The 57,671-nt window shown below is 40.6% G+C and carries 42 protein-coding genes; 40 read left to right on the forward strand and 2 right to left on the reverse strand.

The genetic code is table 11. The features are described 5' to 3' along the window. Positions 1-7: 7 nt before the first annotated feature. Positions 8-1,243, forward strand: a complete 1,236-nt coding sequence (locus T501_RS12560) for a class I SAM-dependent rRNA methyltransferase (protein WP_050008300.1) — start codon at positions 8-10, stop codon at positions 1,241-1,243. Positions 1,244-1,489: 246 nt separating this feature from the next. Here T501_RS12560 and T501_RS12565 read toward each other — a convergent pair whose 3' ends face one another. Beyond that, positions 1,490-1,882, reverse strand: a complete 393-nt coding sequence (locus T501_RS12565) for a pyridoxamine 5'-phosphate oxidase family protein (protein WP_026509064.1) — start codon at positions 1,880-1,882, stop codon at positions 1,490-1,492. Between the two features lie 142 nt (positions 1,883-2,024). On the opposite strand from T501_RS12565, the gene nudC reads away from it, so the two are divergent. The 35 genes from nudC (at position 2,025) to T501_RS12740 (ending at position 52,773) form a co-directional block, all read left to right on the forward strand. Next, positions 2,025-2,891, forward strand: a complete 867-nt coding sequence (gene nudC / locus T501_RS12570) for an NAD(+) diphosphatase (protein ID WP_044915164.1) — start codon at positions 2,025-2,027, stop codon at positions 2,889-2,891. Between the two features lie 42 nt (positions 2,892-2,933). Then, positions 2,934-3,407, forward strand: a complete 474-nt coding sequence (locus T501_RS12575) for a hypothetical protein (protein WP_044915166.1) — start codon at positions 2,934-2,936, stop codon at positions 3,405-3,407. A 329-nt stretch (positions 3,408-3,736) separates the two neighbouring features. Continuing rightward, the gene (locus tag T501_RS12580; protein WP_044915168.1) at positions 3,737-5,032 is read left to right on the forward strand and encodes a hypothetical protein; all 1,296 of its coding nucleotides are present in this window, start codon (positions 3,737-3,739) and stop codon (positions 5,030-5,032) included. A 267-nt stretch (positions 5,033-5,299) separates the two neighbouring features. Beyond that, positions 5,300-5,713: a prepilin-type N-terminal cleavage/methylation domain-containing protein gene (locus tag T501_RS20330; RefSeq protein WP_050008298.1), complete on the forward strand. Its 414-nt coding sequence runs from the start codon at positions 5,300-5,302 to the stop codon at positions 5,711-5,713. 1,012 nt (positions 5,714-6,725) lie between these two features. Then, entirely contained in the window at positions 6,726-7,091 is a 366-nt protein-coding gene (locus tag T501_RS12590) for a hypothetical protein (RefSeq protein ID WP_026509068.1), read from the forward strand. A gap of 34 nt (positions 7,092-7,125) precedes the next feature. Beyond that, positions 7,126-8,844, forward strand: coding sequence for a GspE/PulE family protein (locus T501_RS12595; RefSeq protein WP_044915170.1), 1,719 nt, complete (start codon positions 7,126-7,128; stop codon positions 8,842-8,844). Positions 8,845-8,873: 29 nt separating this feature from the next. After that, a complete protein-coding gene (locus T501_RS12600) occupies positions 8,874-9,926 on the forward strand; it encodes a type IV pilus twitching motility protein PilT (RefSeq protein ID WP_026509070.1) in 1,053 nt (350 codons plus the stop codon). Positions 9,927-9,941: 15 nt separating this feature from the next. Further along, positions 9,942-11,165 (forward strand): type II secretion system F family protein, encoded by a 1,224-nt coding sequence (locus T501_RS12605; RefSeq protein ID WP_026509071.1) that lies wholly within the window; start codon positions 9,942-9,944, stop codon positions 11,163-11,165. Between the two features lies 1 nt (position 11,166). Next, on the forward strand, positions 11,167-11,958 hold the full coding sequence (locus T501_RS12610) for a prepilin peptidase (protein ID WP_044915172.1): 792 nt from the start codon (positions 11,167-11,169) through the stop codon (positions 11,956-11,958). A 13-nt stretch (positions 11,959-11,971) separates the two neighbouring features. After that, a complete protein-coding gene (gene pilM, locus T501_RS12615) occupies positions 11,972-13,537 on the forward strand; it encodes a pilus assembly protein PilM (protein WP_044915174.1) in 1,566 nt (521 codons plus the stop codon). Positions 13,538-13,541: 4 nt separating this feature from the next. Further along, a complete protein-coding gene (locus tag T501_RS12620; RefSeq protein ID WP_044915176.1) occupies positions 13,542-14,144 on the forward strand; it encodes a hypothetical protein in 603 nt (200 codons plus the stop codon). Then, the gene (locus T501_RS12625; protein WP_044915177.1) at positions 14,141-14,809 is read left to right on the forward strand and encodes a hypothetical protein; all 669 of its coding nucleotides are present in this window, start codon (positions 14,141-14,143) and stop codon (positions 14,807-14,809) included. The genes T501_RS12620 and T501_RS12625 overlap by 4 nt, the downstream gene beginning before the upstream one ends. Positions 14,810-14,824: 15 nt before the next feature. After that, entirely contained in the window at positions 14,825-15,064 is a 240-nt protein-coding gene (locus T501_RS12630; protein ID WP_044915178.1) for a hypothetical protein, read from the forward strand. A 10-nt stretch (positions 15,065-15,074) separates the two neighbouring features. Then, positions 15,075-15,677 carry a hypothetical protein gene (locus T501_RS12635; protein ID WP_044915179.1) on the forward strand — a complete coding sequence of 201 codons (603 nt, stop codon included), beginning with the start codon at positions 15,075-15,077 and terminating at the stop codon, positions 15,675-15,677. Between the two features lie 48 nt (positions 15,678-15,725). After that, complete coding sequence (locus T501_RS12640; protein ID WP_044915180.1) at positions 15,726-27,221, forward strand: SpaA isopeptide-forming pilin-related protein; 11,496 nt, start codon at positions 15,726-15,728, stop codon at positions 27,219-27,221. Positions 27,222-27,603: 382 nt separating this feature from the next. Further along, positions 27,604-28,524 carry an AEC family transporter gene (locus T501_RS12645; protein WP_044915181.1) on the forward strand — a complete coding sequence of 307 codons (921 nt, stop codon included), beginning with the start codon at positions 27,604-27,606 and terminating at the stop codon, positions 28,522-28,524. 193 nt (positions 28,525-28,717) lie between these two features. Beyond that, positions 28,718-32,530, forward strand: a complete 3,813-nt coding sequence (locus T501_RS12650) for a diguanylate cyclase (protein ID WP_044915182.1) — start codon at positions 28,718-28,720, stop codon at positions 32,528-32,530. A gap of 118 nt (positions 32,531-32,648) precedes the next feature. Further along, positions 32,649-34,511 (forward strand): aspartate--tRNA ligase, encoded by a 1,863-nt coding sequence (gene aspS, locus T501_RS12655; RefSeq protein WP_044915183.1) that lies wholly within the window; start codon positions 32,649-32,651, stop codon positions 34,509-34,511. Between the two features lie 74 nt (positions 34,512-34,585). Further along, positions 34,586-36,022 carry an MBOAT family O-acyltransferase gene (locus T501_RS12660; protein ID WP_044915185.1) on the forward strand — a complete coding sequence of 479 codons (1,437 nt, stop codon included), beginning with the start codon at positions 34,586-34,588 and terminating at the stop codon, positions 36,020-36,022. 260 nt (positions 36,023-36,282) lie between these two features. After that, positions 36,283-37,434, forward strand: a complete 1,152-nt coding sequence (locus T501_RS12665; RefSeq protein WP_044915187.1) for an alginate O-acetyltransferase AlgX-related protein — start codon at positions 36,283-36,285, stop codon at positions 37,432-37,434. A gap of 145 nt (positions 37,435-37,579) precedes the next feature. Then, a complete protein-coding gene (locus T501_RS12670) occupies positions 37,580-39,391 on the forward strand; it encodes a leucine-rich repeat domain-containing protein (RefSeq protein WP_044915190.1) in 1,812 nt (603 codons plus the stop codon). 385 nt (positions 39,392-39,776) lie between these two features. Continuing rightward, on the forward strand, positions 39,777-40,055 hold the full coding sequence (locus T501_RS12675; RefSeq protein WP_044915192.1) for an AtpZ/AtpI family protein: 279 nt from the start codon (positions 39,777-39,779) through the stop codon (positions 40,053-40,055). Positions 40,056-40,215: 160 nt separating this feature from the next. Beyond that, positions 40,216-40,662, forward strand: a complete 447-nt coding sequence (locus T501_RS12680) for an ATP synthase subunit I (protein WP_026509086.1) — start codon at positions 40,216-40,218, stop codon at positions 40,660-40,662. Continuing rightward, on the forward strand, positions 40,659-41,420 hold the full coding sequence (locus T501_RS12685; protein WP_044915193.1) for a F0F1 ATP synthase subunit A: 762 nt from the start codon (positions 40,659-40,661) through the stop codon (positions 41,418-41,420). Before T501_RS12680 ends, T501_RS12685 begins: the two co-directional genes overlap by 4 nt. Before the next feature lie 49 nt (positions 41,421-41,469). Next, complete coding sequence (atpE, locus tag T501_RS12690; protein WP_026509088.1) at positions 41,470-41,751, forward strand: ATP synthase F0 subunit C; 282 nt, start codon at positions 41,470-41,472, stop codon at positions 41,749-41,751. Between the two features lie 151 nt (positions 41,752-41,902). Then, on the forward strand, positions 41,903-42,406 hold the full coding sequence (gene atpF / locus T501_RS12695; RefSeq protein WP_026509089.1) for a F0F1 ATP synthase subunit B: 504 nt from the start codon (positions 41,903-41,905) through the stop codon (positions 42,404-42,406). After that, positions 42,403-42,942 (forward strand): ATP synthase F1 subunit delta, encoded by a 540-nt coding sequence (gene atpH / locus T501_RS12700; RefSeq protein ID WP_026509090.1) that lies wholly within the window; start codon positions 42,403-42,405, stop codon positions 42,940-42,942. Before atpF ends, atpH begins: the two co-directional genes overlap by 4 nt. A gap of 30 nt (positions 42,943-42,972) precedes the next feature. Next, positions 42,973-44,496, forward strand: a complete 1,524-nt coding sequence (gene atpA, locus T501_RS12705) for a F0F1 ATP synthase subunit alpha (RefSeq protein WP_026509091.1) — start codon at positions 42,973-42,975, stop codon at positions 44,494-44,496. A 16-nt stretch (positions 44,497-44,512) separates the two neighbouring features. Continuing rightward, positions 44,513-45,370: an ATP synthase F1 subunit gamma gene (gene atpG, locus T501_RS12710; RefSeq protein ID WP_044915194.1), complete on the forward strand. Its 858-nt coding sequence runs from the start codon at positions 44,513-44,515 to the stop codon at positions 45,368-45,370. 88 nt (positions 45,371-45,458) lie between these two features. After that, entirely contained in the window at positions 45,459-46,856 is a 1,398-nt protein-coding gene (gene atpD / locus T501_RS12715) for a F0F1 ATP synthase subunit beta (RefSeq protein ID WP_026509093.1), read from the forward strand. 132 nt (positions 46,857-46,988) lie between these two features. Beyond that, positions 46,989-47,390 carry an ATP synthase F1 subunit epsilon gene (atpC, locus tag T501_RS12720; protein WP_044915196.1) on the forward strand — a complete coding sequence of 134 codons (402 nt, stop codon included), beginning with the start codon at positions 46,989-46,991 and terminating at the stop codon, positions 47,388-47,390. Between the two features lie 401 nt (positions 47,391-47,791). Beyond that, positions 47,792-48,427 (forward strand): DUF4867 family protein, encoded by a 636-nt coding sequence (locus tag T501_RS12725; RefSeq protein ID WP_026509095.1) that lies wholly within the window; start codon positions 47,792-47,794, stop codon positions 48,425-48,427. 93 nt (positions 48,428-48,520) lie between these two features. Continuing rightward, positions 48,521-49,549, forward strand: coding sequence for a LacI family DNA-binding transcriptional regulator (locus T501_RS12730; protein WP_026509096.1), 1,029 nt, complete (start codon positions 48,521-48,523; stop codon positions 49,547-49,549). Positions 49,550-50,034: 485 nt separating this feature from the next. Continuing rightward, positions 50,035-51,513, forward strand: a complete 1,479-nt coding sequence (locus tag T501_RS12735) for an L-fucose/L-arabinose isomerase family protein (RefSeq protein ID WP_026509097.1) — start codon at positions 50,035-50,037, stop codon at positions 51,511-51,513. A 285-nt stretch (positions 51,514-51,798) separates the two neighbouring features. After that, positions 51,799-52,773 (forward strand): D-2-hydroxyacid dehydrogenase, encoded by a 975-nt coding sequence (locus tag T501_RS12740; protein WP_044915198.1) that lies wholly within the window; start codon positions 51,799-51,801, stop codon positions 52,771-52,773. Positions 52,774-52,780: 7 nt separating this feature from the next. Here T501_RS12740 and T501_RS12745 read toward each other — a convergent pair whose 3' ends face one another. After that, positions 52,781-53,101: a helix-turn-helix domain-containing protein gene (locus T501_RS12745; protein WP_026509099.1), complete on the reverse strand. Its 321-nt coding sequence runs from the start codon at positions 53,099-53,101 to the stop codon at positions 52,781-52,783. A gap of 602 nt (positions 53,102-53,703) precedes the next feature. On the opposite strand from T501_RS12745, the gene T501_RS12750 reads away from it, so the two are divergent. The 4 genes from T501_RS12750 (at position 53,704) to T501_RS12765 (ending at position 57,430) form a co-directional block, all read left to right on the forward strand. Further along, complete coding sequence (locus tag T501_RS12750) at positions 53,704-54,279, forward strand: Uma2 family endonuclease (protein WP_044915200.1); 576 nt, start codon at positions 53,704-53,706, stop codon at positions 54,277-54,279. 384 nt (positions 54,280-54,663) lie between these two features. After that, positions 54,664-55,890, forward strand: a complete 1,227-nt coding sequence (locus T501_RS12755) for a UTP--glucose-1-phosphate uridylyltransferase (RefSeq protein WP_026509101.1) — start codon at positions 54,664-54,666, stop codon at positions 55,888-55,890. Between the two features lie 48 nt (positions 55,891-55,938). Further along, positions 55,939-56,955, forward strand: a complete 1,017-nt coding sequence (gene galE, locus T501_RS12760; RefSeq protein WP_026509102.1) for a UDP-glucose 4-epimerase GalE — start codon at positions 55,939-55,941, stop codon at positions 56,953-56,955. Positions 56,956-57,151: 196 nt separating this feature from the next. Next, on the forward strand, positions 57,152-57,430 hold the full coding sequence (locus tag T501_RS12765) for a hypothetical protein (RefSeq protein ID WP_044915201.1): 279 nt from the start codon (positions 57,152-57,154) through the stop codon (positions 57,428-57,430). The last annotated feature ends 241 nt before the right edge of the window (positions 57,431-57,671 follow it).

The raw sequence follows: 57,671 nt of genomic DNA on the forward strand, positions 1-57,671 counted from the left end.
GGCAGTTTTGAAAAAAGGTGAGGGAAGAACTATCAAAGCAGGCGGCGCCTGGGTTTTTGATAATGAGATAAACAGAGTTGAAGGTGATTTTGAGAATGGGGATATCATCGAAGTCCTTGATCATGATGGATATTTTATGGGGTATGGATTTATAAACACTCATTCCAAGATCAGAGTCAGAATGATGTCAAGACGTAAGGAGAACCCTGTAAATGAAGAGCTTATTGAGAAAAGAGTCAGAAACGCATGGGAATACAGAAAAGCTGTCATGAATCCCTGCGTTTATGGCTTTGAAATCAAAGATAATGCGGAAAGCGAAGCTCTTAAAAAGCTTTCATGCAGACTCATATTTGGCGAAGCAGATTTTCTGCCCGGAATAACAATAGACAAATTTTCAGATATCCTTGTAATAGAATCCCTTGCACTTGGCACGGATCGCATGAAAGGACTGATAATAGACACATGTAAAAAGGTGCTTTCAGAGGACGGAGTTGTGATTCGCGGAGTGTTTGAGCGAAGCGATGCCAAGGTTCGTGAGCAGGAAGGCCTTGAAAGAATTAAAGGGTTTATTGGTGAACCTTTTGATACAAAGGTTCTTATAGAGGAAAATGGCGTAAAGTATTACGTTGATGTTGAAAATGGTCAGAAGACCGGATTTTTCCTTGATCAGAAAAATAATAGAAGAGCGATAGCTTCGTTATGTAAAGGTAAGAAGGTGCTTGATTGCTTCACGCATACCGGCTCCTTTGGACTTAATTGTGCGAAGGCAGGAGCTAGCTCGGTACTTGCAGTTGATGCATCGGATCTTGGTTGTGCTCAGGCTGAAGAAAATGCAAAGCTGAATGGCCTGGAGGATATTATCAAATTCAAATGTGCTGATGTATTCGATCTTTTGCCTGAACTTGAAAAGCAGGGCGAGAAATATGATGTAGTGATCCTTGATCCCCCTGCATTTACAAAATCCAGGGCTTCTATAAAGAAGGCAGTCACCGGATATCGTGAGATAAATATCAGAGGAATGAAGCTGGTGAAAAACGGAGGTCTCCTTGCAACATGTTCCTGCTCACATTTCATGGATGAGGAACTGTTTGCAAAAACAATCAAGGAGGCAGCCCGCAGCGCACATAAGCAGCTTAGACAGATCGAATTCAGGCAGCAGGCAGCTGATCATCCGATACTTTGGTCAAATGACGCTTCCTACTATTTGAAGTTCTACATTTTCCAGGTATGTGACGAGATGTGACAACCTGAAAATCCCATGAAAGCTGATGTTAATTAAAAACAGCCACTCTTTACTGTGATATGCAATAAGGAGTGGCTGATTGATTGAGCAGAGTACTTAGCCAGGCTCTACACAATCTTGGTGTGAGCCATATAAGTCCGCTTAGAGTGGCATAGCCGATCTCAGTGGAACCTGCTTAGTAGAGCAAACTGATAGAATTTGATTCATATAACTCGGAATTAGTCTCTTTTCAGTCTGCCGTGTGTCTTAGAATTTTACAACCTTGGGTTCATCAGTGAATGATGAGAAAGTAGCAGTAGCGTTCTTGAAGTAAAGAACCTCTGTGTTATCATCTTCTGCTGAATACATGCCCTGAAGTGAAGGATATGCATCTAACATGTGCTTCTTAGCTTCTACTCTGTCATCGCGAACAAGCTCACCGGCAACACGTACCCACTTGCCTTCTGCAAAGCCGCAGATTTCTACCTTGGGGTTAGCCTGGATCTGCTTGGAAACCTCTTTAACTTTTCCGGTCTGAATATAAAGCTTATCTTCAAAAATATCGACAGTACCAAAAGGACGAACTCTTGGCTGATCACCTTCAACTGTTGCGAGATAATAGGTATTGCACTTCTTTAAAAACTCGTATACTTCCTGCATTTTATGCCTCCTTTAGATTTAGATTGTATAAAATGTATTATAAGACTATAAATACTCAAAGGCAATAAGGCAAAAGTCATAAAAGTTATATAAATTGAAAACAATCTATTGCTGGCATTGACTATTACTGTATAATCAAAATATGATACAGGATATAACACCGAAAATTTATAATAATGAATATAAGAATAAGCTTCCAAAGCCCGGAGATTACTTGTTATCTTTCAGGGGCAGGGAGCTTTTGTGTGCTTTTGGAGAGTATGAAAAAGTAAAATTCCCTAAGGTAGAAGAGCTAGGAATCGATTCTGATAAATTGATATATCTCTTTTCCATCGATGATATCGGGTTTTTTATGTCAAAAAATGAAAATGACATCCAAATTCCTGAAGCGCCGCAAGGCTCAGATATTGAGAAAAAATATCACTATGAAGATATACGGGCCCTGAGAAAAGCCAATCCGGGATATCTGTGTTTTGCAGGAATGACCGCATACCATCTCCATGTCTGGTACAGTGATAACAGATTTTGCGGTAGATGTGGACATAAGACAGAAATCTATGATAAGGAGAGGGCATTAAAGTGCCCTGATTGCGGAAATATTATATATCCCAAGATCTGTCCGGCTGTAATTGTCGGTCTCACCAATGGAGAAAAAATCATGATGACCAGGTATGCCGGAAGAGCATATAAGGGAAATGCGCTCATTGCAGGCTTTTGTGAAATTGGAGAGACGGCAGAGGACACCGTTAGACGAGAGGTTTTTGAGGAGGTAGGATTAAAAGTTAAGAATATCAGGTATTTTGCAAGTCAGCCCTGGGGATTTGATTCTAATCTGCTGATGGGATTTTTCTGTGATCTTGACGGCGAGGGAAAAGTGAATATAGATGAAAATGAGCTTTCCCATGCTGAATGGGTCCATAGAGATGACATAGGAGAAGAGGCAAGGAACCTTAGTCTGACTGCAACAATGATGATGTATTTCAAGGAACACCCGGAGTACTTTAATTAAGCAGATTTTTTGCAAAACATACTTGCAAAGAGAGGGGGCTATATGGACGAGAAGATGAGAATAATCGGAAGACAGATGGGAATAAGAATGGGAATTCTTATGAGCTTTTTTATGGCAATCATCGGCCCGTTGTCAGCGGGACATCTGACAATTCCTGGTTTCATATCCGGCTTTATAATAAGCTCGATAATCAGCATTATCATCGGACTTATTATTCCGGTGGGGAAAGTAACCGGAGCTGTCTGTAAAAAGCTGAAACTTGAAAGAGGTAAGCTGCTGACAAGGATAGTGGAGAGCCTGATTTCCGATATCATTTATACTCCGGTCATGACCCTTGCCATGGTGGCGTTTGCCTACAATATGGCTATGAGACAAAGCGGAGGAATGGCGCAGAACTCATTTTTGCCCATGTTTTTGCATTCATGTATCATTTGCTTTGTGGTTGCCTTTTTCCTGATACTCATTTTCCAACCTCTGTTTATGAAGATGCTTATGAAGAAAAATGGGCTGGAATAAATTGTCTGATTTTCAAGATGATAAAAAATATTACATAAATATTTCGCAAAATTACGAAAACGATAAAAAAGTATTGATTTTTGTAAAAAAATAAATATAATTGTAATATGTAAGGGAACAATAATAGAGGATGGGTGATGACATCATTCCAAAAAAAGATTGGTTACAGGAACTGACGATAAAATTCGTACAATTCTTGTGACCAATTTTATTTTTACTCTTTTTTATTGAATGATTAAGGGATGTTTTATAGATAAACAACAGTGGGATGCTATATAATTGAATTAATGAATGTATTTGTGCGGTTTTTCAGAAATGGTTGGTGGAATATGGAAGATAAACTTAGCATTGAATTAAAAGAAACATACCTTTATGAATACCAATTTGCTGATTGGGAAGAACTCAATGAGGATATTCTCAAAGATGATGATACACCGTCAGAAATTCTGGATATTCTATATGAAGCTAATAAGACGGACTTAAGAGTTCTGAGGGGGATAGCAATACATCGAAAGGCTTCTCCTTCGCTTTTGATGACGCTGGCTAATAATGAAAATGACGCGGTAAGGTGGGGCGTGGCGGAAAACTTAAGTACACCTAAGGAGGTTTTGCGCAAACTGGCAGGTGACAAAAGTGAAGTTATCCGTTACAGAGTTGCGCTTAATCCGAATACGTCGGAAGCCGTGCTCTTAATGTTTCTAACTGATGAGAGCAAAATAGTGCGAAGCGGGGTTGCGGCAAATGAAAATGCTACGGAAGAAATGCTATCAAAACTTTCTCATGATGTGGAGAAGACTGTATGCCTTGCAGTAGCAGAAAACGGAAATACACCTTCTGAAATATTGAGCGCTCTTGCCACTGATGATGACAGGAATGTCAGGGCAGCAGTTGTAACTAATCCAAACGTCAATGAAGAAATACTTATAAGCCTGGCATCAGACGAAAGAACGGCTGTTAGAGAAGCGGTAGCTAAGAATAAGAAGACGCCACCGGATATATTAAAGAAGCTTATTAGAGATAATGAGATAGTTGTAAGAAACGGTGTCGCTGCAAACGAGAGTACCCCGGTGGACCAGCTGATGGAGCTCGCAAATGACCAGAAACAGTCTATTCGTACTGCAGTAGCCGGGAATGCTAATTCATCTGAAGCAATATTAAGGTATCTGTCAGATGATGGCGATGCATACGTGAGAAAAGCTGTTGCAAGTAACCGAAACACCCCTGAGAGAGTTTTAGGAAGACTTTCAAAGGATGATGACTGGAGAGTGTGTGAAAACGTAGCCAAGAATCCTAGCTCACCTCCCGATGTGCTATGGTTTCTTGCCGATTACAGAGATGGTTATGTACGAAAAGCTGTTGCAAGCAATAAGAACGCTCCGCCTGAAGTTCTTGTCAGACTTTCAGAGGATGATGAGTGGCTGGTTCGTGAGAATGTTGCCAAGAACGTTAATGCACCGCCGGAAGCACTTATGAAAATGAGAAATGACGAAGATCTGCGTGTAACAAGGCTGATTGTAAAGAATCCAAATATGACAACGGATGACCTGACCTGCCTTGCTGTATCCAGAAATTTCAGACTGAGATATAAGGCATGTGTTCAACTTCTGAAACGTGCCGGGGAATAGAGCTCTTGTAAAATTTATAAATTTTTTACATTTTGTAATAATATTTCATTCCGTTTACACCATATGGAAGATGTTGTGGGAGGGAGTTTTCAGATAACAAGGTATAGTATCGGTTAAAGGATACGAATTGTATAAAAATATAATAAATTAATACTATTTTTAGAAAAATTCACTTAAGTATTCTTGTAATTATCCGATATAAGATATAGCATAAGACTATAAACATTATTTCATAGTTGGTTTTCAAGTTAGAAAAGGAGAAATGAAATGATTAAGAAAATGAGGGCGAAATTAAATGAAAAGAAGGGCTTCACACTTGCTGAACTCCTTATTGTAGTTGCAATCATAGCAGTACTGGTTGCTATTGCTATTCCGATATTTACAGCACAACTTGAGAGAGCTAGAGAGTCAACTGATGCCGCTAATATTCGTGCTGCTTATGCTGAAGTTATGGCTGAAGCATTAACACAGACTACAGCAGCAGACGTTACTCGTACTGTTACACTTCAGCAACAGCAGGATGGATGGCAGACATCACCGGCTCCAAATCTTGTTGGTAGTGGAATAATTACAGGTACAGGTCATTCTGATGCTACTGTATCAGGAACACCCACAAAAGGTGGAAGCTGCGAGATAGAATACGATTCAGATGCAGGAAGTGTTACAATAACAGTTAGTTAAAAACAAAGATGATCATAATAGTATCTGTTGTTTAGGATATTTTGGTGTGTGATATAAAAGAAAAGGGACTGATACACGTTAATGTGTTCAGTCTCTTTATATTATCAGCGTAGTAATCGCTTTTTACATTAGTAGAGAATATAGTGATTTGAAGTGGTGTTCAAAAGAATGAAACTTAACAACTTCAGTGCACCATTTTCCAATTAACTATTCTTTCAAATCCGGCAATCTAAGCTGTGAAATAGGGACTTTTTGAAATACGCAGCACAAATCCAGCAATATGAGCTGCGAAATAGAGATTTTTCAATATACGCAGCACAAATCCGACAATATGAGCTGCAAAATAGAGGCTTTTCGATATGCACAGCACAAGTCCAACAATAAGAGCTGTGGAATAGAGATTTTTGAAATGCGCAGCACAAATCCAACAATATGAGCTGCGAAATAGAGACTTTTCAATATACGCAGCACAAATCCGACAATATGAGCTGCAAAATAGAGGCTTTTCGATATGCACAGCACAAGTCCAACAATAAGAGCTGTGGAATAGAGATTTTTGAAATGCGCAGCACAAATCCAACAATATGAGCTGCGAAATAGAGACTTTTCAATATACGCAGCACAAATCCGACAATATGAGCTGCAAAATAGAGGCTTTTCGATATGCGCAGCACAAGTCCAGCAATAAGAGCTGCGAAATAGAGGCTTTTCGATATACGCAGCACAAATCCGACAATATGAGCTGCGAAATAGAGGCTTTTCGATATACGCAGCACAAATCCAGCAATCTAAGCTGCGAAATAGGAACTTTCTGAAATACGCAGCCCACTATGCAACCGCAGTATAGCACATTTGTGCCTGCGTATAAGGTGTATGTAATTTGAAAATGGAATACAAGTTTTAATTCTCAATTCAATTAGCTGCGTGATTGATACTAATGCTTTAAAGGTGCTATAATACTGATAATTATATAATTATTATTTCGTCATTTATCGTACTCAGGACATTGCCTATGGACAAGATCAGAAATAGCAAAGGAATAGCCAGAGCAGTGGCAATACTCGCACTAATTGCCGCAGTACTTGTTGCTATTATTGTTTATAGGATTGTACGCATCAATACAGAGAAGCCTTTAGTTGAAATGGATGAGACAATAGTGATTTCTGCAGAGCGTGAAGCACTTGTCAATTATCTTCAGGATGATTCTCTGACAGGGACTGTGGCGGTATTTGATATCGAGAGTAAAAAGTTCATAGAACCGGCAACAGCTAAGCAGACAGTTAAGCCCTATGGGAACTCAAAAGAGCATAAGGGAAAATATCTGTTAATTACATTTGGAGAAGACCATAGTATCTCTTCTAAATGGGTGGCACCGTAATTACTTTAGTTTGACATTTTTATCAGGGGGAAATATGCCAAAGAAGAGGATAGGTGACCTGCTTATTGAGCGAGGCCTAATTACTGAAAAAGAGCTTCAGTTTGCTTTGGATATGCAGAAGCAGACCCATGAAAAGCTAGGTGAAGTTCTGATCAACAACAGAATAGTCACTCCGGAAGACGTAGCAAAAACGCTTGCGGTGCAGATGGAGGTTGACTACATTGACCTGGGAAAGGTGAGCATATCTCAGGATATGGCGAAGCTTGTGCAGAGAAATACTGCAAAGCAAAATCATCTTGTGCCTGTGCAAAAGAGAGGGGATTCGCTATTAGTAGCAATGGACGATCCCTTGAATTACTATGCTCTTGATGAAGTGCGCAAGGCTGTTAATCTTAAGATTGTGCCTCTGATTGCGACGCATGTGGCGGTTGAGAGAGCAATCAATACCCTCTATGGAAATGAAAATGCCAAGCAGGCTATTGCCGATTATAAGAGAGAGCTTGGAACAACTGATAATGATAATGAGCCTTCATTATCTCAGTTTGATTTTGTTATAACTTCTAATTCTATTAGCGGAGATGGGGAAGGTGCGCCCACCATCCGTCTTGTCAACTCGATCATTGAGCGTGCTGTTTCTGAGCGTGCTTCAGATATCCACTTTGAACCAAGAGAACATGATATGGATGTACGCATGCGTATTGACGGTGTGCTCAGAGAAGTACTGAGAGTACCTAAGGATGTAACTGTAGCAGTTATCGCCCGTATTAAAACCATGTCCGGAATGGATGTGGCAGAAAAAAGAATTCCACAGGATGGCAGATTTGCAGTAAGTGTCCTTGGCAAAAGTATCGACATGCGTGTATCCACACTTCCTATTGCCTGGGGCGAAAAGATAGTTTGCCGTCTTCTTGATAAATCCAGCACAGAAATAGATAAAGAAATGCTCGGACTGACTCCTGAGGATATGGAGAAGTACGAAAAGCTTATCCATTATAAAAATGGCGTTATGCTTCTTGTAGGACCTACCGGATCAGGTAAGACCACAACCATGTACGCTATGCTAAACGAATTAAATACAAGGGATGTAAACCTTGTAACCTTAGAGGACCCCATCGAATATAACATTGAGGGAATGAATCAGGTTCAGGTTAATCCCAAGACAAATATGACCTTTGCAAATGGACTTAGAGCAATACTTCGTCAGGACCCGGATATCGTATCAGTAGGTGAGATTCGTGACGGTGAGACAGCAGAGATTGCCTTAAGAGCTGCTCTTACCGGACGCTTTGTAATGAGTACCATCCACACAAATGATGCGGTTGGAGCCATAGACAGATTGATGGATATCGGTATCGAGCCATATCTGATATCGGCTACTTTAAGAGGCGTTATATCACAAAGACTTGTAAGGCGTGTATGTCCTTACTGCGGCGAAGATTATGAGCCCCAAAGGGATGAAGCTGAAAGGCTTGGTATAAAAATTGAACCCGGAACGAAGTTTAAATTCGGAAAGGGGTGCCAGCACTGCTTTAACACCGGATATTCCGGACGAATAGGTGTTTTTGAAATAATGATGATTACACCTGAAGTCAGGGAGCTTATCTATAAGAGAGCAGGCAGAACTGAGATTGAAAAGGCGCTTAAGAAGGAAGGAACAGGTTTTGTATCACTTAGAGAAGCAGGAGCAAAGCTTGTTCTTGCGGGTGTAACCACAACCTATGAAGTAATGAGAGTAGTAAACGAAAGCGACTAAGGTTTATAGATTTATATGAGGGATATGCCATGACGACGATAGATGAACTGGTAGCCAGAGCAAAGTCAGAAGGGGCATCTGATATACATATTATATGCGGACTTCCGCCAAAGTACAGGAAGGGCGGAGACCTTGAAGATATGGAGAGCGAGCCTGTAAGTAAGGAGGAGTGCCTTGATTTGGCAAGAAAACTTGCAGGTTCTGAGGAAGCTTTTAATGAGCTTATGTCAGTAGGAGAGCTTGACGCTGCAGATACGTTTGCAGATAACAGATGCCGTATCCATCTCTTTAAGCAGCAGGGAGTTCCGTCCCTGGCACTTAGAATACTTTCGGAGAGAATCCCGGAGCTTTCAACCTTGGGGCTTCCGCTGGCAGTGCTTGATCTTCCGAAATTACACAAGGGAATTGTACTTGTTACAGGTGAGACAGGCTCAGGTAAATCAACAACCCTGGCAGCAATCCTTGATAACATCAATCATAACTACAGGAGACATATAGTAACTCTTGAAGACCCGGTTGAATATATGTACAAACCGGATTTATGTGCAATCAATCAAAGAGAAGTAGGCAAGGATACTCAAAGTTTTGCCATGGGACTCAGGGCATCGCTCCGTGAAGATCCCAACGTAATTCTCATTGGTGAAATGCGAGACAGAGACACAATAGAAACTGCCATAACGGCAGCAGAGACAGGACATCTTGTTTTTGGAACCCTGCATACAGGAAGCGCAGCTGATTCCATAGACCGTATGGTGCAGGTATTTCCTGAAGCGGCGCAGCAGCAGATAAGGCTGCAGCTTTCCATGGTATTACAGGCGGTGCTTACGCAGCAGCTCATTCAGAAAAAGGGCGGAGGCAGAGCACTCGCATCAGAATACATGATAGTCACTGATGCTATAAGGAATCTCATCAGAACAGGAAATACACCTCAGATAGCTAATGCAGTCGCAACAAGTGCAGAGCTTGGGGGACAGACAATGGATCAGTCCATAGTAATGCTTGTGAGAAAGGGGCTTATCACAAGGGAAAACGCACTTCATTATGCTGTAAATAAAGACTTTGTAACCAGAAATATGAATTAAAGTCAGAGGGGAATTATGAACAGCTACAAGTATACAGCGCTTACAACTTCAGGCGATAAAGTAGAGGGAATGCTGGAGGCGATTGACCAGCTTGAAGCTACAGCCAAGATAAGACAACAATATAACGTGGTTCTCTCAATTAAGGAGATACACGGGAGCAGTGCCGAACTTCCGGATATTCTGGGGGCTGAAATCGGTGGAAAAAAGCTTGATCCAAAAGCTTTTACTCTCATGTGCAGCCAGTTTGCGACTATCCTCTCTGCAGGTATACCTATATCCAGAGCAGTTAAACTCATAAGAGATAAAACCACAAACAAGACTCTGAAAAATATGCTGACCAAGGTATTTGCGGATGTTGAAGCAGGACGATCACTATCAGCAGCATTTAATGAGCATGGCGGCGGAACGCTTCCCGCAACTTTCTGCGAAACCTTAAGAGCAGGGGAAGAAGCCGGTGATCTTGCCAACTCATTTGATTCTATTTACAAACACTTTGACAAGCAGACCAAGATGGGTGCCAAGGTCAGAAGTGCCATGGGCTATCCTTTGTTCGTATTATTTGTAGCGGTTGTGGTTGTAATTGTCCTCATGGTAAAGGTTGTACCTACATTTACGGCTATCTTTGAGGAAATCGGAAGTGAACTTCCGCTCATTACAAGAATGCTTATTGGGATATCCAACTTTTTCAGCAAATATATTCTAGTGATTGTCTTCGTATTTGCGGTACTTGTAGTGGCATATCTTTTGTATAAAAGAACACCAAAGGGAGCAAGAAAACTTGCTGAGATCCAGTTAAAGCTTCCGGTTCTTGGAAATATTGCAGAGCTTAACGCGGCAAGTCTTTTTGCCAACACAATGGCTACCATGATAGGTTCGGGACTTCCTGTAACGAAAGCTGTAAGCATAACCTCAAAGGTTATGACAAATGAAGTTTATAAGGAAGAAATTGCCGCAATGGTGGGCAAGATTGAGGAAGGTAAGACAGTAGTAGATACCATGCGTGATATTGAAGTCATGCCGGATATACTGACAGATATGGTAGGCGTGGGTGAAGAAACCGGTGAGATGAAGCACACCATGGACGTTGTAGCAAAGTATTATGACAGTGAACTTGAACAGGCTGTAGCAAAAGCAATAGCAATGCTGGAGCCGGCGCTTCTAATATTCATAGCGGTTATTGCGGGATTTATAGTAATAGCAATTTACATGGCTATGTTTACCATGTATCAGGGGATGTGATTTGGCAGAGTTTATTTATTACATTGTATGCATATCTCTATTCGGACTTGTTTTTGGATCCTTTTTAAACTGCATGGCTATGCGGATTGTCAGGAAAGAGGATTTCGTAAAAGGAAGAAGTCACTGTATGGAATGCGGGCATGAGCTATCAGCAGCTGATCTTATACCGGTTTTCAGTTACGTGTTCAGCCGCGGAAAGTGCAGATACTGCGGAAAGAAGATTTCAATAAGATATCCTCTTGCAGAGCTGACCTTCATGCTACTGTCGATAATCCTGTTTCTCCATACGGGGACTGACTGGATAACCTTTTTCAAGGAATGGATTCTGACAGGATGCCTGTTTGCCATAGCTTTAACTGACCTTGAATCCTATGAAATACCGGACATGCTGCTTATAGTATCACTTATCAGCTGGATATGCTTTTCGGTACTGGAATTCATACTTGGAATAAGCAGTATAAAGTTCATTATACAAAGTATCCTTACAGGACTGCTTTTTGGAGCGGCGATACTGATAATAAGTCTTGTAATGGACAAACTACTAAAAAAGGACAGTCTTGGAGGCGGAGATATTAAACTATTTGCACTTCTTGGAGTATATCTGGGATTTGCTAAAACCTACGAACTTATAATTTTGTCCTGCATTTTGGGACTGATATTTGCATTTTTAAGAAAAAAAATAGATAAATCGGCATCACAGGAATTTCCACTTGGTCCTGCGATTGCTGCTTCAGCTTATATTTTACTTATTGTAGGAGACGCCGTAACAGCCTGGTATTTGACGCTGCTATGAGAGGGGTAAACTGATGGCAAAGAATCAGGGCATATTAGGAATAAGTGTTTCACATGGAAGACTTGCGCTGACCTTGATGAAGGGCGGCGTGGTACGCAAGTCTTACTGGGAAGAAATACCCACAAACGTAGTTGAGGGTAATAGAATCCTGTCACAGAACCTTTTTGCTGAATTCCTCAGGGAACAGATGAAGGACAAGGGAATAAAGTGCAAAAACGCAGCTTACGTTATAGCAGATAGCGACATTTTTGTGCGAAAGATTTCCATGCCCTTAATTGATGATGAGCAGCTTCGTTACAATATACCCTTTGAGTTCAGAGACTTTATTCAGGGAGAGCTTAATCAGTACGTATTTGATTATGTAAAAAGACAGAGCGATGAAGATGAGGCTTCAACTATAAATCTTCTGGCTTATGCGGTTCCCCTTGAACTTTTGACAACTATTCGTGAGACTTTGAGGCTGGTGGGATTAAAGCTTATAAAGGCGCTGCCTGAGACATCTGTTTATGAGACTCTTCTTAGTACTTTGGGAGATGAAGAAGAAGTAAAAAAGGAAAGATGTTTCATGGATATCGGCCGCCGTGCCATCAGAATGATGATATTCAAAAACGGAGAGTTTAAGCTTTCACACATGATCGATATCGGTGAGGATCATGTTATACAGGCTCTTGCAGATGAGCTGAATGTAGATACTCATCTTGCACTTACTTATCTAAGAAATGGCTACAACGAATGTGACAGGCTCCCTGCCGCGATAAATGCCTACAAGGATATTTCCATAGAAGTTTTAAAGGGACTGAATTTCTATGAAATGTCCGATATGACTTCAAGACTTAAGGATATGGTTCTCTGCGGAACAGGTGCCATGACAGAGCCTCTGGTTGAGATATTAAAAGAGCGAGTTGATAAAAACGTTCAGACAATGGACGAGCTGTTTCCTAAATACAATCAGAGAAAGGAAATAAATGTTACTTACGGATCTGTAGGAATTATCCTGAGCGATGCCGTAGGTGTTACCACAAAGAATAATCTCGCTGTTGCGGGTGTTAAGAAAAGAACTAATATATGGATCATAATTGCTTCAGTAGTCGCTGCGATTGCTGTGCTGGCTGTAATTGGTAAGTTCACTTTCCTTGACAGAGTGGGTGTACTTATAGCTGAGAGATATAAAGCCCAGCTCATCCAGGATCAGATAGATTCGATAAGCTCACTTATAGAGGGTGCCGGGGATCTCAAAAATGAGTATTACCACTACACCTGGGATACCATGAACGAAGAGGAACGAGGGAGGATTAGCCGCCTTGATGCCGCAAAACTCGTGGATCTTATTGGAAAACAGGGTATGAAGGTCACATACATGGACCTTGTAAAGGGTGCGATGACAATTGATCTTACTGCTAAAAATCTGGAGGATGTAAGTAAGCTTACGTTACAACTAAATGAGCAGGATATAGTTGAGAGCTGTTCTGTAGTATCAGCCAAGACCATAGAGGATGATGAAAAAACGGAGGAAGTTGAGTCGGGGGTAAATGCTGAGATTAAAGTATATTTGATTACGAAGTCTTCTGAAGAGGAGTGATAACGTGAACATACTAAACAGGGCTTTTACTAAAAATGAAAAAATACTTTTGGTCATTCTTCTGCTTGTCATAATCGGAGCAGGGTATTATCTGTTTGTCTCGACTCCTATTGAGCAGTCTATAGAAGCAGCAAGGCAGGAGCAGAATTCTCTGAATGTAGAGCTGCAGGCTACTCAGAATAAGATAAAAAGCATGGAAGCTATGTCCGATGACATAAATACCAATAAGAAGGCGGAGCTTAGCTACCTGCCAAGCTACAACGCAGGAAAGAAGGAGCTTGATTTCCTTCACGATACTCTGAATAAGACCATGGATTACTCAGTAAGGTTTACAGACATTACAAGAGAGGGCGATCTTATCAGACGTATGTGGGAGATGACCTTCACTGTACGAAACTACTCAGAAGCAGAGAAAATCATTAAGGAACTTGAGGAAAGTGAGAACAGATGTCTCATAGAGGACATGGTTGTAACTCCATATAAGCTCAAAACAAACCTAAATGACAATGAAGTAACAGTAAAGCTCACCGGAGCATTTTATGAAACAATGCATGATGGCGTTCCGGATAAAGAGCTTCCCGAGGACTCTCTTAAGGACAACACATGAAGCATTTTCTAAATGAAAAAGCGATTTTGAAAAAACTTAATAACCACGGTGCTTCTATGGTAGTGGCGCTGGTTGTTTTCATAGTCTGCTCTTTTGTTGCTCTTGCAATAGTAAATTCAGCAATATTGAACGCTCAGAGAACAATGGCTGAAAAAAGGGAAGAGATAGCATATGCTGCAACCACTAAGGCAATGGACCTTATAAGAGAGTGCATAGAAGATGATGCAACCTACAGATATGAAGAAGGTGTAAGCATTGCTGATCCTACGGATACACAGGAACAAAAGGTAAAAGGTTTTGATAACAAGCTTGGAACTACTGTAAAGGCTATGGCTGAGTCAGTTGCTTCAGGGGGAGCTGCAACAGATCGTACAATAACCTTTGTTAGCGATGGAGTAGAGGATAAACTTAAGGGAACAGTTAAAGGGAAAATAGCAATGGCTTCGGATTATACGATAACCATTGACGTATATATAAAGGGGAGTAATGGTTCTTCACTTGCTAATTATCCACTTACTTTGATAATACCGGGATCATCACAGATAGTTAATGAAGATAAACTTGGAACAAAAACAAACACCGGAAGCTATGATTCAAAAGAAATTACTTACATTTCCTGGTCTAAGAAAGGAATGTATGTGATAAGCAAAAAGAGGGATGCATAAGGGTTTTAGGGTGTTATGAGAGTTATAGAAAGACTAAGGGAAAAACTAAATAATCATCTTGGCGAGTCTCTTGGTGAAACTCTTGTGGCGCTATTGATCGCCGCTCTTGCACTTACTATGCTGCCGGGGGCAATGGCTGCTGCAACCAGGGCAGATCTGGCGGCAAAGAAAGAATCCGTATACTATGAGGATTCCGGCAATGGTGCAGGATATGACAATGGGGTTACTGTTTCTGGTTTTACTATAGACCAATAAAAAACACGGAATGAAAATTATAAGAAGATTGACTGATGAATTGCATAGGAAGCTAAAAAGTGCAGGCAGTAAGGGCTTTTCAATCGCTGAAATGTTGTTCGCCGTGTTGATACTGCTTCTGGCTTCGCAGCTAATAGCGGAGTCCATGAGGCTGGCGGCGGCACATTACATTGATTATACGAACCATGCACATGCACAGATGATAATGTCTACGCTCTCCGATTTTGTAAGGTCTGAGATCACAACTGCCAGTGAAATAGATGATTCTACGGGGGATATCACTTTCATTGACGGCAGCGGACTTATAGGCGGACGATGCAAAATCGTGGATGGGACTTCTATTTATCTCGAGAGTTTAAATAATTCGGATAAAAAGTATTATCCAATCGTGGGAATTGAAGGTGGAAGTCCAAACGATGGAACTGAAGGTGGAAGTCCACACGATTATGCAGAGAAATTGGAGATAGATGCAGTATTTGAAAAAAGTGAAGAACCTACAAAACAAGATCCTAACTGGACGTTTGAACTCAGTATAGAGGTATTTGATAAAAAGGGTAATTCACTGGCAAAGGGTAAGTATGAGATTACTGTACCCGGTGAAGTAAAACAATGATTTTCTTAGGGATTTGCTCAAAATTTTAAGACTTGGGAGATGAGGGGTATGATTAAAGTGAATACTATGGGGACTTCTAGAAAAGGTCGTAATAAAGCTATATCCGGCTTTACTCTTGCAGAGATTCTGATTGCACTTGGAATTCTCCTGATTTTGATGGCTGTCGGTGTTATTGCCGGCACAAGAATAATAAGAAATACGAGACAGTCTCACCTTGATAAAAGAGCTGAGGCTGTTTACTATGCTGCTCAGAGCCGGATGATGGAGCTCTTTGTAACTCAGGAAAAAGTTGAAGAAGAGATTACCAAGGATGGAAAGACTGTAACAGTATCAGTTGTGGATGAGCTGTATAACGGAAATAAATTTGATTATAACGGTAAAGAGCTTGGTTATGTTACTTCTGATGATTCCGGAAGTATTGTTTTCAAGGATAATACCCTTAGCTCTGAAGTTGGCGGATCCAATGTAATTATTGAGTATGATCCCATAAGTCTTGATGTATATGCTGTAATTCTAAGCGATACCCCGGATAAAGGTGGAACATCCCTTGCAGGTCTTACAGGCCAGGGAAGCGGTGCGCCTGTAAGAGGAACTGCTCAGGATAGAATAGACGCATACAAGGGGTATGTAGGTTATTATGCTGAGGGTGATAATGGTGCTCTTGGTGCTAAGTCTGATAGCGGATTATCTGCAGGTGCATGGATCGTAAACGGAAGAGATCTTCTAGGTATAGTAAAGATCACTGTTGATAAGGAGACAAAGGATCTTTTAACAAACCTTACCTACAAACTTACGGTGAGTGGTCCTAAGACAGGAACCGGAGAAAACGAGACATACACAGAACTTAACATTACAGGAAGAGAGATTGTATGGCAGAACTATCAGGGCGGACCTGATAACAATTACCTTAACATGACAGGAGCTGGAGCGGGGTCAGGTCAGAGGCATACTGTTAATGATGGAAGTCTTCAGGCAAACTGGTTTGGCGATGTTTCAAACTCAGCGGATACCTATGGACTTATTGGATATATAAAACTGGATTCGCTTGATAAGGATTATAGATTAAGTGATCTTCTTGCTGAAGGAATTCCCGTAGAAGGCCATGGAGGCGAGATTAAGCCCGGACAGGATATCAGTATATCCATAAAAGTATGGGATTCTGATTCTGCTAATGGACTCTCACAGCAGACCAGAAGTGCAAGTGCTGTTTCAAATACAGAAAACAGCTTATTCGGCGACTTTGATTATAAGAATAATTACAGCGTTGCTGAGATTATTTACCCCAGACACTTACAGAATCTTGATTTTGATTATGCAAAAGCAACGGCAGCAGCTGCAGACGGCGGTTCAGCCAGCACTAAGATAGCAGCAGTTCTTGCAGAGGATATAAACTGGTCCGAGGATGCTAACAAATATAATGGCAATGTCAGAAACTTTACTCCGATATCCAATAATGAACTCAAGTCATTCACAGGAGAAAGAATTGAGCTTAATACAAATTCACCATATATTGATCAGCTGGCAGGAATCGTGATCAGCTCTGCTGACAGTGTTACAGCTGTTGATCCTCAGGCAGGAAATGATGCAGAAGAGGCATCCGGTAATCTGTTCCATGTGATAGAAGGCATCAAGGTAGATACTGAAGATTCATATGCCCTTGTGGGAACTAACAGAAATATCGGACTCTTTGGGAATCAGCCTGATATCACCATAGCAAATCTGGTTCTTAGAAACTTTGAACTTAAAAACAATGAAGTTAACCAGGCTACGGGTATGCTTGCAGGAAAACTTACAGGCACTTCAGTGGTTAAGAATGTATTTGCCTATAATAAGAAAGAAGATGCAGTAAGTAAGAGTATAACCGGATCAGACAGTACAGGCGGACTAATCGGTGAAATAGAAGGCGGCGCCATAGATGGCTGCGTAGTAAAAAATCTTCTGGTTACTTCAAATGGAAACACAGGTGGTTTTGCAGGAAAAATAAAGAGCTGTGAAGTAAATAATGTCCTTGTATTTGGCGAAGATAAATTTGACAACTACATAGGTTCTCAGAGTAACAGTAGTGCTTACGCAGGCGGTTTTGCGGGCTCATTGGAGGCAGGAACTGTCAAGGGATCCGTAGTCAGAAATGTTAAGGTTAATTCTGCAGGCGGAGCAGGCAGCTTTGCCGGAAGTATGAATGGATGTGAAATATCAGATGCTTTGTCTTATAACGAGGCGCAGTTTGACAACGATATTATCATCCAGGGATCAGGTAATGTTGGCGGATTTATCGGCGCTACTGAAGGCGGAAGTATAACCGGATGCGGAACAGCCATGTATGTGGAAGGCGGTACGGCAGCAGGTGGATTCATCGGCGCTTCAAATGGAACAACGATAAATAAATGCTATGCAGGCGGTCATACCATAGATGGAGGAAAATACAGCAGCGTTGAGGATCATGCAACTCCGGGAAGAATAAATGTTGTTTCCACCGGTGCAGCAGGAGGATTTATCGGATCATCCACAGGAAGTACAGTATCTAACAGTTACTCAACCTGCTCTGCAAAGGGAGCCACAAGAGGTGGATTTATTGGCACTTCCGCAGGTGGAAATGCTACTAATTGTTATGCAACAGGAATGGTGATATTTGAAGGGGAAACATCTGCCCAGGCGGGAGGCTTTATCGGAAGCGGATCCATATCACCTTCTAACGATTACTATTTCGAGATCATAAATAAAGCAGATGATAAGTATGTTCTCGGTATTGGTGGCACTGATGAAAATCCCGATGGAATAAAGGCAATAGACAGTATAAAGGAAGCAGATGGTATAGAGGACAGATCTGCATATACCTACAATAACAGCGTAATGGTAGCCGGAAATCAATTCCAGGGCAGAGAGGAACTGACCAAAAAGTATGATGAAGGATTACCTGCTCAATATCCCATGAAATTCGCTTATGAACTCGCGAATGAGAGCTATGATCCTACCCAGCCCACGGACTACTTATTCTTTGCCTATGAGCATCACGGAGACTGGCCAAGACCGGAAACTAACATAATAAACAATGCAAGTAACAATTTAGGTGCGTTTAATAAAAAGGGCAGCTTTGAAAGCTTTTCACCTTTTGAAGTAATAAAGGCTATGGCAAGTAGCCTTGGAAATAATGAGTACATAAGAGCGCTTGCTGAAGCGGTTATTACAGATCCTATTACTACAGATAGCACTGCACCGGATGAAAGTAATGCAGCGGTAGCAGAGAGCAGCCAGGAAGAACCTGCACAGGCAAATGATGATTCAGCAGCTGCAGCAGCAACAGAGAATGCGGAAGCAGCAGACAGCAGCGAATCAGGGGAAAGTGCAGCTCCTGAAGAAAATGCTACATCAGGTGAAACTGCTCCGGCTGAAGAAACTTCAGAAAGCGGCGAGAGTACAGAAGCTTCGGAGAACAATGAGAGTAACCAGCCTTCTGATGATGCAGGCGAACAGAATTCAAATACTAGCGAAAATCCTGAAAGCGCAGAAGCAGTAGATAACAATACTGAAGAAACAGGGGATACCACAAAGGAACAGGAGAATGCCGGAACAGATAATTCTTCTAATGAAAGTGAAGGCAAAAACAATGCTGCTGCATCAGGGGAACAGACTGAAATAAATGAGCCTCAGCAGGATACAAACTCTGATGTAAAAACCGAAGAAAAAACAGTATCTGAAGGAGATGAAAAGACTCCTGCAGAAAACACTCCTGCTCAGAACAACAAAGAGAGCGACATAGAAAAGAAACAAAAAGAAGCTATAGAGGAGGCAGAGAAGAATCTTAAGGAGATGGAGGAGGAAAATCCTGAAGAAGCTGAGAGCCTCGAAGAATTCTCCTTAACAGATGAAGAGCATGGAATAACAATATATTATAACGCCGATGCCGATATCCCTGAAGGTGCAGAGATAAGGCTTGTTGATATTGCCAGTGATAGCGAAGATTACGATTATGATAAGCTTACTTCTGATGCTGCGGAGGCACTGGAACTTGTGCCTGAAGAAATCGCAAGCTTTAAGGCTATCGATATTTCAATTGTCTATGACGGCGAAGAAATACAGCCCAAAGCGCCTGTCCGTGTTGAGATCAAGGCAGAGAAGCTCTACGAAAACAATGAACTGTATGTGGATGATGTGATTTCTGCAGTCCATATGAAAGAAGATGAGCCTCAGGTAATAGAGACAACAGTAACAAATGAAAAAGAGGAAGAAGAACAAGGAGAAGAACAGAAAGAAGAGGTAACTACTGTCAATGAAGCTGCTGAAACAGTCAGCTTTGATGCTGATGGTTTCTCTGTCTATGTCCTTGTTCAGCCTGTAATGCAGAAGCAGGTAAAGGCATCTGACGGAAACGTTTATGAGATTACTGTTGACTATGATAATGCTTCAGGAATTCCTGCCGGAGCAGAGCTTATAGTTAATGAAATTCTTCAGGATTCTGATGATTACAAGGGATATATGGATGAATGTATGGGTGAACTTGATTCTTCTGATGAAGAAATATGGTTCGCGCGAGCTTTTGATATATACTTCTTCAATCCGGAAACAGAAGAACACTATCAGCCAAGTAAAGACGTTTCTGTTTCAATCAAACTTATGCAGGATGATGTGAATGCGGATAGAGAGATGTCTGTTGTTCACTTTGGAGACAGTACAGAGATCGTTGACTGTGCAGTTGATGAAGAAGCTGTAACCTTTGGTGCAGACAGCTTTTCCGTTTATGTAATCATCGGCCACGTTGGAGATGGAGAAGTTAAAACTCCCCGTGTTGAATTCCATTTCTTAGATGGTGAAACAACGAATATAGGAAGTGGGCTTTTCAGTGCAGCTCCGTACTCATTCGCTAACAAAGCGGGAACACTTCAGACAACTGAAATCATCAAAAATGGAGAGACGCTTGAGAGCGTTAAGAATCCTCCAAACAAAACTATTGAGGTTAATGGAAAATCTGTTGAACAGTACTTCTTTGGATGGTATGTTGTCAATTTTGATTCTTCAGATAACGGTCAGGTAAGATATACATGGACTGATGATCCTGATCAGATTTTGTTTGATAAGCCGATTTCCATTACTCCGCCAACAAATGGAAGAGTTGGAGAAAATATCACATGGACAATGAACGGAGTCTCAGGTACAGGTGTGCTTGAGGATGATGGATGCTGTCATGTTTATCTTGCTCCTGTATATGAAGATTATTACTTTATCAACTTCCATATTGGAACTAAGGAGGATTCGACTCTTAGAAACAGTATTCAGCTTAGAAGACTTGTCGTTCTTGGAAACGATGAAAGCGTAACGGTTCATATAGGTGATGTAAAGGCATCAAGTACTGATTCTACCAGAAAGGTATTTGCAGGATGGGAAACAGCTACGCCGACTTATGAAACAAAGGATTGCTATTATTCCGTAGATGCAACTACAGGTGAAGAGGTCAACAGCCCCGGAAGCACCAGTGGATATTTCGTTACTTTCAATAAATCTGATTTTATAGATGAGCGTATTGATCTATACCCTGTTTTTGCTGAGGCAAGATGGATTAACTTCAACACCGGTAAGAGCGGTAACAACGCCAAGTACATACCTGCGCAGTACATACTTACAAGTGACTCGGAAAACAGTTATTATATTTCCTCACTTCCCGGAAACACTGAAGCTGTCAGAAGCGGATATGATTTCATGGGATGGTATGCTGATGCGACACTGGATAATGAAGGTAATATTACTAACCTCGCTAACGGTGCGGTGAAGATCGCAAATGCAGACGGATCGCTGGTAAATAACTATACAAAATATGATACAGACGGGACTACGGTTCTGTATAAGATAGTTGACGGAAAACTCTATCTGTACAAAGAACTCGACTCCCTTACTCTGTATGCGTTGTGGCAGGAGTATGCTGATACAACATATAAAGTTATTATCTGGAAGCAGAAAATAACTGATAGTAAAACTGCGACTGCTGATCAGAAGACCTATGATTATCAGGATTCATTCTTAAATATTCCCGGCAGGTCTTCCAGCACATTGGATCAGCTCGATATAGCTGCTTATAAAGCATACACCTATACCGGTTTCCACTATGCAAGATGTGATATGAGCACAAGCAGGCTTGCCAGTGACGGAACCTCAGTTGTTAACGTGTATTATGACCGTGATCTGATGACCATAAACTTTGTTAACATACCTGGTGGAACAACAAATTATACATATAGTGAGACAACTGCGCAGACAGGAAATAATCTGTATGGATATGTGGATGGAGAATATGTTCCGTTAACATATACCTCAGTTTATGTGTTTACTATTCCGTACAATTATATCTTGTATACCGGAACACCGGCAGAGGGAGACGCTAGTCATTATGGTATCTATAATAATGAATACGTACAGATATATTATTCAAATGGAAACTGGTATAGATCAAGATCTTGGTGGGGAACCTACTCAAATCCATACAACGGTGCTGTGTATTCTCGTGAAAATGGATCGGTTTATACAGGAACGCGCTATATAAGGAACGGAAATAACTATACTCCAACCACCAGCACTAATGGTACACAGTATGCAAATATAAATGGTGTATATATACAACTTACAAGGACTAATGGTTATGAATACAGATATATAGACGCTAATAATAATGAACAAATCTATGAAGGAAGGAGATATACAAGAACAAGTGTAACAAGTTTGCAATGGACAGGATTATATGGACAGACTTTTGCTCAGAACGGATATAGCTGGGATACAGTTTCTATGTATTCCTGGAATGAGAGTAGTAGCGGCAGCGGAACAGGACAAACCATGCTATATGCCTTTACTCAGACCAGTAATCCATATAATCTGTATTATCGGGGAGATGCAGGAACAAGGGCTATCTATCATTACAGACAGCAGCTGGATGGATCATATACTCAGGATGACAGAGAGACAGCTTTATATTCTGGAACTTCAAGCCAGGTTAACTTCAATTTCACAAACAAATTTGATGGATTTACTGTAAAATCGTACTCTACAACGGCTGAAGGATTTGTGACTTCTGGAGGAACACATAATATCTCGGTCGGAAGTAGTGCAAGTCTTAATACACCATTTTACGTTTATCACACAAGAAATAGTTATACGTTAACGATGAACGTAAATTATCCAAATGATGTAAGTCTGACATTCCCTTCGGGACCAAGTACCGATAAGGAATACACAGTACTGTTTGGAGATAACTTTAGCAGATTCTCCAGTAATGGTCCTGATTACTTTGAGCCAAATATTCCTGAGAATTACACATTTGACGGGTGGTTTGAAGATAAGACAGGAACAAAACCATTTAACTTTAACCAGACTATGCCTTCTGCTAATAAGATTATCTATGCTAAGTGGTCTCCTTTAAGATATAGAATTATGATTGATCCTAATGGTGGTGAGATTGACCACGTGGATCATGGAATCTATCAGAATGGTGGATATCAGGGATATGAACAGATTCGTCCGTTCCGAAATAATGGTAGTGGATATAATCGAAGTCAGGCTACTTATGTTAATGCTACTTATGGAACTGTGATCAGCGAGTATGATCTACACAGAAATTATGTTCCTATAAGTGATGCTGCAGCTGCGACATATACAGGCACAATCTATTATTATCTGAATACGCAGTATAACGAAAATGATGGTAGCGGACTACCCAGTGATCTTCGAAATGCTTTGTATATTACTGAACCTGAAATAGATGAGTACTATAACTTCTATTATGACTGGACAACAGCCAATGTTGAGGGAGGCTATATTACAGGTACTACTGTTTTAGGTAAGGAAGCTTGGAAGAGTATATATGTTTCATCTCAGAAGTATAGAGAAAAATATCCGGGTGAAAATTATCAGTTCCTGGGATGGTATAAACTTGATTCTCAGGGAAATCCAGGAAACATGCCCTATGATTTCACGCAGCCTGTCAGAGAGCCGTTTACAATCAAAGGATTCTGGAGACTGGACGGAGGATATTCTGTCGAATATAATCCTCAATTCAATGCTCAGGATGGAGAATCAACTGTAAGTATAAATGGTGAGCTTACACAGTGGAGAGATCCTGCAGTAACAGATTCCAATTATGCAGATGGTGCTGAGACAGAGATTTTACAACAACCAACAGGAATAACTGCAAATGGACAAGAAAGTGAAGATTATATTTTCAGAGGATGGAGACTTGTAAGCAGAACTGTAGATGGACAAGGTAATGAAGTATTTACTCCTCTTGAGAATAATGTGTACTATGATCCCGGTGATGAATTCATAATCAAGGCAGAATATGCAGATAGCCAGGGAAAGATTTATATGCAGGCATATTATGAACAAAGGGATGCCTCTTATAGAAGACCTCATATTGCGAATCTGACACTTGATGCCAACACAGGATTTATTACACTTGATGGAACGAATGAACTTACCACCAATACTGATCTTAGTGATACATGGGAGGGAGTAGGAAATGTTTCAGCCACAGTTTCTACACCGACCGGAGATACTGAGTTCATAGAATTTGGTGATATACAGTCAAATGCAGAGATTCATCTTCATAGATATGCGACAAATCTCCAGACGGATGCAGCAGGAAATAATCTTACTGACTCTAAGAACTATTTTGCCCATGAAAATGGATATTTGCTGCTGGGATTTGATGATAGCAGTGACGAAGGAGATTATATAGCAACTTATCCTGCAGATGCATTGATCACAGTACAGAGGACTGATGCAAAAACAATCTATGCTGTATGGGAGCCACTTGTTTATCTTAACTTTGTAAACAATACAAATAAGGGAGATGTAACATTTGGTCTTAGCTCTACAGATAGTACAGCATTACAGGTTTTAAATGTTAAAAACGGTATATACGACCGCACTCCGATAGCTAATCTCAATAATATTACTGTTGCAGAAGGTGAAACATTAAAACTTGCTATTCCATATGGCGCAGGGAAAAACATAAAAATCAGCGGAATAAATACTCTGGGTCGAGGAACAATGCTTTGGTGGGAGAGCGATGCTGCTAACAATCCATCAGAAGGATTTGTTGAAAACGGTGAAGAATTTGAATTTACAGAAACTCCGATAGTAGATGCTACAGGTATAACAGTAACGTTTACATCCAAGCAGCATGATAGAACGATAGTACTTCATGATAATTATGGAGATGATGAAACACATGAGCTTTATCTTGCTAATGATGAAGTAAGTACGATTCTGCCAACAACAAATACAAGACTTGGTTATCAGTTTAAGGGCTGGGCCAGAACCAATAATGCAACGACACCGGATTACTCATCAGCTAATAACTATACGATTAGCGATCTGGATGCATTTTTCGGAACAGAGATAATTAAGGATTTGTATGCTGTTTGGGAAGCTCGTGCAGAAGCATCGACCGTATATGCATACAAGGAAGTAATTGTTCCCGGAGATTTAACTAAAAAATTTAAATTTACTGTTTCGTTTTCCGGAATGTGTAAACCAACTAATGGTGGTAATTATCTATCTGTAAGTGGCGAAAATATAACGAAACCTTCCAGTACGAATACACCAAATTGTACTGTGCAGATGCTTCTTAAAAGTGGAGAATATCTAAAAATATTCTCAGAGAAGTTTGTCGGACAATATCGTCAGGGAGGTAATGCTGGAAGACGTCCGTATCTCAGATCAACTGTTACAAAATATAATGAGAATGATGTTCAAGTAGGAGAGTCTGAAGTACTTTATTGGGAGGGTACTAGTAATGTAGAAGTAAATTATAATACTCCCGGTGTGGACTATATTGTTGAGGAAGCTGACTATACTCAGGACTACTACGATACCTCTGTTGCTGTAGCTGCTGAGATAACTCAAGGGTCAATAACACCATCATCAACTAGCAGGACGATAACATGGCGTGACTCCGATGCGGGTGGTACAGCCATCTTCACAAATGAGAGACAGACAGTTGATGTTAAGGTTGAAAAGGAGCTTGTAACTGAAAGTGAAAGCCCTGTATTAACTAATTTCAATTTCCATGCATCATATATAGTTCGTGATGAAGTGAACAACGATGAAGTGAACAACGATGAAGTGAGCAACGACGAGGCTGAGTATAATCTTGACGACTTTACAGTAACAAGCGGGTCATATACCTACATCAGAAAAGTGCCTGTGGGCGTAGATCTTGTTATAAAAGAGGAAGAGGATGCAGAGGATATATATGAAACAGAAGTAACAGCAAGCTCATTAACAGCGACAATTGATGGAACTTTTGATGAGACAGAAAACTCATTTACATTCAAAGTGCCTAAACAGGATGAGCTAACAGTTAAGTTTAAGAATACTCTTAAATCCTACAAGGTTACCTTCTACAAGGTAGATGGAAATGAGGAACCCGGAGTAGAGGCATTCTTTACACTTTCACACGATAGCAGTGTACTTGGAACCTTGTTGTATCCTAATCAGACAACGGGTGTATTTTATCCAAGACCCAATATGCTTAATACCAAGATGTATGTAGGTGAGTACAAGCTTACAGAGACCTGGGTAGAGTCGGGATTCATGAAGCTTGAAGATGACATTACTATTACCATATCAGGTGATGATGATGGCAAGATCACCTCTGACGACAGAGTACATGTAAAGGTAAAAGAAGAGCGTGTAAACGGAGAAAAGGAATTCAAGGTATACATCATTAACTCCAACGGAGCAGAGATAGACTTTAAGAAAATCGATGCTTTCGGAAATGTGATTAAAAATGAAGGAGAAGCAACTGAAGCATGGTTTGCTTTGTACGAGACTTTTGATGATGCTTTGAATGCTGTCGTGACAGATACTGAAGCGGGTACTACTTTCGATGATACTGATGATAAAATTGCAACTTTGACAATTACAACAGGAACCGGCTCAAATGAAGTAAAGGAGCAGAAACCATATGCTACTCAGGATGACGAGGGTGAGGTTAAATTCGAGATTCCTGCAGGAACATATTTCATGAAGGAGGTTAAGGCTCCTGAGGGATATACTTTCGATAATACAGAGCATGCGGACTATGGTGTCGAAGTTGAAAATGATGAGCAAAAGCAGTGCATTTACAGGATCGTTGTAGGTACTGATGCGGCATCTGATGCAGGAATAACACTTGAGGAGAATGAGGAATTCAGGATTCAGAGAATGAAGGATGCTACAACAGCAGATGAGACGCTGGATGTTAAAGAATACGGCATTATGAATATTTCAAAGAAGAATGAAAGGATTGTTCTCAAGAAAGAGGCATCGACAGGCCTGCCGCTGACAGGTGCTACTTTCGATATAGTAAGACCTGACAGATCATACTATAAGAAGAATCTGTCATCCGGTGCAGCAGGAGGATTCTTCATTGCAGATCTTCCTTATGGCTACTACTACCTGTATGAGAGTGCAGCACCTTCAGGATACGCCGGATCCGGCAAGTATTATAAACTTACTATAGACGAAAATGGTAAGACACTTACAGGACCTGCAGATTCAATTGAAGCATATGAGTAAGCTATGAAAAAACAATAAACGGTATTTTCGGATTAACTACAGCTTAAGGGACTGCCACAGATCAATTATGATTTAGCAAAGAAAGCAGAATCAGTCGATTTAATGTCGATTGATTCTGTTTTTTTATCTTACAGGAAATTCCTCCGGATTTCCTATAAGATAAAAACACTCCGTGAGGATGCGCACTCGCGCGATAGGAATATGTTGCTTGTAGCAACCGCGCTCGGCGCGAGAATTTTGCAAGCAAAATTCTTATTTTAAAATATTTAGCGAGGTATTTCCGAGCTTTGTAGGATAGATATATAATGACGGATAAAGTAAGATATTGTGTGCGATTTTATTTGTTGATATAATTTTTAAAAATTTTTTAGAGGATATGAAAATGATCTTATTACAGCAGATGTTTGTTCTGTTCATGCTTATGGCAGTCGGTATCATATGCAGAAAAACAGGACTTATGAATGATAAAGTCAGTAAAGGAATGTCGGGAATTGTAGTAAATATTGCAAGTCCGGCTTTTATTCTCTCTGCAGGAATAAATAAAGAGCAGGTGGTAACAAACAGGCAGCTGTTAGCCTGTGCCGTGGTTACGGTCATGATATATCTTGGGCTTATTCTTGTATCCTTGTTTCTTCCATTTTTATTAAAACTTGATAAGCGATATTTTGGAACCTACAGGGTAATGACGATTTTTTCAAATATTGGATTTATGGGATTCCCTATTGTATCTGCAACCTATGGAAGTGTGGGACTTTTATATGCAGCATTTTTCCAGTTCCCTTTTAATCTTTTGATTTATACCTATGGAATCAGAGCAATGAGAAGCGGCAAGGATATAGATTTCGATAAGAGCTTTTCCTGGAAAAACATCATAAATGTGGGAGTTATATCAGTACTTATCTCCCTCATTTTGTATTTGTCACATGTCCATGTGCCGGAGCCGATTGAAGATGTGATCACAAGTCTCAGCGGGCTTACTGTTCCTATGAGTATGATGGTAATAGGTTATGCACTTGGTGGAATGAAGCTTAAGAGTCTGTTTGAAGACTATAAGCTAATGATTTTTTCATTGATAAAGCTCGTTGTTATTCCAATAATCGGAGTAACTATTCTTAGGATTTTTATTAAGGACCAGATTCTTTTGGGGGTATGCTTCGTTATGATCGCAACGCCTGTTGCCAGCATGAGTGCAATGCTTGCGCAGTATTACGGCGGTGATGAGGATACTGCATCCAGAGGAGTTGCACTTACAACTTTATTATCGGTGGTAACAATTCCTCTTGTAGGCGCCATCTGTTTGTAATAAAAGTTTATTATTTCTTTATTCTTTCTTGCTATATGCTTCATTGAGTGGCAAATGCCATAATGATAGAATTAATTGTAAAACTATGACATTACAACCGATAGATTTTGGCAGAGCATTTTGCAGGCAGGTATGGCAGATACCATTTTTCTGTTGTACCTGCGTTGCATAGTTTGTTCTTGAGGAACAGTCAATGGAGAAGATGAAGCATTGGCAGAGCTATTTACTTATATTATTCTGTATTGCGATTAATCTTTGCGGACGAAGCATTACAAGTCATGTGGAACTTCCATTCTGGCTTGATTCAATAGGTACTCTCATTGCGGCCATTCAACTGGGGCCTCTTGGTGGTGCTATCTGTGGTGCTGCCCTGAATATTATTCTTGGAATAATGAGTGATGGCTATATAACTATGGCTTATGCGCTGGTATCTGTAGGCATTGGTATTTCTGTGGGGATATTCTATCCTAAAGCAAGCTACTATACAGTTTTCAGAGTTATGGCAACAGCAGTATTTGCAGGCTTTGTAGCTGTTTTTCTTTCTACCCCCCTCAATATGATCTTTTATAGTGGAAAAACCGGAAATGTATGGGGAGATGGTCTTATCGACATGATCTCCAGAGATATTAATGTCCCGATAATATGTTCCTTCCTTGGGGAAGCATTTGTAGATATTCCGGACAAGGCATTAAGTGTTGTTATAGCATCAAGATCTATATACCTGTATCATTTTTTTACGGACAGAAGGAAAAGAAATTACGGAATAAAGTCGATTTTATGGCTCGTTTTTCCTGTTGCATGTTTGAGCTTTTCAATTAATGCAAAAGCAATCGATATGAGCTCTGAGTATGCTACAACGATTTATGATACTGAGGATGGTCTTGAGACAGTAGAAATAAATTCCATTGCTCAGACAAAGGATGGCTATATATGGGTGGGAACTTATGCAGGTGTATACAGATGTAATGGTTATGAATTTGAACAGATTGACCTGGATAAGCGAATCAGTAATGCACGGCGTCTTTATGTTGATCATAACGGATATCTGTGGATCGGGACAAATGACAGTGGTTTGGCCTGCTATCATCCCAAGGATAAAACCATTAGCTTCTATACGGAGGATGATGGCCTTTCATCAAATTCAGTAAGAGAAATCAGTGAAGATAATGATGGCAATATCTATGTGGGTACTGCTACTGACCTTTGCATGATTGACAAGGAAGGAAAGATAAAAGTCTTTTCAAAGGAAAAGCTTTACGGTGTGAGATCTCTTTCCTGTAATTCAGATGGAATCATGGCAGGGGTAAGTAATACCGGAGAACTTTTTTTCATAAAAAATCAAACGTATGCTGGCAAGATCGAGACTGATGACGAGAATGTGAAATTTGCCGCTGTGGCAGCAGGGGAACATGGCGTATTTATGGCGGGTACAACTTCAAATTATCTGATTCAGGTAGTGGTCAGTGATAATGGAATAGAGCGTGGGAAGAAGTATACGATTAGCGATAATGAATATTTTAATAAGCTCTATTATTCCAAACAGAATAATGGATTTTTCTGTGCGCTTAGTAATGGAAACGGATTTATTACTAATGAAGGTAAATTTACCAACATGTCCACCAAAGAGTTTAATGGTGAAGTCAGTGATATTACTGTAGATTATCAGGGAAATGTATGGTTTTCCTCAAATAAGCAGGGCATAGCCAAATACTCCTGGAATCCTTTCATGGATATTTTTGCCAGGGCAAAGGTTCCGCCTGCTGTTGTAAACTGCACTTTGATAAGGAACGGACTTTTGTACGTTGGAACTAATGATGGTCTTTTGACAATTGATCTGAAAACATTTTATTCAGTGCCAATTGCCCATCCGGAGCTTTTTAATGACGTAAAAATCCGGGATATTATGGAGGATTCTTCCGGGAATCTGTGGGTCAGTACGTATGGGAAAAATGGCCTTATAGAAGTAAAAGCCGATGGCAGAATAGAAACCTATAACGAAAGAAACAAGAAAACCGAAGGAAATAGCTTCAGATTAGCGATTGAGCTTTCCAATGGGACCATCATAGCTGCAAGTACTACAGGAATTACTTATATTGAAGACGGAGTTGTAACAAAAACTGTAGGTGAAGAGCAGGGGTTAAAAACCCAGGTTCTTAGTATGCATGAAATAGAAGATGGAGATTTTATTTGTGGTACTGATGGAGATGGAATAGTAATCATCAGTGACGGCAAAATCCGCTATAAGTACGGCAAGGCAAAAGGGATGGAATCGCTGGTTGTAATGAAGGTAATTCCCTGTGGAGTGGGTGAGTATATCTATGTTACAAGCAATGCTCTGTATTACTATAAGGATAATAAGGTCAGCAAGCTTACGAATTTTCCGTATAACAACAACTATGATGTCTTTTTCGATGATTATGGTAATGCATGGGTAACCTCCAGTGCAGGAATTTTTATAGTAAAAAAGGCTGATCTGATCAGTAATACAGAATATAATTACACTCTTTTGAATAAGGGCCGCGGATTATATTCATCACTTAGCGCTAATTCCTTCAATTCATATGCAAATGGTTTTCTTTACCTGTGTTGTACAGATGGAGTAAGAAGGATTGCGGTTAATGAGCCTAACTATGTTGATAGAGATTACACAATTGCCATAAATAAGCTGACTGCAAATAATAAGGAAATCGAACCGGACGCCAATGGTGATTATTACATTCCGGCTATTTCCGGAAGGGTATCCTTCGAGATTGCAGTACTTAATTTTACGCTTTCAAATCCTCTCGTTCACATTTTTTTAGAAGGTGCTGAAGATGAAGGTATAACCTGTTATCAAAAGGATATGAAAGTCTTAAGTTACATAAATCTTCCATATGGTGATTATGTGCTTCATGTTCAGGTATACAATTCTGTAGGTAAAAACGTAATAAGAGAAGAGAAATTCAAGGTTTATAAGGAATCACAGATTTTTGAAAGGCCATATTTTAAAGCATATTTGATATTTGTTTGTACTTTGTTTGTACTTTTCATTGGATGGTTTATAGGAAATATCAGAGTTGGAATTCACAATATGGAAAGGTGGCAGAATGAAGCCAGGATCGACCCCATGACCGGATTCTGGAATAAACGCTACACACAGATAGCCCTTGAAGACATCTGTAAAGAGTCCAGCGGAATATTTATGATGATTGACCTTGATAATTTTAAATTGGTCAATGATGTCTTTGGACATGAGATGGGTGATAAGGTTCTGGCAAAGTTTGCAGAGCTTGTCAGATCATGCTTTAGAGAAAAAGATTTTATAGGTCGTATCGGCGGAGATGAATTTGTGGCATTTATCCAGGGGACCTGTGATGAATCTGCGGTTGCTGATAAGGAAAAGTTCCTCAATGAACAAATTTTGAAAAGTGGTGAAGATATCATGGGTAATGAAATGAATATACCTCTCGGAGTTTCTATCGGAGCGGTTTCTACCATTGATGGAGGAAATGATTTTACTGAGCTTTTCAGAAAGGCAGATAAGGCCCTTTACAGTGTAAAGCAGAATGGCAAGCATGGCTATTTTATGTACAAAGATGCAGGTATTGGTGCGGGAGATGAGATTAATGCTCAGGGAGTAGCAGGTATAAAGATGATTCTTGAAGAGAGAGGCGCTAAAAAGGGAGCGTATTTTGTGGATTTTGATAAGCTGCAGATGGCATATAGGCTTTTCTCAAGAATGGCAAAGCGAACCATAGTTAATATCTATCTGTGCCAGTTTATAATGACCAGAAATGATGGCGGAGAAGTTGATGAAAAGGTTATGGAAAAGTTCATAGAGGTTCTGACTGCCAGCCTTAGAAGCAATGATGTCATGGCCATGAACGGTAAGAATCAGGTTATTCTTATTCTCACGGATATAGCGGCAGAGAATGGGCATACCCCTGTTGAACGAATTGTCGAAAGGTGGAATGAGATTGAAGGCCACGAGGATTACACAATAAACTATGAATCTGAAGCAATGTAACAGATAAAGTTTTTTAACACAGTGTGAATAATTGTGCTAAAATGATTTCTGATGTTTAGTTATAGGAAATACCTATTAAAATAGAAAACTTTTGGATTTGTTTTAAGGAGATTTAAAAATGCAGTCACGTACACATACATGTGGTGAGCTCAGAATTGAGAACGTGGGTAATAAAGTTAAGCTTGTGGGCTGGCTTGAGAACCTGCGTGAAGTTGGATCAGAGCTTGGCTTTGTGGTTTTGAGGGATTTTTATGGAACGACTCAGATCGTCATTGAGACAGAAGAGATGATGAAGGTCGTTAAGGGAATCAATAAAGAGTCAACTATATCAGTTGAAGGAACAGTCAGAGAGAGAAGTTCCAAGAATCCCAAGCTCCCTACCGGAGATATAGAAGTAGTACCTGAGAAGATTGATGTTCTCGGACGTTGCAGATACAATGAGCTTCCTTTTGAAATCAACAGAAGCCGTGAAGCTGATGAATCAGCTCGTCTTAAATATCGTTATCTTGACCTTAGAAATCCTGAGGTTAAAAAGAATATTATTCTTCGCAGCAATGTTATAGCTGCACTTAGAAAGTCAATGATTGAGCATGACTTCATGGAAATCACAACACCTATTCTTACAGTGTCATCTCCTGAGGGAGCAAGAGATTACCTTGTTCCTGCAAGAAAGCACCCCGGAAAGTTCTATGCACTTCCCCAGGCGCCTCAGCAGTTCAAGCAGCTCCTCATGACTTCAGGAATTGATCGTTATTTCCAGATCGCTCCCTGCTTCCGCGATGAGGATGCCAGAGGAGACAGAAGTCCGGGTGAGTTCTATCAGCTGGATATGGAGATGGCTTTTGCATCTCAGGAAGATGTATTCGAGATCTGTGAGGATGTGCTTCCTCCAATCTTTGCAAAATATGGTCTTTATGACAGAGCTTCAAGTGCTCCTTTTGCACGTATTCCTTACAGAGAAGCAATGGAAAAGTATGGCTCAGATAAGCCTGACCTTAGAATTGACCTGACTGTTCAGGATGCTACTGAGGTTCTTAAGGATTGCGGATTTGGTCCTTTTGCAAGCGTTGTTTCAGAAGAGGCAGCAGCTGCAAGCAAGGAGAAGGCAGCAGAGACAGGTGATAATTCAGGTGTTCTCAACGCAGGTGATGAGACAGGCGTTAGAATCAAGGCTGTAGTTATCTCTGATTTCAAGGAGAGCCGTAAATTTATTGACAAGACAATCGCTGATGTTGAGGTTCAGGCAGGTGCTAAGCCTTACTGGTTCAGACTTGATGAGAACGGCGAGATCGTTGGTGGTATTGCTAAGTTCGTTCAGGATAAGAAGGAAGATGTTATATCAGCCCTTGGACTTAAGAGCGGAGATCTCATTGTTCTTAGCTCAGGTAAGCTTGGACAGGCTCAGAAGACAGCAGGTGTCGTAGTTAAGACCTTCGGAGCAGCAGTTCCCGGACATATGGATAAAGAGCAGTATTCATTCTGCTGGATCGTGGACTTCCCGATGTATGAGATCGGTGAGGAGTCAGGCGAGCTTGAGTTCTGCCACAATCCTTTCTCAATGCCTTCAGGCGGTATGGAGACACTTCTTAAGGCTGAGAGAGGCGAGATCGATCCTCTTGATATCATGGCTGATCAGTATGACCTTGTATGTAATGGCGTTGAGCTTTCATCAGGCGCTGTTCGAAACCATGATCCTGAGATCATGATCAAGGCATTCGAGATGGTTCGTCTCGGAGAAGAGGATGTTAAGGCAAAATTCCCTGCAATGTATAACGCATTCTGCTATGGTGCTCCGCCGCACGCAGGTATTGCTCCCGGCGTAGACCGTATGATAATGCTCCTTGCAGGTGAGAATTCAATCAGAGAAATCATACCGTTCCCGATGAACAAGAACGCTCAGGATATTATGATGGGCGCTCCCGGAGAAGTTACTGATAAGCAGCTCGAAGAGCTTCATATTAAAACGGTAGTAGAGGAGTAAAAACACCAGTAGAGGAATAAAAAACACCAGAGGTTCCGAGTAGTCGGAACCTCTTTTTGAAGAAAAGGAGTTTTATGGTCTTTAGTTCTACAGTATTTTTATTTTGCTTTTTACCGTTGACACTGATAGGTTGCTATCTGATAAGAAGTCAGATTTATAGAAATATCTGGCTGCTTATCATGAGCCTTGTGTTCTTTGGCTGGTCACAGCCGGGGTATTTATGGATCATTGTTGCCAGTATCATTATCAATTATCTATCAGCTTTCTTAATGAGTCTTTTTGAACGTAAAAAGAAGGCCATTTTATTTTTGGCAGTTGTCTGCAATTTACTTCTTCTTTTTTATTACAAGTATCTGGATTTTTCCATTCAGACTTTAAATGATACCTTTGGAATGTCAATTCCTTTGCAGGGAATAATTCTGCCAATTGGTATATCATTTTTCACTTTCCAGGGCATGAGTTATGTGATCGATGTTTTCAAGGGAGATGTAAAGGTTCAAAAGAATCCGCTTAAAGTAGCGCTGTATATTGTCCTGTTTCCTCAGCTTGTTGCAGGACCAATTGTCAGATACATTGACATTGAAAACGAGATAGATAACAGGAATCCCGGAATTGATGATTTTTCGGCAGGCATAACAAGGTTTGTAATTGGACTTTCCAAAAAGGCGATAATAGCCAATACTATGGCGGAAGTAGTTGATACTATCTGGGATGCAGGGATATCCAATAATACGATTGCAATTGCCTGGCTTGGAAGTATAGCGTATTCGCTTCAGATTTTCTATGACTTTTCAGGATACAGCGATATGGCGATCGGTATAGGAAGAATGCTTGGATTCCATTTTTGCGAGAACTTCGATAAGCCCTATATCTCCAGGAATATAACTGAGTTTTGGAGAAGGTGGCACATCTCATTGTCATCCTGGTTCAGAGATTATGTATACATCCCGCTCGGCGGTAACAGAAAGCATTTGTATAGGAACCTGATAATTGTATTCATGCTTACAGGACTGTGGCACGGTGCATCATGGCACTTTGTTATATGGGGTGCCTGGAATGGATTCTTTATTGTGGTCGAGAGACTGCTGAGGGGACGAAATAAGAAATCCAGGATGGCAGCAGAGGGCAAGCTTGCAGTTGCTTCATTAGGTAAAGAAATTCTGAGACATATATATGCACTCTTTGTTATAAATACCGGTTGGGTGCTTTTCAGAGCAGATAATTTCGCGCTGGCTATGCAGTATCTTGGAACAATGTTCGGAATAGGCTTATCCGGAACTCCTGGATTTACAATTTCCTGGTATGTGAATAACTGGGTACTGTTTGTAATGGCTATTGCAATAATGGATATCGCAGGAGTTTTTTCATATATAAAGAAAAATCTTCTTGGAAAAATGCCGTTTATGGCATATTCGATAGCAAAGATAGTAGCCATATATGGAATGTTTATTCTGGCTATTATGAGAGTTATGTCCGGCACTTATAATCCGTTTATTTATTTCCAGTTCTGATGTGATGAAAAATGGATTCTTGAATGCTTTCCATGTCATTGTTCGGAAAGTCATGACTTTCCGAACGATAACAAGGAAAATCGTTCGGAAATCTGGCTTCGCCAGACACGCCCCTTGCTTCGCAAGGAACTGGTCCAATACGATTATCGAATTTCTGAAGAAATTCAATAATCTATGAGTATACAAACATTGACATGGAAAAATGAGAGGACATGCTGTGGTAAATACTATTGTTACCGGTATGGAGTATATAAATAATTATGAGTAGTAAGATTTTAAAAAAGATATATATTTGTGGATTTGCCATAATGCTTCTGCTACCGCTTATTTTTATCAATAGAGATGAGAATGCCATATCTGAGCAGGAAAACAGAACATTGTCCGGATTCCCGAAGCTTAGAAAGGATGGCGGCTTTAACAAGGAGCTTCCGACTGATATAGAGAATTACTTGAATGACAGACTGGGCTTTAGAGATCAGATAATATCACTAAATGCGCTAATGCAATATCATGTGTTTGGCAGAATGGAAAACGGCAAGAGGTACAGACTTGGACCTGATGGAGAGTTCAATATCATAGAGAATGACATGGTGGAGACCTATCAGCATTTCAATCTCTTTAGTGATGAGGAACTTGATAGAATTGCCTGGGATTTTCAGACTGTATCTGATTATTTAAAGGATAGGGACTGCGAATTTTACTACATGCAGTGCTGGGATAAGCAGACTATTTATCCTGAATATTTTCCTACAAGTGTTAATCAGTACGGGGATTATTCAAGGACAGATCAGTTTTTGGAAACCTTAAAGACAAGGACCGATGTGCCTGTGATTTCTCTTAAGGAAGACTTTATTGCCAACAAGGGTAATTACGAGGTATACAGTAAATACGGTGATCCGGTGCATTGGACACAGAGAGGTGCATTTATCGGATACACCAAGGTCATGGAAAAGCTAAATGAGAACAGGACGGACAAGTTCTCAATCCTCACTGAGCCTGATTTTGATATAACCATGACCGACCAGGGTATGAGCTTCTATGGTGGTGTAAGAAGAGAAAATATCTCTGAGGATTTCAAAAGAAAAGCCACCCACGCGGTTATGGATGAAGACTACGACGAAGAGCACGAAGAATTTGAGGGGCTAAAAACCTATCATTTTGTTAATGACAACGCAGGTAATGACTGCAAGGTCATGATTGTTGGAAACAGCTTCATAGTCAATTTCCTGAAAGAAGATTTTGCAGAAAGCTTCGGCGAGACACTTGTTGTCTGGAACGACCTTGGGAAGAAATTTGACTCCTGGGTTGAGTGCTATGATCCCGACATTGTAATTTTCGAGATGGTAGAGCGCTATGCAGCTTATGATAAGGTTCATAAGGCAGCCAAAAAGATTTCGAAGAAGTCATTTTAATAGTAATTTAATGCAGGTTTTACCTGTAATTAATACACATTAGATATTATAAAATTGATTTTTGCTATAATTTTTGCTTGATTAACATACCGGTACTATCAGGTCGAAGTATACGGCTTTGTATGTTTTTTATGAGGGAAGATATATGAGTAAAGTAAGCAGAATAATAAGAGCAATGGCAACTGTAATAGTTTTTATGATGTGCTTATGTGTATTCAGGATAGAAGCAGCTGCAGATGGTCTGGATCTGGTTGAGGAGAATCTGGGCAATAGGTATTATCTTGAGGGGTTCCCTTTGGTATATTCTGAAAACTGGCTGTTTCAGATGAAGGCGAATGAGGCTGTCATCATAGCCTATTTAGGAGACGCAGGGACTGATTCTCTGGAACATTTGGATACTCCCCGTACTGTAAAGATGACAGATGGGAGAGTATTTCCGGTAGGAGCTATAGGGAAAGGAGCGTTTTCTCAATCAAATGATAATTATACACATGCGCAGCGCGAGATGGGAGAGACATTAGCCCAAAAGCATAATATTTGGAAAATACAGTCTCTGACAATTAATCAAAATATTGATGCTATTGGAGAATATGCGTTTAGCAATAATACTGAGATAAAAAATATTACATACTCAGAGACAGTTTTGGAGAGTATTGGACAATTTGCATTTAGAGGATGTACCGGATTTACTGATTTTACTATTCCTGAGACAGTTTCAATGCTTGGGAATAGCTGCTTCTCCGGATGTACAAATCTAAGAAATATTAATATTCCCAGTAAAGTTACTGTTATTCCTAATCGGTGCTTTAATGCATGTTCAGCTCTTCAAAATGTAGCGCTTCATTCGGGCGTCACGGCTATTGGAAGTAATGCTTTTTCTGAGTGTCGTTCATTTACCGCTATGACGCTGCCTGATGGAATTAATTCCATAGGAGCAAGTGCTTTTGAATCTTGTAATAATATGAAGACGATAAATATTCCAACGAGCATTACCAAAATAAATGATAAAACATTTGCTCATTGTGATATTTTGGAAAATGTTTATATTCCCGCTAATGTAACAAGTATCGGAAAATATGCATTTGCATATAGAGTTTATGGACGTGAATATGAGTTTAACGCTAATGCACCTAATCTGCCTGCAGTAGAGCTAAGTGAAGGATTAAAAACTATTGATTCCTACGCGTTTTATGATATTCCGGGAATGAAATCTTTATCTATTCCATATTCTGTTGAACGCATAGGAAATTATGCAATAGGCTACTATGAGAGCCAGGCAGGAACACGCACGATTCCGGGATTTAGAGTTTTCTGCTACTATGACTCTGCAGGTGAGGATTATGCGGATGCAAATGGTTTTGATAAAACCTGTGTTGTAAACAAGGACGCCATAATAGAATCAAATAATGCAGGATTTATATCTTCAGATAAAAAGGGAGAAGTAATCTTAACCAATATCTCGAAGACGAATATCACATCCTATAAAGTTCCAAAGACAATTAAAAAAGGAAATAAGACGTATACCGTCACTGCTATTGGAGAGAGGGCATTTTCCGATTGCAAACTTCTTAAAACTGTAACTATAGAGGCTGAGGTACAGACAATCGGCGCCGGAGCTTTCAGTGATTGTACAGCACTGGAAACCGTGAAGATAGGTGATAAACTCACAACTATTGAGGATGAAGCTTTTAAGGGATGCAAAAAGTTAACTACTCTTACGATTGGCAGTGGACTTCAGTCTATTGGTGCAAGGGCATTCTATAAATGTAAAAAGCTTGGGAAGATAACCATAAAGTCCGGCAAAATCAAAAAGATTGGAGCGAAGGCATTTAAGGGGACTTCTAAAAAGAGTGAGTATACACTTCCTTCGAAAAAGCTGAAATCATACAAGAAGAAGTTTAAGAAGGCAGGCACACCAAAGTCTGTCACCTACAAGAAACTACCTAAAAACAACTAAGAACTAAGTTAAATAGCTGGAAATAAACAAAAATAAGTGTTGCTTAAACAAGAGCTGTGGAAGATTATTTTTTATCAATCCACAGCTCTTTTTTCAGTGTTTTAAAATTCTAAACCGGGTAGGGTTCTATTTCTTAATTCGCCAATAATATCATGTATTTAAAAGTTAAATGTTTGTAAAATCAAGGATAAATCATTGTTTTTTCTGATAAATACTTGTATTATTGAAATATATATTGCGAAATTTCGTGATTGAAAAAATATTCTGAAACGATGCGATAATGCAGTATAAATCAAACAAAATTCGAGATGATGATTGATTATTCAGAACCAATGATCAATATTTTTAGATTCTGAGATATCACAATAACTTCACGAAGGAACAGATGATCAAGAAGACAACGGATTTTTCTAAATTAATGACACAATTTGCTATGGTGGGACAGCTCGGGCTATCGTTAGTAACTCCGCTTCTCATCTGTATTTTTGCGTGCTATATGCTGACAACCAGGCTTGGCGTCGGCGGATGGGTTTACATTATAGGTTTCTTTTTTGGATTGGGTGGTTCAATGATGACAGCCTATAAAGTTTACCTTGAGGTAAATAAAAAGAACGAGAAAAAGAAACGTTCCGAGAACGAAGTTAATTTTAATAAGCATATTTAAAAGGTAATTGCCGTGGGACAGATGGAAGGAAAAGTCCTACGTAATTTTCCTTGTTATCGTTTGAAAAGTTATATCGATATAATAAAAAACTATGTTTTCAATCACAGGGTAATAGTGAGATTGCCGGATTGAAAAATAGGGAGTGACGGAGAAAAAAGTTATGGTGGTTCAGGACGCAGTTAAGAAAGAGACTACGTTCATTGCTGTGGGGACAGCATTGGCGAGTGTCTTGGTTATAGTATTGTTTTTTGTTTTGCATCAAGTGGTACCAAAGGATGCTCCTTTTGGCTATTCGGTACCTTTTGATTATACGATCTTCCTGGGGGCTATTGGCGGCACTGTTGCTGCTGTGGGGAACTTTTTTTGGATGGGACTCACGGTCCAGAAGATCACAGGGATGAGCGAAGAGGAGACAGACAGGGCGAGAAGTACTATGGCAGTAAGTCTTAGATATAGGACATTACTTCAACTGCTGTGGGTAGTACTTGCTATCTTCGTGCCGGCAATTAATCTTGTTACCGGCGTAATTCCTCTTTTTATTCCGAGTATTCTAATAAAATTTCGCGGGATTTTTCTGCGAGGAAAGGAAGGTGATACTAAAGTATGAACTTTGAAGTAGCCGGCAGTAAAATCTATTACAGTATCCACACTGGTATTCCGATTCTTGGTGATTTCAATATCACAGAGACACTGGTGGTCAGCTGGATCGTAATGGCAATCATAACGCTGCTGTGTATCTTCCTGACGAGAAACCTTCAGGTCGAGAATATTTCAAAGCGCCAGGCGGTTGCAGAGATGATAGTTGAAGCAGCTCACAATCTGGTTCGAAGTAATACCGGTGGTACAAAGTTTGACTGGCTGATTCCGCTGGTATCAGCAATATTTGCCACAAGTATTGTATCGAATCTGATATGCCTTGTGGGTCTGAGAAGTCCCACGGCTGATCTTTCAACAGAAGCAGCATGGGCTATCGTTGTTTTCATAATCATTACTGCATGCAAGATTAAAGCGGGAGGTTTCCTGGGTTATCTCAAGAGCTTCACAACGCCGATTGCAGTTATGACACCGTTTAATATCCTGTCTGAGCTGGCCACGCCTGTAAGTATGGCTTGCCGTCATTTCGGTAATATCCTTTCGGGAATTGTTATCGACGGACTGATTTACGCGGCACTTGCAATTGCGTCTTCCGCATTATTTGGACTTATACCGGGCGTCGTGGGTGATGTGCTTTCAAATATCCCAATCCTGAGCGTAGGTCTTCCGGCTATTCTGGGCGTATATTTCGACTGGTTTACAGGATGCATGCAAGCGTTTATTTTCTCAATGCTGACAATAATGTATATAGCAAATGCAGCAGAGGGATAAAAAATTTTAAAATTTCATATACAAACAATAAACCTAGGAGGATTTCAACATGAGTGATTTTCAGATGTTAGCAAAAGGTATTGCACTTGCAGGATGTGGTATCGGTGCAGGATGTGCACTGATCGCCGGTATCGGCCCTGGTATTGGTGAAGGAAATGCCGTTTCAAAGGCTCTTGAGGCAATCGGACGCCAGCCTGAGTGTAAGGGTGACGTAACAAGTACCATGCTTCTTGGTTGCGCTATCGCAGAGACAACCGGTATCTATGGTTTCGTTACAGGTCTTCTTCTGATTTTCGTAGCACCTGGCACATTCATGAACTATCTGAATTAAGATATTAAAATCGTGAACATGTGATTTTAATTGGGCGAAACACCTGCCTTGTGATCACAGGCATGTGCGAGCCGTTCGAGTTCTTTTTATAAGGCTAAGCAAAACCTTATGGAACTTGCAGCCCCGATTTATTTAATTAGGAGGTACACGAATGGGCACACAGGATCTAGTTACAATCGTTCCGTGGACGTTCATAGCACAGATATGCAACCTCTTCATTCAGCTTTGGCTCATAAAGAAATTCCTTTTCAAGCCTATAAATGAGGTAATTGAAAAGAGAAGACAGCTCACTGAGAATGAAATTAAGGGAGCCAGAGAAGCTAAAGAAAAAGCTGATGCAATGAAGAAGGAATATGAAACCAGCCTTTCTTCTGCACAATCACAGGCAGCAGAAATCGTTGCAAATGCTCAGAAGGAAGCTCAGGGCAAGGCTGACAACATCGTTAAGGATGCTGAAAAGCAGGCTAAGGGTATCATTGAGAGAGCAGAAGCTGATATCGAGCAGGAGAAAAAGAAAGCCATCAATGAGGCTAAGGATACCATCGGCGGACTTGCAATGGATATTGCAGGAAAAGTCGTGGAGAAAGAAATCAACGAGAACGATCATAAGAAACTTATTGATGAATTCATTAACAATGTAGGGGAGGCGTCATGACCAAGGCTGGAGATTTATACGGACAGAGTCTGTATGATCTGGCGCTTTCGGAAAACCTTACGGATGAAATCTTAAGTCAGATGGAGTCGGTAAAAGAGATATTAAAGGAGAATCCGGATTATGTAACTCTTTTGTCGGAACCCTCGATTCCTAAAAAAGAGAGATTAAAACTGGTTGATGAAGCATTTGACGGACAGCTTCAGCCCTATCTGCTGAATTTTATAAAGATCCTCATTGAAAGAGGATTACTAAGACAATTTTCAGCATGTGAAAAGAGGTTCAGGAGCAGCTATAACAAGGATCACGGCATAGCAGAAGCTATAGTGACAAGTGCTATAGCACTAAATGAGTCACAGGTAAGTGCTCTTAAGTCAAAACTTGAATCCATCAGTGGAAAGAAGATTCTGCTTACACAGAAAACCGATGAAGCTGTTCTCGGAGGTATCCGGGTGGAGATCGAAGGTAAGCTCTATGACGGAACTGTTCAGGGGCGCCTAGATGAACTCCGCAAAAAGGTTGACGAGACAGTCCTATAAGAAAGAATAAAACCCACGGAGGCTTTTAGAATGGAATTAAAACCAGAAAAAATATCCGAGGTGATTCGAAGCCAGATCAAAAACTATCAAAATGCGATCATTCAGAATGAGACCGGTACAGTTTTAACCGTTGGTGACGGTATATCCAGAGTTAGCGGACTTTTGAATTGTATGTCAGGTGAGCTCTTAGAGTTTGAGAACGGCACATTCGGAATGGCTCAGAACCTCGAAGAAACAGTAGTATCCGCGGTTCTGTTCGGAGAAGATGTTGGAATCAGTGAAGGACAGACCGTTAAGCGCACCGGACGAGTAGTTTCTGTTCCGGTAGGCGATGCAATGATTGGACGTGTTGTAAACGCTATTGGACAGCCGATCGATGGCGCAGGCCCTATCGAATCGGATGATTACAGACCTGTTGAGATCAAGGCACCGGGCATCATTGAAAGACAGCCCGTTAAAGAGCCTTTGCAGACAGGTATCAAGGCCATCGACTCCATGATCCCTATCGGACGTGGACAGCGTGAGCTGATTATCGGTGACCGTCAGACAGGTAAGACCACAATTGCCATCGATACTATCATCAACCAGAAGGGTAAGGATGTTATTTGTATCTATGTTGCAATTGGTCAGAAGAGATCAACAGTAACATCACTTGTGGCAGAACTGCAGAACGCAGGAGCTATGGAATACTCCATAGTTGTAGCAGCTACGGCTTCAGAGCCCAGCCCTCTGCAGTACATCGCACCTTATACAGGCTGCACCATGGGTGAGTATTTCATGAATAAGGGTAAGCACGTACTGGTTATCTATGATGACCTTTCCAAGCACGCTGTTGCTTATCGTGCACTTTCACTTCTTATTCGCAGACCTCCGGGACGTGAAGCTTATCCCGGTGACGTATTCTACCTGCATTCAAGACTCCTTGAGAGAGCTGCTAAGCTTTCTGATGAAAACGGAGGCGGTTCACTTACTGCTCTTCCTATCATCGAGACTCAGGCAGGTGACGTATCTGCATACATTCCTACAAACGTTATCTCCATCACTGATGGACAGATATTCCTTGAGACAGAGCTTTTCCATTCAGGAATCATGCCGGCTGTTAACCCTGGTATCTCAGTTTCCAGAGTTGGTGGTAATGCTCAGATCAAGGCCATGAAGAAGGTTGCAGGTACACTTAAGCTGATTTATTCACAGTATCGTGAGCTGCAGAGCTTTGCTCAGTTCGGTTCAGACCTTGATGAAGACACCAAGAGTCGTCTTGCACAGGGTGAAAGAATTGTTGAAGTTCTTAAACAGGACAAGAGCTCACCGGTTGCTGTAGAAAAGCAGGTTGCTATCCTGTACGCAGTTATCAACAATGTACTGACAGAGGTTGCTGTTACAGATATTGCAGAGTACGAGGCAGGACTTTTCGAGTATCTTGATACAAATCCTGATGGAAGCGATGTTATGAAGACGATCCGCGAAACAGGAAAACTTGAGGCAGATACAGAAGAGAAGATGAAGAATGTACTCAAGGCTTATACCGATAAGTTTTTAGCCGGTAAAAAGTGATAACGGAGGATAAAACATGGCTGCTAATATGAAAGCTGTGAAGCTCCGGATAAAAAGCGTACAGAGTACCATGCAGATTACAAAGGCGATGCAGTTGGTTGCCGCAAGTAAGCTGAGAAAGGCAAAGGAGAAGGCAGACAACTCCAAGCCCTATCTTGGAACACTTCTTGCAACACTACAGGATATCGCCAGAGAAAACCATGATTTTCAGTCCCCTTATACCAAGGCAGGCAAAAATGATAAATGGTTATATGTTGTAATCGCCGGTGACAGAGGACTTGCAGGAGGATATAACTCCAACCTGTTTAAGTTCATGGAGAGCGAGACAAAGGGCCGTGATATAGAGGTATTTCCGATAGGAAAGAAATCTGTAGAATACTTTAAACACAGAAATGTTCCGATTTTCACAGAGGAATTTGCAGAGGTGGCAAAGGTTACAATATCCGAGTGCTTCTCGGTTGCAAAGATTCTTTGTGAAGCTTACAAAGAAGGACAATTCGGACATATTTTCCTGTGTTATACAGATTTTGTATCTATGATGTCACAGGTTCCGACGGCCAGCCCTATTCTTCCGTTGTCAGATCTGGCAATAGAGGACGAGGAAGCTAAAAAGTCTAAATCGCTTATTCTGTATGAACCGGACAGCGAGACTGTTTTCAATACAGTTGTTCCGGAGTATTTGGCGGGAGTGCTTTACACCAGTATCAATATCTCGGTTGCAAGTGAACTTGCAGCAAGAAGAACTGCGATGGAAGCTGCTACCGACAACGCAGAAGAAATGATTGAAACATTAAGTCTGTACTATAACAGAGCACGTCAGGCAAGCATTACTCAGGAAATTACGGAGATTGTTGCCGGTGCAGAAGAGCCATAAAAGAGGTTTATGTTTTTGCGATAGTCAAAAGATGTATCGCAACTTGGAATAACCTTATTGGATACTTACTTAAAGGAGAAAACTCACAATGAGTGAAAAACATATTGGAAAGGTAATACAGGTAACAGGACCTGTCCTTGACATTCGTTTTGGTGAGGGTGAACTGCCGGATCTGCATAGCGCTATTGAAATCAAGAATGGAGATTCCACTCTTGTGGCAGAGGTTGCACAGCAGATCGGTGATGATGTAGTTCGTTGTATTGCGATGAGTTCCACGGATGGTCTTGTTCGTGGAATCGATGCGGTAGATACAGCTGCTCCCATCTCAGTTCCTGTAGGTGACGAGTGTCTGGGAAGAATTTTCAATCTTCTTGGTGAGCCGGTTGATAATCAGCCTGCGCCCACAACACAAGAGAGATGGCCTATTCACAGACCTGCTCCGTCATTTGAAGATCAGGTTCCTGCTACTGAGATTTTTGAAACAGGAATTAAGGTAGTTGACCTTATCTGCCCTTACGCTAAGGGTGGTAAGATCGGTTTGTTCGGTGGTGCGGGAGTTGGTAAAACAGTCCTTATCATGGAACTTATCAATAACGTTGCGAAGGCACATGGTGGTATCTCAGTATTCACCGGTGTTGGAGAGCGTACCCGTGAAGGAAATGACCTTTACGGTGAAATGAAAGAAAGCGGAGTTATTAACAAGACTGCGCTGGTTTACGGACAGATGAATGAGCCCCCGGGAGCACGTATGAGAGTTGCTCTTTCAGGACTTACAATGGCAGAGTATTATCGTGATGTTAAGAATCAGGATGTGCTTCTTTTCATCGATAATATCTTCCGTTTCACTCAGGCAGGTTCAGAGGTTTCAGCGCTTCTTGGACGTATGCCTTCAGCCGTTGGTTATCAGCCGACACTGGCTACAGAAATGGGTGCTCTGCAGGAGCGTATCACTTCTACAAAGAAGGGTTCAATCACATCAGTTCAGGCTGTTTACGTGCCTGCCGATGACTTGACTGACCCTGCACCTGCAACTACATTCACACACTTGGATGCAACCACCGTTCTTTCCCGTGATATTGCATCAAAGGGTATTTATCCGGCAGTTGATCCTCTGGATTCCACAAGCCGTATCCTTTCACCCGACGTAGTTGGTAAGGAACACTACGAAGTGGCAAAGGGAGTACAGCAGGTGCTTCAGAGATATCGTGAACTGCAGGATATCATCGCTATCATGGGTATGGATGAGCTCTCCGATGAAGATAAACAGACAGTATTCAGAGCACGTAAGGTTCAGAACTTCCTGTCACAGAGCTTCTCAGTTGCTGAGCAGTTCACAGGACTTCCGGGTAAATACGTACCTCTGAAGGAGACCATTCGCGGATTTAAGATGATCCTTAACGGCGAGTGTGACGACCTTCCTGAGTCAGCATTCCTGTTGGTCGGAACAATTGATGAAGTGTTCGAGAAGGCAAAGAAGAATAGCTAATATACTTGAGAGATTTTGCTTCCCGAATAGCTAATTTACTTATGAGATTTTTCTTCCGTGTGGTGTAGAATAGCTAAGCCTTTCTTAAAAAGTGAAGGCGGATGGAAAGCAAACAGATGAGGATTTAACAATATGGCAACATATCATTTACAGGTCGTATCCCTGGATGGATTGGAATATGAGGGCGAAGTTGAGAAGGTTCTAATTCGTACAATAGACGGTGATGTTGAGATTTTGGCTCGCCACACCAATTATTGTACTGGAATTGGAATGGGAACTGCTCATGTAACCTTTGCTGACGGAAAAGAGAGAAAGGCAGCCTGCATAGGCGGCATGCTCTCTGTCATGGATGGTGAAGTCCGAATACTTCCTACAAACTGGTTGTGGAGCGACGAGATAGATGTGGAACGTGCGCGTTCAGCTAAGGCGAGAGCTGAGGAAGCCTTGAAGGATGCCCGGCTTTCCAAAGAAGCAAGAGTGCGCGCCGAAGCCAAGCTTTATCGTGCACTTGTGCGAATTGGTTCCGCTCAGTGAAAAAAATAATTCAGGAATATACATAAACATATATTGGGCGCTGTGGCTTGCCTATACGACTTGCTGCGGCGCTTTTTAAATAAGAAACAGGGAGTATGAATGGAATCTCTAAAGGTTCTTATTGCTTCTAACGGATACAGGGATGATTTACAATGTTAACAAGGAAGCAGCATAAACAAATGCTGTATAAACAAATCAAGATCAGCTGAAAGATGAAGGGAGTTGGCGCAAAATGTCAGTGCGTCAGCTCCCTTGTTATCTTTGTATAAATTCTATCTGAAATATTTGTAGAAAAACAATAATTGTAGAAATGTGCGGATTAACCTATAATGTGTGTACGTTAACAGAATAATACAAATAACACACAAAATTACAATATATTAAGAAAAGGGGTAGGAAAAATGGTAATCAAAAGCGTAACAGACAAAGAATTCAAAGAGTACGGCAGAGTTGTTGAGGGCTACAGTGTTGCAGAAATCCTTAAGACACTTGAGAATGACACACCTTGTCCGGATGATGTTGTTTATGTAGCTGAGGATGCTAATCTTATGGCTACAGCAGACACCAAGGATCTTGGTACAAGCCTTTTTGGCGGTATGCCTTTCCAGTTTGGCTACTGCAATGGTCACAACACAAAGATGAACTGCATGGAGTATCACAGAGACAGTGAGTTCAATCTTGGTACAGAGGATTTCATTCTTCTTCTTGCAAAGCTTAGTGATATCGAGGATGGCAAGCTTGATTCATCAAAGGTTGTAGCTTTCAAATGCCCTAAGGGTGTGCTTGTAGAGGTTTATGCTTCAACACTTCACTATGCACCTTGCCATGCAGATGCAGCTAAGGGCTTCAAGGTTCTTATTGCTCTTCCCAAGGGAACAAATGTAGGAACCACAGAGACAGCAGGTAAAAACCTTGATGACAGAACACTTTTTGCAACTAACAAGTGGCTTCTTGCACACAAGGATGCTTCAGAGATCGCTGATGGCGCTTATGAAGGAATTACAGGCGAGAACATCGACATTGCAGGACTCATCTGATCTTAGATTGTAAAATATCAATCTTCTGAAGATTACTATATCGCCGGTAATATTTATGGAGGGTTGTCACTAAATGACAGATGAGGGGTAAAAATGGCAACAATTAACGAGATAGCTGAACTTGCGGGCGTGTCCATCGGAACGGTGGACCGCGTTCTGCACAATCGCGGCTATGTTAAGGCTGAGACAAGAGAACGTGTTGAAAAAGCCTGTGAAGAACTGCATTATGAGCCAAACCGTGTGGCACAGGGACTTGCTGTCAGAAAGAAGAAACTGAAGTTTCTTTTTATGATACCAAAGACACAATATAGTCCCTTTTTCATACCGGTTCGTGAGAGCGCTGAAAAGAAGGCCAAGTCGCTGGAAGCATACGCAGCAACTACGGATATTTTAGAATACCCTGACAGTGAAGCTGAAGAGAAGAAGCTTATCGATACATTGAAAAAAAGCGTTGGCGAATACGACGGTGCCTGCATTACAGGTACTGTGTCACCAATAAATGATCTGATCATAGCTGAGAGTAAAAAGCGGGATATGCCGCTGGTTTTCTATAATAGCAGGCTTGACGGGGTGGAACATCTTGCATACGTAGGGTGTGACTATATAGCTTCCGGAAGGCTGGCTGCCGGTCTGTCTGCAATGGCAGGCGGTGAAAATGCGAAAATCTGTTTCTTTACTGAGTATGACAGCATAAAAGAAAGTGCAACCGAGCGTATCAGAGGCTTTTCTAATGAGATGAGCTCAAGATATCCTGACATGGAGCTTCTTGGAAAATGGAGCATATCCCTTGATCGCGAAGAAAACAAGCGCTCTGTAAGAGAGATGTTTGTGAAGTATCCGGAGACCAATGTGGTGTATGTTATAAATCCAAGAGATTACGATATATGCAGGCTTATAGCCGCTGAGGACACTGATCACAGGATAAGAATAATCACTAACGATCTGGTGGCAGTGCAGTATGAGATGTTCCACAAGGGACTCATTACAGCAACAATATGCCAGGAGCCTGAAAAGCAGGGCAAGCTTTCACTGGAGATATTATTTAACTATTTGGCATATGGCACAGTTCCTAAAAAGGTGAATTACACAGAGCTTAGCATACATATTGAGCAGAATCTGTAGTCTTTTGTGCAGAATTCAACGTACACATAAAGGCAGAAGTATGTAGTCTTTTATACAGAATTCAGCATATATGTAGAGTGAAGTTTTGTCTTCTTGCGGGCAAAAGAGAAAGCAGAAAGCTGTAGTTTTTTATACGGAATTCAGCATATATGCAGAGTGGATTTTGACTTCTTGCGGGCAAAGTAGGAAAACAGAAAGCAACTGTCTTTGTCGGACATAGGAGCGTTTTAGAGAGCCGCTGAAATGAAGAACGGGCGACATTGTGAACAGAATTATACACTTATTTCTGTGAAATATGTCGTGTTGACAAAATAACCTTCAAAACTTATGATTTATTTGATGTGTGAACGTACACACATTTCAAAACATCCATGTTTATATATGAAAAATGATAGTAAATATCATTTACAGGCATGTTCATTTTTCGCAGTTTTTGTAAAACTGCATAGCAATAATATTTATTTTTAAGGGTAGGAGGACATAAAATGAATAACATTCCCCAGGTTAAAATCGGTCTGGTAGCAGTCAGCCGTGACTGTTTCCCGGCATCACTTGCAATCAATCGTAGAAAGGCATTAGTTGAGAGCTACAAGAAGCTTTACAACGATGTAGACGTATATGAGTGCCCTGTATGTATCATCGAGAGCGAGACTCAGATGGTAGAGGCACTTGAGGACATTAAGAAAGAGGGCTGCAACGCTCTTTGCGTATATCTTGGTAACTTTGGTCCTGAGATTTCAGAGACACTTCTTGCTAAGCACTTTGATGGTCCTGTAATGTTCTGCGCAGCTGCAGAGGAGTCACAGAGTGACCTTCAGGACGGCAGAGGTGATGCTTATTGCGGAATGCTTAACGCAAGCTACAACTTAAAGCTTCGTGGTGTTAAGGCTTATATTCCTGAGTATCCTGTAGGAACAGCTGATGAGTGCGCTAAGATGATCAACGAGTTCGTTCCGATCGCAAGAGCACTTGTTGGACTTTCAGATCTTAAGATTATTTCTTTCGGTCCTCGTCCGCTTAACTTCCTTGCTTGTAACGCTCCTATTCAGCAGCTTTACAACCTCGGTGTTGAAATTGAAGAGAACTCAGAGCTTGATCTTTTCGAAGCATTCAACAAGCATGCTGATGATGAGAGAATTCCTGAAGTTGTTGCTGATATGGAAAAGGAACTTGGCAAGGGCAACAAGAAGCCTGAAATCCTTAAGAAACTTGCTCAGTATGAGCTTACACTTCTTGACTGGGTTGAGGAGCACAAGGGTTACAGAAAGTATGTTACAATCGCTGGTAAGTGCTGGCCTGCATTTCAGACACAGTTTGGTTTCGTTCCCTGCTATGTAAACAGCCGTCTTACCGGCCGTGGAATTCCGGTATCCTGCGAAGTTGATATCTATGGTGCACTTTCAGAGTTCATCGGAACATGTGTAAGTAATGATGTTGTTACACTTCTTGACATCAACAACTCTGTTCCTGCTGATATGTACGAGCAGAGCATCAAGGGCAAGTTTGATTACAAGCACACAGATACATTCATGGGCTTCCACTGCGGAAATACATGCTCAAGCAAGCTTACTGAGTGCACAATGAAGTATCAGAAGATCATGGCTAGAAACCTTCCTGAAGAAGTTACACAGGGAACACTTGAAGGAAACATCGTTCCTGGAGATATCACATTCTACAGACTGCAGAGCACAGCTGATAATCACCTTAAGGCATATGTTGCACAGGGTGAGGTTCTTCCTACAGACTCTATGTCATTCGGTGGAATCGGTGTATTCGCTATTCCTGAGATGGGACGTTTCTATCGTCACGTACTGATCCAGCACAACTTCCCTCACCATGGTGCAGTTGCGTTTGGTCACTTTGGAAAGGCACTCTTCGAGGTATTCAAGTATGTAGGTGCTGAAGTAATCGGCTACAACCAGCCTGCATCACTTCCTTATCCTACAGAGAACCCTTTCAAGTAATTTGAATTATTGATTTATTTGAATTACGGATTAAATTAGTTTGAATCATGGATCAGATTAGTTTAAAGCACCAATCAAATTAGTTTGGGTTACGAAAATAATTAGTTTGAATTTCGGATATTTAAATCACGAATAATTGTCGAACTGCCGCATCATTTTGGTGCGGCAGTTTTTATAATATGTGCTTGAAAATGGGGCTGGATTGCAATAAAATGTGCGCAATGAGATTAAGTGAGCCGTATTACCGCAAGCGGTACATTTTAGGAATATTAGTGAGGTAAGGCAATGAGAATAGTAGCAGCAGAAATAGACAGTGTAGGAAATGATATAGACTACAGCGGTCTTCAAACGCTGGGAGATGTAACTTTTTATGAGGACAAGATAACAGAAGAAAATGCAAAAACACGCCTTGAAGGGGTTGAGGTGCTGTGTATAAATAAGTCAAAGATCACACAGGCAATTTTGGATGATGCGGATGATTTAAAACTTATTTGCGAGTTTGCAACAGGTTTTGACAATGTCGATTTGAAGGCATGTACAGCAAGAGGAATCAAGGTGGCAAATGTAGCGGGATATTCTACATCTTCAGTGGCGCAGCACACGTTTGCACTTCTTTTTTATCTTATGGAATCACTTAAAGACTACGATGAATTTGTGAAAAGTGGCGAATATGCAGCGCAGGATCATTTTAGCAAGGTTGATATCCCTTTTCATGAGCTTGAAGGTGTTACCTGGGGAATTATAGGAATGGGCAACATCGGAAGAAAAGTCGCACATATCGCTGAAGCTTTTGGTGCAAATGTAATCTTTTGTCCTTCGTCAGGAAGAACAACTCACAATTCAGATGATGAGTCATTTGAGATGGTGACATTTGATGAACTATTAAGAAGAAGCGATGTTCTGTCACTGCACTGTCCTTTGTCTGATAAAACCAGAAATCTGATAGACAAAGATGCTCTTGCAAAAATGAAGAAAACTGCAATTCTTATCAATGTGGCAAGGGGGCCTGTGGTAAATGAAGAGGATTTAACGAATGCTCTGATAAATGGAGAAATTGCCGCAGCAGGGCTTGATGTGCTAAGTGTAGAGCCCATGAGAAAGGATAATCCGCTGTTAAAAATCCAGGATAGCAGTAAGCTTCTTATTACGCCGCATATGGCATGGGCTAGTGTTGAAGCCAGAACACGATGTGTAGACGAAGTAAAGAAAAACATTCTTGCATATGAAAGAGGTGAGAATAGAAATATTGTGAATCTTTGATCAGATGCTACTCATGAATGAAGGCATCAATAACTTTCATGAGTGCTTCTTTTTGATAATCTGTAAGCAGTAAATATTTGGAGTTCAGATCAGCAAGTTCCGCATCTGTTTTCCCATTATCTAACTGGTCGGCATCACTGAAAAACTCAGAAAGGGTTATTCCGAATGCATTACAGATGGATTCGAGCTTATCTATGCTGGGATATCTATTCTTGTTGTACCAGGTCACGATGGTTGATTGAGGTACGTCTGCAAGTTTGGCCAGCTTGTAAACGGATAAACGGCGTGCTTGTCTAAGTTCTGAGATACGTCCTAAAGCGTCAAACAATTATGATTGCCTCCATATGCAAAAGCTAATTGAGTGTAATTATAAGCACAAAATGCAAAATGTGCAAAATTTAATTGAGCGTTATTGTAGCCGAAATATGCAATGTGCGTAAAATTTGTTGAACGAAATTGTAGGCTCAATACACACGTATGCAAAATAAATTGATTGTAACTGCAAGCACAATATGTAACGAGTGCAAAACTAATATGACTGTGATTGCAAGTACAATATACATCGTATGTATAATATTTTAATGCGCATATGTGATAGGTAATAATATTCATATACAATACGATGATATGCATATGCGATATATATGGGATTAATGTAGGCGTGAGCTTTATGCTCCGCCTTTTTGTATTAAGAAACTACTCAATTTAAATATAAATTTGCACAAGAGCACCTGACTAATTGGAGCAGGAATTCTGTTGTACGAATCTACCGATTGGTAATTGCAGAGGAAATTCCGTTGTACTAATCCACCAATAGGCAAGGTTAGTCGTGTGTGCTAATTGATAGATGAAAAAACTATTTACAAACAGACATCAATGAATATAATAATATATTAAATGATATTAAATGATATTTTTCAAGGAGAAAAGATGCCTGTCGTAAATTCATATTCCATACTTGATTTTTATGCGCTTCCGGAGGAGATTCATGTGGAACTTATCAATGGCAGATACTATGAGATGCCGGTTCTTGGGGCGATGCATCAGGATTTGGCTTCATATTTTCATATACTTATTGGAGAGTTCGTAAGCGAGCTGGGAATAGATTGCAAAATATATGAAGGCTCTGTAAATGTAATGATATTGCAGGATGACTATAATATGTTTCAGCCGGATCTGATGATAGTTACGGATAAGAGCATCCTTGGTAAACGTGAGGTATATGGTGCTCCTGATTTTGTTTTGGAGATAATCTCAGATGAGATGAGGAGAGCTGCGATAGATGAAAAGGTGGAATGCTATGAGAGGGCAGGTGTGAAAAAGCTTCTGATAGTAGATATTAAGAATAGAAGTTTGACGGTATACGATCATGATGGGAATTCATACAACTGTGAGCAATATGGCTTTGTAGGGAATATGGATATGAATTTACTTGGTGGACAAGTAGTGATGGATCTTGAAAAGATCGGCTGTATCGCAGATGAGTACGGGAAATTCATGGACTGAACATGTTCACTGATAAGTGATGATGTAGATAAATGAATAGGATTCGAGGCCTTATTTTTTGATGAAATTGAAAGAAATGGTATTAAATGGATGAAATTGAAAGAAATGGTAATTAATTTGAACCTATTCACATAATGTATTGGGATAAAATCAATTAGTGGGATAGGAATTGATTACTGTTAGCACAGGTTATTTAGGCGGTTACGGTATCCGTATTAGACCGGATTTACTAATATATAAACTGTCGTTTTTAGCAGTGAATAGAATGAAATAAATGAGAAGTATAAAGAAAATGGCTCCTTAGATTGTTTTTATAAGTTTTGTGATATATCATATAATAGGTTTCGATAAGAAATACAGGTAAATTAGTGAAGGAGAATCGCTATGACATTAGAAGAAGCAAAAAGCAAATTAGAGAAAAACGGACAGATGCATGTCCTCAAATATTATGATGAGCTTTCAGATGCTGAGAAGGCTGCGCTTTTACAGCAGATTGATGAGACAGATTTTGAAGTACTTAAGAATGCAAAAAATCTTGGACATGGTTCCGAGAGAGGAAAATTCGAACCTCTTGCATGTATGCAGCTTTCAGAGATCGAGAAGAGAAAAGAAGAGTTCAACCAGATCGGTACAGATGCAATCAAGGCTGGTAAGGTAGCAGCTTGTCTGTTGGCCGGAGGTATGGGTACAAGACTTGGTTCAGATGATCCTAAGGGTATGTACAACATCGGATTGACCAAGGAAGTGTTCATTTTCCAGAGAATTATTGAGAACCTTCTTGATGTGGTTAATGCAACAGGTTCATGGATTCATCTTTTCATCATGACAAGTGAGAAGAATCATGAGAAGACTGTAAACTTCCTTACAGAGAAGAACTTTTTCGGATATAAGGCAGATAAGGTAACATTCTTCAAACAGGACATGGCTCCTGCTTCAGATTATGAAGGAAAGGTATACATGGAGGAAAAGGGCCGTATCTCTACATCTCCTAACGGAAATGCAGGCTGGTTTTCATCTATGATCAAAGCAGGTCTTGATAAGACTCTTCATGAAGAAGGAATAGAGTGGGTTAACATTTTTGCTGTTGATAATGTGCTTCAGAGAATCTGCGATCCTTGCTTTGTTGGTGCTACTATCGAGCAGAAGGCTGAGGTAGGTGCAAAGGTTGTTAAGAAGAACGCTCCTGATGAAGGTGTAGGTGTTATGTGTCTTGAGGATGGCAAGCCGTCTATCGTAGAGTACTATGAACTCACACAGGAGATGATGGATGCTAAGGATGCAGCCGGAGAGCCTGCATATAACTATGGTGTAATCCTGAATTACCTCTTCAACGTACCGGCTCTTGAGCGTATAGCTAAGAATGAGCTTCCTCTTCACGTTGTTGAGAAGAAGATTCCTCACATCGATGAAAACGGGGAACTTGTAAAGCCTGAGACTCCTAACGGATGCAAATTTGAGCAGCTTGTTCTTGATATGATTCATGAACTTGACAGCTGTGTTCCTTATGAGGTTGTTCGTGAGTATGAATTTGCGCCTATTAAGAATAAGACAGGTAAGGATTCTGTAGAATCAGCAAGAGAACTTTGCAAGAAGAATGGTATAGAGCTGTAATTTTGATATCTTGAAATCTTATGAATATAGTAGACAGGGAGGAAAAAAATGGCAATTTTAGTTACAGGTGGAGCAGGCTATATTGGAAGCCATACAGTTGTAGAACTTCAGAACGCAGGCTATGACGTAGTTGTTATGGATAACCTTGCCAATGCAAGTGAAAAAGTTTTGGGACGTGTTGAAGCAATAACCGGTAAGAAGGTTCCTTTTTACAAGACAGATATCCGTGACAGAGCAGGTCTTGAGGAGATTTTCAATAAAGAGAAAATCGATTCTGTTATACATTTTGCAGGACTTAAGGCAGTAGGTGAATCCGTACAGAAGCCTTGGGAGTACTATGAGAACAATATTGGCGGAACATTAACTCTTGTGGACGTGATGAGACAGCATGGCTGCAAAAACATAATTTTCTCATCATCAGCTACAGTATATGGCAATCCTGCATTTATACCGATCACAGAGGAATGCCCCAAAGGTCAGTGCACAAATCCTTATGGATGGACAAAGTCAATGCTTGAGCAGGTACTGTCAGATATGCAGCATGCTGATCCTGAATGGAACGTAGTGCTTTTGAGATATTTCAATCCTATCGGAGCTCATAAGAGCGGAACAATAGGAGAGAATCCTAATGGTATTCCGAACAATCTGATGCCTTATATTACACAGGTTGCTGTTGGAAGACTTCCCAAGCTTAATGTATTTGGAAATGATTATGATACACCCGATGGTACAGGCGTACGTGATTACATCCATGTTGTTGATCTGGCTGTTGGACACGTTAAGGCTCTTAAGAAGCTTGAACCCGGAAGTGGTCTGTCCATCTACAACCTTGGAACCGGTGTTGGCTACAGTGTTCTTGACATTGTTAAGAATTTCGAAGAAGCTAACGGAGTTAAGATCCCTTATGAGATCCAGCCCAGACGTGCAGGGGATATAGCTACATGCTATTCAAATGCAGATAAGGCTGAGAAGGAACTTGGATGGAAAGCTCAGAACGGAATTCGTGAGATGTGTGAAGATTCCTGGAGATGGCAGAGTCAGAATCCTAATGGCTACGAGGACTAAGGATAGAGCCACAAGGCTTTTCATATATAATTTCTTGTTATTGTTCATACAGCTTTGCGCACTTGCTGTTCAGAGAGTGAGAATGTTTGAAGCTTTGAATATTGGATTTGCCCCATTGCCGAAGGCAACTGGAATTGGCAAATCCAGTTGCTTTGAGCACAGTAAGGTGTGAACAGTAATAATTGCTTGAGGTATTATGTTTAAATTATGGGTACGACTCGTAAATGATAATCATCTTCTGAAGGATACGGTGATTGAGGATAACTCAATGGATACCAGGACGCATAAAGTTATGAATGCGATGGAGAAGGCTTGTTATGACCTTGATCTGAGCAAGCCTATATGGCTGAAATCCACAGTGCATGATTTTCAGCTTCATAATAAATGCAGATTTACCAAGGATGCATTTATTGAAGATATTCCATTCGAATATATGGAAATTCAGGTCATAGAGGAAGATGATTTTTATTATTGAATATGATGAAACAAATGATCAGAAAATGAAATAAATTGTCAATTTTTTGTGTCTTTAAAATCATTAGGAAAAATAACATAAACGTGATTTGCTAGATATTTCCCCGCTTTTTTGAGCATGAATTAAAGTTCAATTAAGATGAGGGAAATATTTTTTTGATACTTTTATCACAATTTCGTCACAATCACTTCCTATACTGAGAACATAGAAAACGGAATGAAAGAAATTATTTATCAAAATT

Origin of the sequence: Butyrivibrio sp. WCE2006 (assembly GCF_000701985.1) — a bacterium.
Classification (GTDB): Bacteria; Bacillota; Clostridia; order Lachnospirales; family Lachnospiraceae; genus Butyrivibrio.

Excerpts from the sequence above, each read along its gene's own strand:
- T501_RS12765 (WP_044915201.1), top strand. The coding sequence starts at position 57,152 with ATGTTTAAATTATGGGTACGACTCGTAAATGATAATCATCTTCTGAAG.
- T501_RS12630 (WP_044915178.1), top strand. The coding sequence starts at position 14,825 with ATGAGAGTTATAGAAAGACTAAGGGAAAAACTAAATAATCATCTTGGC.
- T501_RS12580 (WP_044915168.1), top strand. The coding sequence starts at position 3,737 with ATGGAAGATAAACTTAGCATTGAATTAAAAGAAACATACCTTTATGAA.
- atpA (WP_026509091.1), top strand. The coding sequence starts at position 42,973 with ATGGAATTAAAACCAGAAAAAATATCCGAGGTGATTCGAAGCCAGATC.
- T501_RS12635 (WP_044915179.1), top strand. The coding sequence starts at position 15,075 with ATGAAAATTATAAGAAGATTGACTGATGAATTGCATAGGAAGCTAAAA.
- atpG (WP_044915194.1), top strand. The coding sequence starts at position 44,513 with ATGGCTGCTAATATGAAAGCTGTGAAGCTCCGGATAAAAAGCGTACAG.
- aspS (WP_044915183.1), top strand. The coding sequence starts at position 32,649 with ATGCAGTCACGTACACATACATGTGGTGAGCTCAGAATTGAGAACGTG.
- T501_RS12740 (WP_044915198.1), top strand. The coding sequence starts at position 51,799 with ATGAGAATAGTAGCAGCAGAAATAGACAGTGTAGGAAATGATATAGAC.
- T501_RS12600 (WP_026509070.1), top strand. The coding sequence starts at position 8,874 with ATGACGACGATAGATGAACTGGTAGCCAGAGCAAAGTCAGAAGGGGCA.
- T501_RS12645 (WP_044915181.1), top strand. The coding sequence starts at position 27,604 with ATGATCTTATTACAGCAGATGTTTGTTCTGTTCATGCTTATGGCAGTC.
- galE (WP_026509102.1), top strand. The coding sequence starts at position 55,939 with ATGGCAATTTTAGTTACAGGTGGAGCAGGCTATATTGGAAGCCATACA.
- T501_RS12730 (WP_026509096.1), top strand. The coding sequence starts at position 48,521 with ATGGCAACAATTAACGAGATAGCTGAACTTGCGGGCGTGTCCATCGGA.
- T501_RS20330 (WP_050008298.1), top strand. The coding sequence starts at position 5,300 with ATGATTAAGAAAATGAGGGCGAAATTAAATGAAAAGAAGGGCTTCACA.
- T501_RS12680 (WP_026509086.1), top strand. The coding sequence starts at position 40,216 with ATGGTGGTTCAGGACGCAGTTAAGAAAGAGACTACGTTCATTGCTGTG.
- T501_RS12590 (WP_026509068.1), top strand. The coding sequence starts at position 6,726 with ATGGACAAGATCAGAAATAGCAAAGGAATAGCCAGAGCAGTGGCAATA.
- T501_RS12750 (WP_044915200.1), top strand. The coding sequence starts at position 53,704 with ATGCCTGTCGTAAATTCATATTCCATACTTGATTTTTATGCGCTTCCG.
- atpE (WP_026509088.1), top strand. The coding sequence starts at position 41,470 with ATGAGTGATTTTCAGATGTTAGCAAAAGGTATTGCACTTGCAGGATGT.
- T501_RS12640 (WP_044915180.1), top strand. The coding sequence starts at position 15,726 with ATGATTAAAGTGAATACTATGGGGACTTCTAGAAAAGGTCGTAATAAA.
- T501_RS12595 (WP_044915170.1), top strand. The coding sequence starts at position 7,126 with ATGCCAAAGAAGAGGATAGGTGACCTGCTTATTGAGCGAGGCCTAATT.
- T501_RS12665 (WP_044915187.1), top strand. The coding sequence starts at position 36,283 with ATGAGTAGTAAGATTTTAAAAAAGATATATATTTGTGGATTTGCCATA.
- T501_RS12565 (WP_026509064.1), bottom strand. The coding sequence starts at position 1,882 with ATGCAGGAAGTATACGAGTTTTTAAAGAAGTGCAATACCTATTATCTC.
- T501_RS12675 (WP_044915192.1), top strand. The coding sequence starts at position 39,777 with ATGATCAAGAAGACAACGGATTTTTCTAAATTAATGACACAATTTGCT.
- T501_RS12625 (WP_044915177.1), top strand. The coding sequence starts at position 14,141 with ATGAAGCATTTTCTAAATGAAAAAGCGATTTTGAAAAAACTTAATAAC.
- pilM (WP_044915174.1), top strand. The coding sequence starts at position 11,972 with ATGGCAAAGAATCAGGGCATATTAGGAATAAGTGTTTCACATGGAAGA.
- T501_RS12755 (WP_026509101.1), top strand. The coding sequence starts at position 54,664 with ATGACATTAGAAGAAGCAAAAAGCAAATTAGAGAAAAACGGACAGATG.
- atpH (WP_026509090.1), top strand. The coding sequence starts at position 42,403 with ATGACCAAGGCTGGAGATTTATACGGACAGAGTCTGTATGATCTGGCG.
- atpF (WP_026509089.1), top strand. The coding sequence starts at position 41,903 with ATGGGCACACAGGATCTAGTTACAATCGTTCCGTGGACGTTCATAGCA.
- T501_RS12660 (WP_044915185.1), top strand. The coding sequence starts at position 34,586 with ATGGTCTTTAGTTCTACAGTATTTTTATTTTGCTTTTTACCGTTGACA.
- atpD (WP_026509093.1), top strand. The coding sequence starts at position 45,459 with ATGAGTGAAAAACATATTGGAAAGGTAATACAGGTAACAGGACCTGTC.
- T501_RS12685 (WP_044915193.1), top strand. The coding sequence starts at position 40,659 with ATGAACTTTGAAGTAGCCGGCAGTAAAATCTATTACAGTATCCACACT.
- atpC (WP_044915196.1), top strand. The coding sequence starts at position 46,989 with ATGGCAACATATCATTTACAGGTCGTATCCCTGGATGGATTGGAATAT.
- T501_RS12650 (WP_044915182.1), top strand. The coding sequence starts at position 28,718 with ATGGAGAAGATGAAGCATTGGCAGAGCTATTTACTTATATTATTCTGT.
- T501_RS12670 (WP_044915190.1), top strand. The coding sequence starts at position 37,580 with ATGAGTAAAGTAAGCAGAATAATAAGAGCAATGGCAACTGTAATAGTT.
- T501_RS12725 (WP_026509095.1), top strand. The coding sequence starts at position 47,792 with ATGGTAATCAAAAGCGTAACAGACAAAGAATTCAAAGAGTACGGCAGA.
- T501_RS12575 (WP_044915166.1), top strand. The coding sequence starts at position 2,934 with ATGGACGAGAAGATGAGAATAATCGGAAGACAGATGGGAATAAGAATG.
- T501_RS12605 (WP_026509071.1), top strand. The coding sequence starts at position 9,942 with ATGAACAGCTACAAGTATACAGCGCTTACAACTTCAGGCGATAAAGTA.
- nudC (WP_044915164.1), top strand. The coding sequence starts at position 2,025 with ATGATACAGGATATAACACCGAAAATTTATAATAATGAATATAAGAAT.
- T501_RS12735 (WP_026509097.1), top strand. The coding sequence starts at position 50,035 with ATGAATAACATTCCCCAGGTTAAAATCGGTCTGGTAGCAGTCAGCCGT.